Consider the following 56,502-nt stretch of genomic DNA (forward strand, 5'->3'; position numbering starts at 1 on the left):
TAGATCCCCAGCGGTTCCAGGCCACGTTTCTCGGCCATTTTCGCGCTCATCAACACCGAAGCCGACGCGCCATCGGACAACTGCGAGGCATTGCCGGCGGTGATGAAACGCCCCTTTTCGCTCCACTGACCGCCCGGCCATACCGGCTCCAGCGCTTTCAGGCTCTGGAGACTGGTGTCGATGCGGTTGCACTCGTCGCGCAGCAAGGTGACGGTTTCATAACGGGTTTCGCCGGTGGCCTTGTCGAACAGGGCCTTGCGGCTGGTCAGCGGCGCCAGCTCGCGGTCGAAGCGCCCGGCGCTCTGGGCCTGTGCGGTGCGCAGCTGGCTCTGGTAGCTGTATTCGTCCTGCTCGTCGCGGGAGATGCCGTAGCGCGCGGAGACGATCTCGGCGGTTTCGATCATCGGGATATAGGCGTGCGGGTCCAGCTCAATCACCGAAGCCGACTGGTTGCGATACAGGTTCTTGTGCTTGTTCTGCACCAGGGAAATCGACTCCAGGCCACCGGCCACGGCGATGTCGATTTCGTCGCACATGATGCCTTTGGCGGCCATGGCGATACTCATCAGGCCCGACGAACACTGGCGCTCGACGGCCATCCCGGCAACCGACGCCGGCAAGCCGCCGGCAATCGCGCACAGGCGGCCCAGGTTATAGGACTGCGTGCCCTGCTGCGCCGCGGCGCCGATGATCACGTCGTCCACTTCACCCGGCTCGATGCCGGCACGGCGCACGGCTTCGCGCACCACGTGGCCGCCCAGTTGCGGCGCTTCGGTGTCATTGAACGCACCGCGAAAGGCTTTGCCGATCGGAGTGCGGGCGGTGGAAACGATGACGGCTTCTTTCATGCTGGATTCCTCGAAAATGCTGTTGAAGGTCAGGCCGGGTAATAGCGACTGATGGTGTCGACCACGACGCCTGGACGTTCCTCGCCGTCGATTTCGACGCTGACACGGATGGTCGCCTGCACGCCGCCTTTCACTTCCTCGACCGCGATCAGTTGCGCACTGCCGCGCACCCGCGAGCCGACGCGCACCACCGAGGGGAAGCGCACCCGCTCACAACCGTAATTGACACCCATGGCCAGGCCGCGGACCTCAACGATCTGCGGCAAGAACAGATTGACCAGCGCCAGGCTCAGGTAGCCGTGGGCGATGCAGGTACCAAACGGGCCGCTGGCGGCCTTGAGCGGATCGACGTGAATCCACTGGTGATCGCCGGTGGCATCGGCGAACTGGTTGATTCGGTCCTGTTCCAGCAACAGCCAGTCACTGGCGCCGAGTGATTCGCCCACGGCGTCGAACAAGGCCATCGGTGTGTCGAAAATACGTGGCATGGTCACGCCCTCTGGCTGGACACCGACAACACTTCGCCGGTCATGTAGGAGCTGTAGTCGCTGGCCAGGAACATCATCACGTTGGCCACTTCCCAGACTTCGGCGGCGCGGCCGAACGCTTCGTTGGCGGCCAGTTGATCGAGCACCGCCTGGGGCGCGGATTTGCGCAGGAAATCGTGCAGGGCAATGCTCGGGCTGACCGCGTTGATGCGGATGCCGTAGTCGGCGGCCTCGACCGCTGCGCAGCGGGTCAGCGCCATCACCCCGGCCTTGGCGGCGGCGTAGTGCGCCTGCTCTTTCTGCGCGCGCCAGCCCAGCACCGAGGCGTTGTTGACGATCACCCCGGCACGCCGCCCCATCATTTTCGGCAGCATGGCGCGGGTCATGCGCATGGTGCCGGTGAGCGTCACGTCGATGACCCGATTCCACTCTTCGTCGGCCATGTCCACCAGCAAGCGCGAGCCGCCAAGCCCGGCGTTGTTGATCAGCACATCGACGCCTTGCAGGTCACGCTCGGCGCAGGCGACCAACTTCTGCACCTGGGCTTCGTCGGCGACGTTGCAGACCTGGCCGAACACCTGTTGCAGCCCGGTGGTTTCGCGGATCTTCAGCACCGCCTCGGCCAACCGGCCTTCGTGGATATCGCTGATCATCAACGCACGGCAGCCTTCTTCGGCAGCGCGCACGGCGGCGGAAAAACCGATCCCGGCACCGGCGGCGGCGGTGATCAGTACCGACTTGCCGCGCAGCAGGCCGCGACCTTCAACATATTGAGGTACAGACATGAACTCTCTCCTTTCAGGCGCGCGGACGCGGCTCTTTGGGCATGCCCAAGGCACGCTCGGCAATGATGTTGCGCTGGATTTCGTTGCTGCCGCCGTAGAGGGTGTCGGCGCGGCTGAACAGGTACAGCGACTGCAAACGGGTGAGTTGGTAAGGTCCGGCTTCGAGCAATTCCGCCTCGGCGCCGAGGACGTCCATCGCCAACTTGCCGAGGCTGGCGTGCCAGGTCGACCAGAACAGCTTGTAGATGGTCGCCTCTTTGCGCAGTGAACCGTCCTGGCTACCCGAGAGCATGCGTAGCGAGTTGTAGCGCATGATCCGCAGCCCGCTCCAGGCTTCGGCCAGGCGCTGACGCAGGATCGGGTCGCGGTCGGCGCCGTTGGCGCGGGCCTTGGCGATGATTTCGTTGAGTTCGTTCTGGAACTGCATCTGCTGGCCGAGGGTCGAGACGCCGCGCTCGAACCCCAGCAGCGCCATGGCGATCTTCCAGCCTTCGCCCGGCTCGCCGATGATGTTGGTGGCGTCGGTGCGGGCATCGTCGAAGAACACTTCGTTGAATTCCGAGGTGCCGGTCAGTTGCTCGATGGGGCGTACGGTGATTTCCGTCTGGGCCATCGGCACCAGCAGGAACGACAGACCGCGATGGCCGACGCTGCCTGGTTCGGTGCGGGCGATGACAAAACACCAGTCCGACTCGTGGGCCAGGGAGGTCCAGACTTTCTGGCCATTGATGATCCAGCTGCCGGAGGTTTCATCCAGCGTTGCACGGGTCTTGACGTTGGCCAGGTCGGAACCGGCGCCCGGCTCTGAATAGCCCTGGCACCAGAACGACGTACCGCTGACGATCCCCGGCAAAAAGCGCTGTTGCTGCTCGACCGTGCCGAACGCGGCGATGGTCGGCCCGGCCAGGCCTTCGCCGATATGGCCCATGCGGCCGGGGCCACCGGCGCGGGCGTACTCCTCGTTGAAGATCACCTGCTGGGTGATCGACAAGCCACGCCCGCCATGTTCCGGCGCCCAGCCGACGCAGGTCCAGCCGCCTTCGGCGAGCTTGCGCTCCCAGGCTTTTCGTTCTTCGGGAAACATGTGCTCGTCGCCCGGCCCGCCGCGAAAACGCAGGGCTTCGAACTCGCCGCAGAGGTTGGCGCTCATCCAGTCGGCCACTTCCCGGCGGAAGCACTCGTCCTGCTCGCTGAAACTGATTTTCATGGCTGCTCTCCCAGAATCACCGAAGCAATGCGCTCGCGATGCCAGGCCGGCAGCCCGAGGAAACTCTCGCTGGCACGGGCGCGCTTGAAGTAGAGGTGCGGGTCGTATTCCCAGGTGAAACCGACGCCGCCATGCAACTGGATCGATTCGGACGCACAAGAGAAGTAAGTCTCGGAGCACTGCGCCTTGGCCAGCGCAGCCGCCAGCGGCAGTTCGGCCGCGACTTGGGGATCACCCTGGGGATCGAGGACTTCCTGGGCCACGCATGCGGCGTAATAACTGGCCGAACGGGCACATTCGACTTGCAGCATCATGTCGGCGGCGCGGTGTTTGAGGGCCTGGAAACTGGCAATCGGGCGACCGAACTGCTGGCGTTCCAGCATGTAGGCCACGCTGAGGTCGAGTACTTGCTGCGCGCCGCCGGTCTGCTCGGCAGCCAGGCCGATACAGGCCAGTTGCAGGACTCGTTCAAGGTGCGGCCAGCCATTGCCGAGTTCACCCAGCAGGCAGCCGGCTTCAAGGTACAGGCCCTTGAGCTGGATCCGCGCCTGACGCCGAGTCTGGTCCATGGTCGGCAACATTTGCCGTTCGATGCCTGCGCGTGCGGCGTTCACGGCAAACAGGCTGATGCCCGTTTCGCCAGTGGTTGCGGGTTGGCGGGCGGCAATGATCAACAGGTCGGCACCATGGCCGTCGAGCACATGCTTGAGGGTACCGTCGAGGACGAACCCGTCGCCTTCAGCCACAACCGTTGCCTGGACATCATCGGCCGACCAGCCGTTGGCACTGCTGAACGCCAGGGTCGCGGTCACGCTGCCGTCGGCAATCGACGGCAACCAGCGCTGCTTCTGTTCATCATTGGCCGCCAGCAATAGCGCAGGGGTGGCCATGCAAGCGGTGGCGAAAAACGGCGAGCACAGCAAACGGCGGCCCATCTGTTCCAGCAGGATCGTCAGCTCGACAAAGCCGAGGCCCAGGCCACCATAGGTTTCGGGGATATGAATGGCCGGCCAGTACATTTCCTGACACAGACGCTGCCAGAGGGCTTCGTCGAAACCCCGTTCACTGACCATCGCCGCGCGTACGGCGGCAGAATCCGAGACATCGGCGAGGAAGCCCTCGGCCGATGCGCGGATCATTTCCTGTTCGTCGCTGAATGCAAACTCCATCGCGGCGCCTTCTGCTCGTTTGGCGGGGCACGCGTGGCGCAACACCCCTTTGAGCATGAAGTTTGGCGCCAGCAGGAGGCGGCAGAATCGTTAGCCTTGCCTAGTCCGAACGGGCGATGTCAAAGTGCGCCCACGCAAGTGAAAAACATGAATCGGCTAAGGATGCAGAACCATGAGCACTGAGCAAGAGACGACTTTCGACGAGCCGCGGCTCAACAGTACGGAAATCCGCATTCTGGGTTCGCTGATCGAGAAACAGGCCACCAGCCCGGAAACCTATCCCCTGACCCTCAATGCCCTGGTGATTGCCTGCAACCAGAAAACCAGCCGCGAGCCGGTGATGAACCTGACGCCTGGCCAGGTCGGCCAGAGCCTGCGCGCCCTCGAAGGACGCGGCTTCACCAGACTGGTGATGGGCAGCCGCGCCGACCGCTGGGAACACAAGGTGGACAAGGCCCTGGAGCTGGTACCGGCACAGGTCATCCTGACCGGGCTGATGTTTCTGCGCGGCCCGCAGACCGTCAATGAACTGCTGACCCGCAGTGGCCGCATGCATGAATTCGAAGACACCGAACAGGTGGTGCATCAACTCGAACGCCTGATTGCCCGGGGCTTGGCCGTGCTGATTCCACGTCAGGCCGGTCAGCGCGAAGACCGCTATACCCACGCCTTGGGTGATCCGGCGGATATCGAGGCGATCATGGCGGCACGGCAAAACCCGACCGAACGGGGTGGCAGCGGGGTTTCGGTTGAACGGATCGAAGAACTGGAAGCGCGGATTGCTGCCCTGGAAGAAAGGCTGGCTCGGCTCGAGTAATCAGGCTACAGAGATCCCGATGTGGGAGCGAGCCTGCTCGCGATGGCGGACTGTCAGTCACATCAATGCCGGATGGGCCGACGCTTTCGCGAGCAAGCCCGCTCCCACAGGGGTTTGGCGGTGTTCGCGCCTATTCGCCGTCCCAGTAATCCACCCCATCGGCTTGCCGGGCAACGGCAACAAAGCCTGACGCATTACCCTCGGCATCCACCTTGAAGTCATCCATCACGGCATACTTGCCGGAATCAGGGTACTCACAGATCTCCGGTGATTGCTGGGTGCTGACGGCCAGGTACCGCAACTCGCCGTTGCTGGTATTGATGATCTGGTGCGCCTTTTCAGGCCCGCCCGGTGGACAGGCGATCACATCACCGGTGCGGATCGGAAAACGCTCGGTTCCCAGGCGTACCTCTCCTTCCCCGGCCACAACGTAGAACATTTCCTCATTGACCCGATGACTGTGGAACGGGCTGCCGCGCATGCCTGGCTCCAGCGCATACAGGCGATAACCCAGCTTTTGCGCCCCCAATTGCTGACCGACTCGGGCCAGGCGCTGTTGATAGCGCCCGGCGGTTTCACCGCCCGGCGCAAACGCTTCGGGCAGCGGTTCAAGTTCGACTGAGTCCAGATTGAGAATGGGGGGATGCATGGACACCTCCTAGCTGCGGGCAAACGCCACGGCCTTCTGGAATTGCTCGTCTGTCGGCCGTACACCGGTATAGAGCACAAATTGCTCCAGCGCCTGGATCGCGATCACTTCAAGCCCGGTGATGACCCGCTTGCCTTCGGCACGAGCGCGCACGATCAGCGGTGTTTCCGATGGGATCGCCACCACATCGAAGACAGTTTCTGCTTTTTCGATCACTTCAGGCTCAAAAGCCAGTTGCTCGGCCTCCGGTCCTCCCGTCATGCCGATCGGGGTAACGTTGACCAGCATTTGCGGGCGACGGCTCCCCAGCTCGGCCTGCCACTCATATCCCAATGACTGCGCCAGCGCTTGTCCGGCGCGCTCGTTGCGGGCCACGATCACGCCGTTTTCATAGCCGCCATCGCGCAAGGCGCTCGCTACGGCCTTGGCCATGCCTCCACTGCCGCGCAAGGCAAAGGTCGAGTCCTTGGGCACCTGGTGTTTTTCCAGTAACTGGGCAACGGCAATGTAGTCGGTGTTGTAGGCCTTGAGATGACCGTCGGTGTTGACGATGGTGTTGATCGATTGAATGGCGGCGGCAGACGCGTCGAGTTCATCCACCAAGGCAATGCAGGCTTCCTTGAATGGCATCGACACGCCACAGCCACGAATCCGCAGGGCGCGAATGCCGGCAACGGCCCCCGTCAGGTCCTGGCTGGCAAAGGCCTTGTAGTAAAAATTCAGGCTCAGTTGTTCATACAGATGATTGTGAAAACGCAGACCAAAGTTCCCGGGGCGTCCTGAAAGGGACATGCACAGCTGGGTGTCTTTGTTGGGGTTCATCTGCATGGGCAAGCTCCTTCAAATGCACTTTTCGGATGGACGGGATTAGCCCTCCATCGGGTTCTGATCGATCATTTAAGTGTGTTATCGCGGCCTTACACGGGTCGGTAAAAAAGTCGCTACAGACCTTACACAAAATTTACCTCGCGGCCGTGCTGTTTTTCGAAAAAAAGCTGTCTTAGAAGTATCCCCGCGACAATCCCTGGGTCTATTGCAGACACAGGCGCCGGGTTGAAGAACCGAGGAACTATCATGATCCGTAAAGTCCCCACAGTAGCCTTGCTGATCGGCACCCTCGCTATCGCAGGACAGGCGCAAGCCGGTCATGGTAATGACGCCGCGGTATTTGGAGCGATCGTCGGTACTGCCATCGTCGGCTCGGCTCTGATCAACGCCAACCGCCCGGTCTATGTCGCACCGCAACCGGTCTACTACCAGCCCGCGCCGGTTTATTACGCGCCACCGCCTCCGGTTTACTACCAGCCGGCCCCGGTCTACGTGCAGCAACCGATCTACTACCGTCCGGCCCCGGTGTACTACGGCCCACCCCGTGGCTACTACGGTCCACCCCGCGGTTACTATGGCCCACCACGGGGCTACTACGGCCACGGCCATGGTCGCTGGTAACGAACGCTTCAAGCCCCGCTGAACCAGCGGGGCTTTTTTATCCCCGTTTGTCGGTACAGGTCTGGATAAATCTCGCCAAGGTCGCTATCGGGACAGTGCCCGTGGCAGAAGTTGGCAAGATGGACTCGACCCGTTTTCTGCCGTGCGGCAAAAAACGGTCATATTTTTGTCATGACAGTTCCGCAAGCTCGGTGCTGTCCGTCGAAAACAGGTTGATAACAACAAGGACGACCACATGCCCACGCAAAACCCGCACCGCATCGTCGGTCTGTGCACCTCCGGCAAGGTGTACAACGCACTGACCGAACTCAAGCACCTGGAAGGTCATCGCAGCGCCAAGTTTCTCTCGCTGCTGGCGCAAAGCCTGGTGCGCAAGGGCCTGCTCAACGAGCAGGAAGTGGTTCATATGCTCGATCAGGTGGTCGACTGACCGACCAACGGTCGTTTGCCCCATCCGGCATCAATGACCACTATCGAAAGCGTTGATTACCCCTCAAGGCACCCGGACCTTAAAGTAACTCCACAGATTGATGGAGGTACTTGTCATGTCCAAGGTTCAGATCATGTCCGTTATCGGCAGCGCCGTCCCCGCACAGCTCAGGGAACTGGGCATGCTCGCCTGCTGGTATCTGGTGCAGGACGGCGTGCAGATCAGCGGCCCGCTCACTTCGCTGCCCGCGGCAAAGGAGCTGTCGCAACGCATCGGCACTGGCCAGTCCGGCAGGCTGAGCGCTTAAGGCAGCTGCACCCGCGGTTTGGTTTCAATGAAAATGGCCCAGCTCGACATGAACAGGGCCGCGATCAACGGGCCGATGACAAAGCCGTTCAGTCCGAAAATCGCCAGGCCGCCGAGGGTCGAGATCAGGATCATGTAGTCCGGCATCCTGGTGTCCTTGCCCACCAGTAACGGCCGGAGCAGGTTGTCCACCAGCCCGATCACGAAGACCCCGAACAATACCAGCACCACGCCCTTCCAGATCGCCCCGGTAAACAGGAAAAACACCGCCACCGGCACCCAGACTATTCCCGCTCCCACCGCCGGCAGCAGCGACAGAAACGCCATCAACACCGCCCAGAGCAATACGCTGGGAATGCCCAGGAACCAGAAGATCAGACCGCCCAGCGCGCCTTGGGTGATCGCCACCAACAGGTTGCCTTTCACAGTGGCCCGCACCACACGATTGAACTTGAGCTGCAATCGGCGTTTCTGCTGCTCCTGCAACGGCACCGCCTGGCGCACCTTTCGCGCGAGTTCCGCACCGTCGCGCAGGAAGAAAAACAGCAGGTACAGCATGATGAAGATACTGACGATGAACTCGAACGTGCCCTGGCCGAAACTGAACGCCTGGGAGGCCAGCACCTGCCCACCGGTCATTGCGCTCTTGACGATTTTCTCCCGCAGCCCGCTCAACTCGCCCAAGCCGAAGCGATCCAGCAGATACTGGAAATACGGTGGCAGGCTGTGCTTGAGCTGCGACACGTACCCGGCGATATCGAGTTCACCGCTCTCGACGCGTTTGTAGAGTACCGCCCCCTCCTGGACCAGCAAGGTGCTGATGATGATCACCGGTAGAATCGCGATCACCAGGCAAATGCTCAATGTGCACAGCGTCGTGAGGTTGCGTTGCCAGCCGAACTTCAGTTGCAGTCGGCTCTGCAGTGGCGCAAAGACGATGCTGAGGATCACCGCCCAGAACACCGCGCCGTAAAACGGCAGCAGGATCCAGATGAAGGCAGCACTCACCAGCACCAGCAAAACCGTCAGCGATTTGTCTTGCAGTGTCGTTTCGTTCATGTCCGATCCGTGCCAGTCAGTCAGGACGAAAAACTTTCGCCTTGATGTTTAGTCCGCCACGGCTCGCGCGAGTGCCATCAGTTTATTGATCAGGCATAGATCCAGGTCAATAAAGCCGTGGCACAGGGCATTTACCCTGTGCGGCTTTTGCGACCGACACTGCCATGAACCTCACCGCGCCTGAACTGCTCGCCCCCGCCGGCACCTTGAAAAACATGCGTTACGCCTTCGCCTACGGCGCCGATGCCGTGTACGCCGGCCAGCCGCGCTACAGCCTGCGGGTGCGCAACAATGAATTCGACCACGCCAACCTGGCCCTCGGCATTCGCGAGGCACAGGCCCAGGGCAAGCGCTTCTACGTGGTGGTGAACATCGCGCCGCACAACGCCAAGCTCAAGACCTTCCTCAAGGACCTTGAACCGGTGATCGCCATGGCCCCGGATGCGCTGATCATGTCCGACCCTGGCCTGATCATGCTGGTGCGCCGGCACTACCCGCAAATGCCGGTCCACCTTTCGGTGCAGGCCAATACGGTGAACTGGGCGAGCGTCGAGTTCTGGCAGCAGCAAGGCCTGAGCCGGATCATCCTGTCCCGGGAGCTGTCCCTGGAAGAAATCGCCGAGATCCGCAAGCAAGTGCCGGCCATGGAACTGGAAGTGTTCGTGCACGGCGCGTTGTGCATGGCCTATTCCGGGCGCTGCCTGCTGTCGGGCTATATGAACAAGCGTGACGCCAATCAGGGCAGTTGCACCAATGCCTGTCGCTGGAAATATTCGGCGCAACCGGCCACAGAAAACACTCTCGGCGAGATCGTGCAGCAGTATCAACCGGAACCCACCCTGGGCATCGGGGCGCCCACCGGGCAGGTGTTCCTGTTGCAGGAAGCCAATCGTCCCGGCGAACAGATGCCGGCCTTCGAAGACGAACATGGCACTTACATCATGAACGCCAAGGACCTGCGCGCCGTGCAGCACGTCGAACGCCTGGCCCACATGGGCGTGCACTCCCTGAAAATCGAAGGCCGGACCAAATCGCACTTTTATTGCGCGCGCACCACCCAGGTTTATCGCCGCGCCATCGACGATGCGCTGGCGGGCCGGGCCTTCGACCGCGGCCTGATGACCGACCTGGAATCCCTCGCCCAGCGCGGCTATACCGAAGGCTTTCTGCGCCGGCATGTGCATGACGAGTACCAGAACTACCAGAACGGCAGCTCGGTCTCGGAGCGCCAGCAGTTTGTCGGTGAACTGACCGGGCAGCGGCGGGATCGCCTGGCCGAGGTCAAGGTGAAGAACCGTTTCGGCCTGGGCGATCACATGGAGCTGATGACGCCCAAGGGCAACTTCCACTTCGATCTGCATCAGTTGCAAAACGCCAGGGGCGAAGGGATCGAGGTAGCGCCGGGGGATGGGCATACGGTGTACTTGCCGATACCGGATGCAGTGGATCTGGGTTTTGGCCTGCTAATGCGAGATATCGGCACACCGTAACCCCCCCTGTAGGAGCTGCCGAAGGCTGCGATCTTTTGACGTTGCCTTTCAAGATCAAAAGATCGCGGCCTTCGGCAGCTCCTACATTGGCTGATCCTGAACCTAGGCAAACTCCTCGCGCAGCATCGCCACAAACGCTTCACGCGCCGGGTGCACCCCGGCGTTTTCGTGCCAGTAGAACAGGTTGTCGACGGCGGTCAGTTCGGGGAATTCAAACCCCACACAGCCGGCGCCTTTGGCGTATTGGTCGAACACGCCCTTGGGCACCAGTGCCACGCCGGCCCCGGCACTGACGCAACCGACAATCGCACCATAACTGGCCAGGCTGACAATCGGCAGCGCCTGGCCCTGTCGCAACAACCAATGCTCCAGCGCCGCCCGGTATGGGCAACCCTGGGGCCACATGAACACGGTCTGGTCTTGCAGATCGCTGACGTCCCGCAGCGGCCCCAGGGAGGTCGAGGCGATCAGTAGCAGCTCTTCGCGGTACATCGGCGTGCGCTTGAGGTGTGAACGCTCGACATCCACCGCCACGATGGCGCCGTCGAGCTTGTGATTGAGCGTGTCGTCGAGCAACTGCCCCCAGGAGCCGGTGGTCAGCTCCAGCGCCACCTGCGGGAAACGCTTGTGGAATTTCGCCAGCAGGCGCGGCAATCGCCCGGTGGCCGACGACTCGATGGCACCGATGCGCAACGGCCCCGAGGGCTCGGCCGACGGGTCGACCGCGCGCTTGGCCTCGGCGGTGAGGGCAAGAATTTTCGAGGCGTAGGCCAGGAAGGTTTGCCCCGACGGGCTGATGCGCAGCCCTCGGCCCTCACGCAGAAACAGCGCGACACCCAGTTCGGCCTCAAGGGCCTTGATCCGTGCCGTGATGTTCGACGGCACGCAATGCAGTAATTCGGCCGCGCGGGCGATGCTGCCGACATCGGCCACGGTCTTGAACATGCGAATCTGTGCCAGCTCCATACATCACCCACAGTGAACGATTAGCGCAGTATAAGTCAGTTGTGGCGAACGATCCGCTTTCTGATACTCGGTGCATCCGCCCACAGGTGCACGACCATGAAGCCGCTCACACCCTCCCCCGTTTCCCCCTGGAAAATCATCCTGGCCATGGCGTTTGTCGTGGCGTGCTGGGGCTATTCCCCGACCGGCATCCATATCGGCTTGCAGGCCTACGACCCCGTGCACCTGGCGCTCCTGCGCTTCCTGCTGGCTTCTGTGTTCATGGCGGTGGTCGCGATGTTCAAGGGCATTCGCCTGCCGAGCCTGCGCGATCTGCCGCTGATGTTCGGTCTGGGTTTCTTCGCGGTGAGCCTGCACCACGTGGCGATCAACTTCGGGCAACAAGGTGTCAGTGCTGGCGCTTCGAGCGTCCTGGCCCAGACCACGCCGCTGTTCAGCACGCTGATCGCGCGCTTCGTGTTCAAGGATCAGGTGAGCCTGTGGCGCTGGGGATGCGTGCTGCTCGGGTTGTTGGGCGTGGTGATTGTGGTGGCGGGCGATCATGGCCTGGGCAGCATTGATGCCCACGGTTTGCTGATCCTGCTGGCGGCGGTGTCCTGGAGCCTCTACTTTGCCCTGCAAAAGCATCACACCGGACGTTACGACGGGCTGACACTGGTGTGTTACACGGTGTGGTCCGGAACGGCGCTGTTGCTGGTTTTCTTGCCCGGCCTGGCAGATCAAGTCGCCCTGGCACCGATGCGCGTGCAGTTTGCGGTGATTGCCCTGGGGATATTCCCCAGCGCCCTGGCGTACCTGGCCTGGGCCTATGTGCTGGCGCATGTCGATTTGAGCCGGGCGACGATGACCCTGTATCTGACGCCGCCGACGGCGATGGTGATTGCATCCTATGCGCTTGGTGAGCGGCCGACATTGATGATCGTGGTCGGCGGGCTGGTGGTGTCGGCGAGTGTGCTGGCGCTGAATCTGGAGCGGCGGGCTTTGGTTGTTAAGGCTGTCAGGGTCTGATCCAGGTTTTTTGCTGCCTGGACTGACGTCTTCGCGAGCAAGCCCGCTCCCACAGGTTTTGAGTCGTACTCAAGCACTACGGCATGCATAAAACCCCTGTGGGAGCGGGCTTGCTCGCGAAGAACGATGACTCGGTGCCACTGAAGAACAGACAACCTCAGCTAGCCGAAAACCGGTCGCGACTGTTGGTCAGGTGCAGCCACATCGCCGCCCGCGCCGCGTCCGGGTCCTGGCGCTTGATGGCATTGAGAATCGCCTCGTGCTCGAGGTTGGCCAACTGGCCGAGCTTGCTCAAGTCCACCGCGCCACGCTCGGCGGCATTGACCCGGGTGCGCGGGATCATTGCACTGCCCAGATGCTGCATGATTTCAGTGAAGCAAACGTTGCCGGTGGCTTCGGCGATCAGCAGATGAAAACGCCGGTCCGCTTCGACACAGCTGTCGTTGTTGGCCAGCAGGCTTTGATAGTCGTCCAGCGCTTCACGCATCTGCGCCAGTTGCAGGTCGGTACGGCGCGTTGCCGCCAGCGCCGCCGCCTGTGTTTCCAGACCCATGCGCAACTCCAGAATGCTGCGCACCCCCAACGCGGTATCGACATTCAGCCGCAGCCCCTGCTCCGGCGCGCGCTCGATCACGAACGTGCCAATGCCGTGCCGGGTTTCCACCAGCCCCGAGGCCTGCAACTTCGAGATCGCCTCACGCACCACCGTGCGACTGACCCCGTGTTCCTGAACGATGGTGTTTTCCGACGGTAGCTTGTCGCCGGGCAACATCTGGCCGAGCAGGATGCGCTGGGTCAGTTTCTCCACCAGGTCATGGGCCAGGTTGTGGCTGCGCTTGCGAGCGGGTACTTCGAGGTCTTCTTGCATGGTGGTGTCCGGAAATCAGGGCTATCGAATCGTAGCACCGCGCCAGACGGGAATCCTGAAAAATCTCGACCATCTTGTATGACAACACTCAACAATTAGCCCATTTTGATTCGTTTCAAGGGCTATCCGCCACCACCAATAGAATAAAAAACCTCTGCTAAAGCGCCATTTCATTGAATAAACGTGGTTGCAAGATGAAAAAACCTAGTTGTATGATGTCTATCAACAACGCAGCACCCAGCTTCACCCCGCATAAAAATAACGAGTGGGAGAAAACGCAGTGAATACATCCATCCCCGGGATGCACGACGACGCCAATCCAGCGCTGAAGTCCGCCATCGCCAAAGTCAAACGTCACGTCTTGCCGCTGTTCGTCATCATGTTCATCGTCAATTACATTGATCGCGTGAACATCGGTTTCGTCCGCGCCCACATGGAACACGACCTGGGCATTGGCGCGGCCGCCTACGGCCTGGGTGCCGGTCTGTTCTTCATCGGTTATGCACTGTTCGAGGTGCCCTCCAACATCCTTCTGCAGAAAGTCGGCGCGCGTATCTGGCTGACCCGGATCATGCTGACCTGGGGCCTGGTCGCCGCGGGCATGGCGTTCATCCAGAACGAAACCCACTTCTACATTCTGCGCTTTCTGCTAGGCGTGGCCGAAGCCGGGTTCTTTCCCGGGGTGATCTACTACTTCACCCGCTGGTTGCCCGGCGTGGAGCGAGGCAAGGCGATTGCGATTTTCCTCAGTGGCTCGGCGATTGCTTCGCTGATCTCCGGCCCGCTGTCCGGGCTGCTCCTGCAAATCAGCGGCCTGGGCATGCACGGCTGGCAATGGATGTACTTCATCGAGGGCATGTTTTCGGTGGGGTTGTGCGTGTTCGTCTGGTTCTGGCTGGACTCCAGACCCCATGACGCCAAATGGCTGAGTCGCGAAGAGCAGGACGCGCTGGTCAAGGCCATCGACGATGAACAATTGGCCCGGGAAGCCGCCACGCCGATCAAGCCGTCGCTGGGCAAGTTGCTCAAGGATCGCCAGATCATCCTGTTCTGCCTGATCTACTTCTTTATCCAGCTGACCATCTACGCCGCGACCTTCTGGCTGCCGAGCATCATCAAGAAGATGGGCGACCTGAGCGATGTCCAAGTCGGGCTGTTCAACTCGATTCCGTGGTTGCTGTCGATTGTCGGCATGTACGCCTTCGCTTCGTTTTCGGCCAAATGGAAACACCAGCAAGCCTGGGTCGCCACCGCCCTGCTGATCGCCGCGGCCGGGATGTTCATGTCCACCACCGGCGGGCCGGTCTTCGCCTTCGTTGCGATCTGCTTTGCCGCACTGGGCTTCAAATCGGCCTCGTCGCTGTTCTGGCCGATTCCCCAAGCCTATCTGGATGCGCGCATTGCCGCTGGCGTCATCGCACTGATCAACTCGGTGGGCAACCTCGGCGGCTTCGTTGCGCCGACCACTTTCGGCCTGCTGGAAGAACGCACCGGCTCCATTCAGGGCGGGCTGTACGGCCTGGCCGCGACCTCGATCATCGCCGCCATCATCGTGTTTGCCGCCCGCAACAAACCCAAATCCGCGCCTGCCGTCGAATCGGCCAAAGCTGCGCCACGTCACGCCTGAAAGGATAAGAAAATGACTGCACAAGAAATCGCCAAGGCCCCGATCATCACCAGCATGCAGATTGTTCCGGTGGCCGGCCACGATGGCATGCTGCTCAACCTGAGCGGCGCCCACGGCCCGTTTTTCACTCGCAACATCGTGATCCTCAAGGACAACGCCGGCCATACCGGCGTCGGCGAAGTGCCGGGGGGCGAGCGCATCCGCCAGACCCTCGAAGACGCACGCAGCCTGGTAGTCGGCAGCCCAATCGGCACCTACCAGAAGATCCTCAATCAGGTTCGCCAGACCTTCGCCGACCGCGATGCCGGTGGTCGCGGCTTGCAGACCTTCGACCTGCGCATCACCATTCACGCCGTCACCGGCCTGGAAGCCGCATTGCTCGACTTGCTCGGCCAGCACCTGGACGTACCGGTGGCCGCCCTGCTCGGCGAAGGCCAGCAGCGTGATGAAGTGAAGATGCTCGGCTATCTGTTTTATGTCGGCGATCGCAACGAAACCGACCTCGCCTACCGCAGCGAACCGGACGCCGACAACGACTGGTTCCGCGTGCGGCACGAGAAAGCCATGACCGCCGACGCGGTGGTGCGCCTGGCTGAGGCGGCTCACGCCAAATATGGCTTCAAGGACTTCAAGCTCAAGGGCGGTGTGCTCAGCGGCGACGCCGAAATCGAAGCGGTCACGGCCCTCGCCGAGCGCTTCCCCGATGCGCGCATCACCCTCGACCCGAATGGCGCCTGGTCACTGAAAGAAGCCATCCGCCTGTGCCGCGATCAGCACCACGTGCTGGCCTATGCCGAAGACCCGTGCGGGGCGGAAAACGGCTACTCGGGACGCGAAGTCATGGCCGAGTTCCGCCGGGCCACGGGCCTGAAGACCGCGACCAACATGATCGCCACCGACTGGCGGGAGATGGGCCACGCGATCCAGTTGCAGTCGGTCGACATTCCCCTGGCCGACCCGCACTTCTGGACCATGCAGGGCTCGGTGCGCGTGGCGCAGATGTGCCACGAATGGGGCCTGACCTGGGGTTCGCACTCCAACAACCACTTCGACATTTCCCTGGCAATGTTCACCCATGTCGCGGCAGCCGCGCCGGGCGAGATCACCGCCATCGACACCCACTGGATCTGGCAGGACGGCCAACGCCTGACCAAGGCCCCGCTGCAAATCGTCGACGGCTGCGTGCAGGTGCCGCAGAAACCGGGGCTGGGGGTCGAACTGGACATGGATCAGGTCGCCAAGGCCCATGAACTGTACAAAGGCATGGGCCTGGGGGCCCGGGATGACAGCGTGGCGATGCAGTTTTTGATTCCCGGCTGGAAGTTCGATAACAAGCGTCCGTGCCTGGTGCGTTGAATCGGCAAGTGCGTTGAATCGAAGGTTGCGCGTGGCCGCCTGTTGGCGGCCAATTTTAAAAAGCGCTCGGAGCATGGCGCTTCACGCCCTAAAATGACGCGCAACTGAATCAACGACGGATGAAACCAACATGGACAGGCTGAAAAACATCGCCGCTTGCATGGCGATATTCGCCGCGGGCCAATGCGTTGCGCAGGATCAAATCGAGACAGTGGTGAACGCCGCTGTACAGCCGGTGATGCAAGCCGAGGGAATTCACGGCATGGCCGTGGCGATCACCGTCAACGGCCAGGCGCATTACTTCAACTATGGCGTCGCCTCGAAAGAAGCCGGCAACCCCGTCACCCAAGACACCCTCTTCGAAATCGGCTCCGTCAGCAAAACCTTCACCGCCACCCTCGCCGCCTACGCCCAGGCCACGGGCAAGCTGTCGCTGTCGGACAAGGCCAGCCAGGTCCTGCCAGCCTTGCGCGGCAGTGCGTTCGACCAGATCAGCGTGCTGCAACTGGGCACCTACAGCGCTGGCGGCCTGCCGCTGCAATTCCCCGCTGAATATGATTCGGCCGACAAAATGCTCAGCTACTACAAGCAATGGAAACCGCTCTACGCTCCCGGCAGCCACCGACTGTATTCGAACCCCAGCCTCGGCCTGTTCGGCTACCTCGCCGCGCAAAGCATGGGCCGGCCGTTTGATGACCTGATGGAGAAAAACCTGCTGCCAAAACTCGGCCTCAAGCACACCTATGTGCACGTGCCGCAGGCTCAGATGGCGCTGTACGCCCAAGGCTACAACAAGGAAGGCCAACCGGTACGGGTCACTCCGGGTGCGCTGGATTCCGAGGCGTACGGGGTGAAAACCAGTGCCGCTGACTTGCTGGCCTACGTCGGCGCGAACATAAAGCCGACGTCTCTGGAAAAACCATTGCAGCAAGCCATCGCCTTGACCCATAGCGGTTACTACACCGTTGGCGGTATGACCCAGGGCCTCGGTTGGGAGATGTATCGCTACCCGATCACACTGGATCGCCTGCTGGACGGCAACTCTACGCCAATGGCCATGCAGGCCCATGAAGTCCAGTGGCTGAACCCGCCACAAGCGCAGCCGCAGGACGCGCTGATCAACAAGACAGGCTCAACCGGTGGTTTTGGGGCTTACGTGGCGTACGTGCCATCGAAGGACATTGGCATTGTGATGCTGGCCAACAAGAATTATCCCAATGCAGAACGGGTCAGGATTGCTCATCAGATTCTGAGCGCCCTTACCCGGTAAGACCGCCCCGCCTTGCATACCCACATAAACCAAGTAGGATTCGCGCCTCTTTTTTGCGTCACCTGGCCACGCATCAGGTCTGCCGAATCCTTTGGGGGGGTGGCGGGACTATGCTGAAACAGGACATGAGGATTGATCCATGAAGGTGCTGTTGGTCGATGACCACGCTGTCGTGCGCATGGCGATCGGAATAATTCTGGCCCGTGAAGGCCATGTCATCGTCGGCGAGTGCGACAACGGTGTGGACGCGTTGAGCAAGGCCTTCGAGCTCAAACCCGATGCAATAGTGCTCGACCTGGATATCCCGCAACTCGATGGCATGGCGGTGATCGATCGCCTGCGCATCGGCGGCAGTCCGGCTCATGTCCTGGTTCACACGGGGCTGAAAAGCCAGTCGTACGCCGCGCAATGCATGCGGGCCGGTGCAGCAGGCTTTCTGTCGAAGGCCGATGACCCGGTGGAGATCGTGACGGCACTCAAGGCGCTAGCCAATGGCAAATCCTGGTTCCCGGTCGGTACGCTCAAGTCGGTGCGCCACAGCGATTTCGCCCGCAACGATGTGCAACTGCTCAGCGGCATTACCCGGCGCGAACTCAAGGTGTTGCACGGCCTGGCCCAAGGCCTGAGCAACAAGCAGATCGCCGACGATATGTTGTTGAGCAACAAGACAATCAGTACCTACAAGACCCGCCTGATGCAAAAGTTGAATGCCAGTAATTTGCTTGAGTTGATCGAGTTCGCCAAACGCAACGACCTGGCCTGACCCATGAATCGACTGGTCCTGCGGCTGTCGGGAGTGCTCGGTCTGATACTGGTGGCCCTGAACGCCTGCGCCGATCCCCTGACGCTGCTCAGCCGTGCGCCCACGAGCGACATGAGCCTGTCGCTCAACACGGCGCAGCGTCAGTGGCTGGAGCAGAAGGACGTCTTGCGCGCCGGCGTTTATCTGCCGGACCGTCCGCCACTGGACATCACTGCCAACCAAAAGGACTACGAAGGTCTTTCAGCCGACTACCTCGACTGGCTGGCGCGAGCCTTGGGCGTACGTGTACGCGTCGAACGCTATGCCAGTCAGGCCGATGCGTTGAGTGCTTTGCAACGGGGCGAAATCGACCTGGTGCCGCGGATCAATCACCTGGAAACGCAGTACAGCGACCTGCGCCTGAGCGCACCCTATGCCTACGACCAGGCCGTGCTGGTCAGCCGTTTCGGCACGCACTGGATGAACAATGAACTGCCGCCGGGAACCACGGTGCTGTTCGATCCGGACTGGATCCAGCAGGATCGGGTAATCTCGCTGTTTCCCGACCACCCGGTGCAAACCGTCGATTCGACCCAGCACGGCCTCGGCATGGTGGCCTATGGCGAAGGCATGGTGCTGCTCACCGACGCGATTTCCGCACAGTACCTGCTCGAACGCAGTTACCAGCAGAGCCTGAAACAGACTGTCCAGCGCGATTCCGAAGGCCTGGGCTTCAGTTTTGCCATGCAGCGCCAGAACACCCGGCTACTGACCCTGCTCAACAGCGCGCTGGCAACCCTGTCGCCCCAGGAACGCGTGGTCATTGCCCGCCACTGGGGCATTGGCGCCAACCCGGGGCTCGGCTACAAGCGCTTGCAGTTGACCGCCACCGAGCAGCAATGGATCAAGGACCATCCGCAGATCGAAGTGCTGGCCAACGACCTGTATTCGCCCTTCAGCCTGTTTGATTCCCACGATCAGATGCGCGGCATGGCGGCGGATCTGCTGGAGATGATCAACAATCGTACCGGCCTGGTGTTCCGCCCGCGCAAGATTTCTTCGGTGCAAGCCATGATCCGCCGCACCGAACGCGACCCGCCCGCTCTGATTGCGGCACTGACCTACAGTGACCGGCGCGAGGAACGGCTGGCGTTCTCCCGGCCCTATATGATCAACCCGTTCGTGCTGGTCACCCGGGTGCAGCCTGAACATGAGGGCCTGGTCCGACTCAAGGGGCAGTCCGTGGCGATCATCAAGGATTCCGCGGCGGCCAACTGGCTGGAGCGCGAATGGCCCGACATCAAGGTGGTCGAAGTCGATACACCGATCGAGACTTACGAATTACTCGCCGAAGGTCAGGTCGATGGCGTGATTCAGCCACAACTGGGCGCCGGCTACCTGATCGACCGGTTCTTCCGTGGCCAGTTGCAGATCGATTCGGTGCTCGGCGCGCAACCGGCGCTGATCGCCTTTGCCAGCGGCAAACAGAACGCCGAACTGGTATCGATCCTCGACAAGGCGTTGCTCGACATCTCGCCCGATGAATTGAGTGGCCTGGCGAGCCGCTGGCAGAACCCGCAGCAAAGCCACGGAGGCTGGAGCGCCTACAAGAACTGGTTCTTTCGGGCAGTACTGGGGATGGTGCTGGTGCTGTTGGTGGTGCTTGCCTGGAACTTCGGACTTCGCCGGCAAATCGCCGAACGCCTCAAGGCGCAAAAAGCCTTGAACGACCAACTGGAATTCATGAAGGTACTGGTGGACGGCACACCGCATCCGATCTATGTCCGCGACCGCAGAGGCCTGCTGCTGACCTGCAATCGTGCCTACGTGCAAACGATGCAGGTCGAGTTGGATCAGGTGCTGAACAAAGGCTTGATCGAAGCCGATATCCTGCCCCTCGACGACGCCCACAATTACAAGCGGATTCACCGTACGACCCTTGAGAGCGGGGAGCCGTCCTTCGACAACTTCACCATGACAGTCAAGGGCCAGAAGCGCCACGTCTACCACTGGGCACTGCCGTACCGCGATTCCAATGGCACCATGACCGGCGTCATTGGCGGCTGGATCGACCTGACCGAGCAACACCACCTGCAACACGCGCTGATCCAGGCCAGGAAACAGGCCGAATCGGCCAATCGCGGCAAAAGCCATTTCCTGGCGGTCATGAGCCACGAGATTCGCACGCCCATGAGTGCACTGGTGAGCGTGCTTGAATTGCTGCGCGAAAATCAGCCCGAACAGAATGCCGATGCAGGACTGATCGACATCGCGCAGAAATCCGCCAACGGCATGATGGAGTTGATTGGCGAGATTCTCGACCTGTCGAAAATCGAGTCGGGGCAGTTTGAGTTGCGCAGCACCAGCAGCTACCCGCAACGCCTGGCGCGCACGGTGTTGCAGAGTTTCGCCAGCCTCGCCCAACAGAAAAACCTCGCACTGGAGTTTGTCAGTCATGGCCCGGACCTCACGGTGCAACTTGACGCGCTGCGCTTTCGGCAAATCCTGTCCAACCTGGTGAGCAATGCCATCAAATTCACAACACAGGGTACGGTGACCGTCGAGCTGAGTCTGAGCAGCGATACGCCGTTCGCCCACCTGCAACTGGTGGTGCGAGACACCGGTATCGGCATGGACGAACAGCAACGCCAGCGCCTGTTCCGACCCTACACCCAGTTCGCCGACCAGGACTGCGAATTGCAGACCGGTACCGGTCTGGGCCTGGCCATCTGTCAACAACTGACCCAACTGATGGGTGGCCGCCTGGACTGCACCAGCACCCCGGGCCAGGGCTCGTGCTTTACGCTGACGCTGCAGGTGACACCCGTCAGCGAAGGCGACGCACCCTCGCCCATCGATACCGCGCCATTACCACCGCTACCGCCGCTCTACGTGCTGATTGTCGAGGATCACGAGTTCAATCGCGTGGTATTGCAACGCCAGCTCGAATCCCTGGGGCTGCGTGTCACCTGCGCCGAAAACGGCCTGGAAGGCTTCAATCTCTGGCGCCAGGACAGGTTCGATTACCTGATCACCGACTGCAGCATGCCGCTGCTCAACGGCGACAAGATGACCCGCCAGTTGCGCGCCATCGAAGTGGCCGAAGGTCGCACGCCGACCCATGTGGTGGGGCTGACCGCCAATGCCCAGCCAGAGGAAATCCAGCGTTGCCTCGAAGCCGGGATGAACGCTTGCCTGTTCAAGCCGCTCACGCGTAGCGCGCTGGAACGTTACCTGCACGAGTCCGAACGGACGCGCCAGGCCAGCGAGCCGTGCTTCGACCTGTCCAGGGTCACCGACATTACCGCTGGCGATGCGCTGATGAGCCGCCAGTTGTTGACGACCGTGCTGCGTACCAACCAGGAAGATTTCGACGCCATGCAGGAACTGTTTCGCGCGGGCGACTTCCGGGCCATGGGCCGGCGTTGCCACAAAATCCTTGGCAGCGCGCGGATCATCCATGCAACGCCGTTGATCAGGGCCTGCGAACAGCTGGAGTCAGGTTGTGAGGCAACGACCACCCAACAGGAAGTGCATCGTTTGTTCGAGGCCTTTGCTCGCCAGATGAAGCGTCTGCAGACGCACACTCAGTGCGTCATCGACAGCGATAGCGTGTAGGACATCAATCATCCGGCATTTCAGGCGGTTTGGCGGGCTTGGCCGGCTTGCTGGTTTTTCCGGGCTTGGCGCCTTTGGCCGCCGGCTCGGCTTCAGTGACGGGAGCCGCCACGGTCGCTGTAAACTCTTTCTCGGCCGCCGGCAACTGATCGACAGCGCTGAAAATCTCGTCCAGCTTGAAGGCGTCCGATTGCTCAAGTTTCTTTTCGCCGTCCTTGCCGACCAGAATCACCTTGGTCTTGGCGCCGGCACCCAGTTTGAGCGAGCGGATCAGCGCCGCCGTGTCCTGTGGCCCCAGGTCCTTGCCGTCGCGCTGGCCCATCAGGTTGAGTACGGTGTAGAGCACCATGTTGCGGTCGGTGAAACCCTTGCGGTTGGCCGGCTCATCCAGGGACTTCTTCAGGCTGGTCCAGGCCGGATCAACGGTGCTTGGAGCGATGACAATCAGTGGTCGGGCCCTGCCCTTGTCCATGTCCAGCGGTGAGTCGCCATCGGCGGCGAACGAGGTGCCAGCAATCGCCAGCAAGGTAGCCAGGGTCAGTGACCTGATGAGCATGCGCATCTCCTTTTGATATCCACGCTCTAATGATTGCGCATCGCGGCGATCGTTCCGGGTGACGTACCGCAATATTTTTCGCCTTGCCCCAAGCTTAGGTCAGGGCGGTCATTGCGCAACAGGCTGGGCTAATCTGAAGACTCATGACAACCCGCCGATCCGTGGTGGGCCGAGCCTGGCGAGCGCCAGGCAGGCCAATGATCAGGCGGGAGGACGGCGGGTGTGCCTGGGAGCTGAACATCAACCTGCCGAATACCGCCAACATCCAGGTAGGAGCTGCCGCAGGCTGCGATCTTTTGATCTTGATCTGACATTTCTGCACACACCGCATGATCCGCAACAAGATCGCAGCCTGCGGCAGCTCCTACAGGATCCGGTTCATCCCGCCAAACGGGTAACCGATCCAGAGCTCCCACAGGGCATTGCGGGCAGGAGTTAAAACGCCAGTTTGTAGCCGATCAACAACAGCATGGTCGCCAGGCAAGGGCGCAGCAGTTCGTCGGAGATGCGCCCGGTCAGGTGGCTGCCCAGGTAAATCCCCGGCAACGAGCCCACCAGCAAGTAACCCAGGACGTGCCAATCCATGTTGCCCATGCTGGCATGGCCAAGGCCCGCGACCAGGGTCAGCGGCACCGCGTGGGCAATTTCAGTCCCCACCAGACGGCGGGTCGGCAGCATCGGATAGAGAATGAACAGTGCCACGGTGCCCAGTGCGCCGGCGCCGATGGACGTCAGCGCGACCATCGTGCCAAGGACGAGTCCGGTGATGACGGTCATCACATTCAAGCGCAGTCCGCTGGGGTTGTAGTTGCCGCCCGCACGCTTGTGGGCGAAGTCGAGCAGGCGCTTCTTGAACAGGATCGCCAGTGCCGTGGCGAACAACACAAACCCGAGGGCCTGCTTGATGATCGCGTTCATCGCCTCGGGGGCGCTGTGCAGGGTACTGAGGAACCACAGCGTCAACGCCACCGCGGGCACGCTGCCCAAGGTCAGCCAGCCGGTAATCGCCCAGTCGATGTTGTTGTTCTTGCGGTGAACCAGGACACCGCTGGATTTGGTGATGGCGGCGTACAGCAGATCGGTACCGACCGCCGTCGCCGGGTTGATGCCGAACCAAAGCAGGATCGGGGTCATGAGCGACCCGCCACCTACGCCAGTCATGCCGACGATGAAGCCGACAACCAGCCCGGCAACGACCAACCCGATGTTCACTAAATCCATGAATACTTCCACAAAGATCGCAGGGGAAATCTGGCCCGCAGCATAGCGATATTTCTTATAACCAGTTATATCGATACGATCTATCTTTATACCATGAACTCAATTCCCACAAGGAATATGTGTCGTGCTCACTGCACCGGCAGGAAATTCAGGAACAGCAGGCTCTGCGCATAGTTCAGGCCGATGCGCCGGTAGCGTTCGTCGAGCATCTGGGTCAGCAGGTCCAGCCGGGCGACGATTTTGCCGAACTCCACGGCAAAGCTCAGGTTGCTGCCCTCCTCCGAGATTTCGTTGGAGAACAGCAAGGGCTGGCCTTCTTTGTTCTGTCGCTGACTGAGGATCCAGGTGGCGATCTCGATGTTGCGCGCGGCATTGCTGACGAATACCGGGTTGATCGTATCGGTCATGTAGAACTCGAGGCGATTGCCATGGGCGGTCACCAGCATGCTGCCGATGGCATAGATGAACGCCCCGACCCGGTCACCGAGAAACTCCGGACTCATGGCAAAACGCAGGGCCGCGAGGTCCTTTTTGCCGCCCAGGGTCGGTAGTGGTTGCTGCAGTTCGATGGCCATGCGCACTTGCTTGCCGGCGGTGCGGGCATCGAGGAAACCGGATTTTTTCAGTTCATCGGGGTTACGCAGGTAAAGCTTGCTCATCAGCAGGTAAAGGCTGTCGAGGTTGTCGCGCATGGTCAGGGTGGCCATGCGATCGACGCTGGTCTGCAGGAACTCCTGGGGTTTGCCTTCGCGCATCTGGTCAATGATGTCGCCGCCCTGTTGCTGGCTGCAACCGGTGACGAAGGACATCGACAAACCTGCCAGGAGCAGGCAATGACGGCGGATTTTAGTAGTGATTGCGGGTGAAACTCGAGCCATGGGTTCTTGGACTTGGGCATGGGCCGGCGGTGGGGATCGCCGCGGGCTGCCATGGATAGAGCCGGACATTTCGAAAAAGTGCAGTATCGGGTGGCACCAATCGATCACTGGCAGGGGAATGTTCAAAGAAAAAACGGATCAGAAAATCATCAGGTCGGTGCACACGCCGTGTAGGAGCTGCCGCAGGCTGCGATCTTTCGATCTTGAACAATCAAAGTCAAAAGATCGCAGCCTGCGGCAGCTCCTACACTATTCACCGAGTACACACAGGAGGTTTGCATGCGCACGCTTGAACTGGCAGGCACCAGGGTCCCGGTGATCGGCCAGGGGACCTGGCAGATGGGCGAAGACCGCTCACGGCACACGGAAGAAGTCGCGGCACTGCGCCTGGGCATCGAACTGGGCATGACCTTGATCGACACTGCGGAAATGTACGCCGAAGGCGGCGCCGAGGAAGTGGTCCGCGATGTCATCGCCGGCCAGCGCGACAGCGTCTTTCTGGTCAGCAAGGTGTACCCGCACAACGCCAGTCGCCAGGGCATTCCCCAGGCTTGCGAGCGCAGCCTGCGCAGGCTAGGCACCGAGTACATCGATCTGTATCTGCTGCATTGGCGCGGCCAGTATCCCCTGGAAGAAACCGTCGACGCCTTCGAGCGCCTGCGCGAAGCCGGCAAGATCGGCCGTTGGGGCGTGTCCAACTTCGACCTTGACGACCTGCTGGAACTGGACGCCCCGTCTTGTGCCACCAATCAGGTGCTCTACAACCTGGAACAACGGGGCATAGAATTTGATTTACTGCCATGGAGCCAGCAACGGCGGTTGCCGGTCATGGCGTACTGCCCGATTGGCCAGGGCGGTAAACTGCTCTTCGACGCCACGCTCAGGCAGGTGGCCGCACGGCACAGCGCCACAACGGCACAGGTGGCGCTGGCCTGGATACTGCGTCAGGAAGGCGTGATCGCCATCCCCAAGGCGGTCCGACCCGAACATGTACGCCTCAACGCCCAAGCCGCCACGTTGCAGTTTGAGCCCGGGGATCTGGAGGCGCTGGACCAAGCGTTTCACGCGCCACAACGCAAACAGCGGCTGGCCATGGTCTGAACCACCGCAGTCAGAGAGCTTCGCCATGAGAAGCACCGACCACCTGGACCCGTTCGATCTGCAACGCTTTCTCCAGGCTCAGGACCCGGTATTCGACCGGGTTCAAAACGAGCTGAACAACGGACACAAGCGCAGTCACTGGATGTGGTTCATTTTTCCCCAGTTTGCCGGGCTCGGCGGCAGCGAGATGTCGCGCCGCTTTGCCATCCGCTCGCGGGAGGAAGCCCTGGCCTACCTTGAGCACCCGTTGCTGGGCGCCCGGCTACGCACCTGCACCCAGGAAGTACTGAACATCCGGGAACGCTCGGTAGCGGGGATTTTCGGTCATCCCGACGACCTGAAGTTTCATTCCTCGATGACCCTGTTCGCCCAGGTCGCCGACGCCGACAGCCTTTTCCAGCAAGCGTTGAACCAATACTTCCACGGCATCCTGGACGACTGGACCCTGTCGCTGATGGACTCAAAACAGGCCCAGTTGCCCACCCACCAGGGTTGAGAAGTCGTCGTCGACAAACGGCAGTATCGCGTCCGCCACCGGTTGCAGCTGCCGGGTGATGTAGTGGTCGTAATCGATGGGCGAGCTGCGCACTTCCAGTGGCTCAGGGCCGGCGACGGTGATCACGTAGCTGATCCAGCCGCCGTTCTGGTACTGGCGCGGGCGCCCCTGCCGATCGTTGTACTCGTCGGCCAGGCGCGCCGCGCGCACATGGGGCGGTACGTTGCGCTGATAGTCATCGAGGGTACGGCGCAGGCGTTTGCGGTAGATCAGCCGGTCATCGAATTCACCGGCCAGGGTCTTGCGCACATAGTCACGCACATAATCCTGGTAGGGCTTGCGCAGGAAAATCCGCGAATACAGCTCCTGCTGGAATTGCCGGGCCAGCAGCGACCAGTCGGTGCGCACGGTTTCCAGGCCTTTGTAGACCATTTCGTCGCTGCCGTCGTCACGGGTGACCAGCCCGGCGTAGCGCTTCTTGCTGCCTTCTTCGGCGCCGCGAATGGTCGGCATCAAAAAGCGCTTGTAGTGGGTTTCGTACTGCAATTCCAGAACGCTTTGCAGGCCGTACTCCTGCTGCACGTGCTCGCGCCACCACTGATTGACGTGCGCCACCAGCGCGTGGCCGATCTGCGCCGCTTCCTGCTGGCCATGGGCGCGACGTAGCCAGACGAAGGTCGAGTCGGTGTCGCCGTAAATCACCGCATGCCCCTGGGCTTCGATCAACTGGCGGGTGCGCAGCATGATTTCGTGCCCGCGCAAGGTGATGGACGACGCCAGGCGCGTGTCGAAGAAGCGACAACCGCTGGAGCCGAGTACGCCGTAGAAGGCGTTCATGATGATTTTCAGCGCCTGGGACAGCGGCGCGTTGTGTTCGCGCTTGGCGGTTTCCCGGCCTTCGGCCACCCGGGCGACGATGGATGGCAGGCAATGTCGGGTGCGGGAAAAGCGCGCACCACGAAAACCCGGCACCGACTCGCTGTCGTCCGGGTGCTTGAGCCCTTCAATCAGCCCCACGGGATCAATCAGGAAGGTGCGGATGATCGACGGATAAAGGCTTTTGTAGTCGAGCACCAGCACCGATTCGTACAGCCCCGGCTGCGAATCCATGACAAAACCGCCGGGGCTGGCTTGCGGTGGCTTGCCACCGAGGTTCGGCGCCACGAAACCCTGACGGTGCATCAGCGGCATGTACAGGTGCGTGAACGCCGCCACCGAACCGCCCATGCGATCGGCCGGTAAACCAGTGACGCTGGCCCGCTCCAGCAGGAAGGTGAGCAACTCGGTCCTGGCGAAAATCCGTGTGACCAGTTCGCAGTCCTTGAGGTTGTATGTGGCCAGCGCCGGTTTGTCCTCGGCGAACATGCGATTGATTTCGTCCATGCGCTGGTACGGGTTGTCGATGGACTTACCTTCGCCGAGCAAGGTTTGCGCGACGTTTTCCAGGCTGAACGAGGGAAAACTCCAGGTCGCCGAACGCAGGGCCTCGATACCGTCGATGATCAAGCGGCCAGCGGCTGAAGCGAAGTAATGGTTGCCGCTGCCATGTTCACGCCACTGCATTTCCTCGCCGCCACGCCCCAGCTTCAACGGCACCGCCAGGCGCCGGGCGTGTTCGTGGAGCACCCGCAAGTCGAACTGCACGACGTTCCAGCCGATGATCGCGTCGGGGTCGAACCGGGCAAACCAGTCGTTGAGTTTTTTCAGCAGCAGGGTTCGCGAATCGCAGTATTCGAGCTGGAAATCCACCTGGCTGGCATCGCCATTGGGCGGACCGAGCATGTACACCTGACGCTCGCCGCAGCCTTCCAGGGCGATGGAATACAACTCGCCCTGGGCGGTGGTCTCGATGTCCAGGGACACCAGTTTGAGGTTCGGCCGGTAATCGGGATCGGCTTTCATCTGCGCATCGAGCAGCAGGCCCTCGGCATTCGCCGTGCCACTGAAACGCACCGGCGCGGTAATGAAGCGTTCCATCATGTAGCGTTCCGGCGGGCGCACATCGGCTTCGAACACCTCGACCCCAGCCCGGCGCAGCGCGGTTTCCAGGCGCATCAACTGGCCGTGTTGCTGGCAATAGAGACCGAGGACCGGGCGATGTTCGAAATCCTGCAGGGCCAGGGGCCTGAGCTCGACGTTCTTCTCGTCATGCAAAATGCGTTCGGCGGGCTCGCGCTGCGCAGCGGGGATGAACGCCACCGACGGTTGATGAGGCAGGCGGATACGCCGGGGACCGCTGTCGGTCGCCAGCCAGAATTCGACTTCCGTACCGGCAGGGGTGTCGCGCCAATGCCGGGTCAGGACGAAGCCCTGCTGTAGATCCACCACTGCAAACCTCGAAACTGATTCAGAGGGTGATTCTACCCGTCATCCGTCGCGATAGCGCGTTTGCCGCCGGTCTACCAGGCAGACACCGACCCTGTGGGAGCGGGCTTGCTCGCGAAGGGGCCATAACATTCAACATCTTTGTTGGCTGACAGTCCGCTTCGCGAGCAAGCCCGCTCCCACAGGTAAGGTGCTGGCCCGAAATGTGAGGTTTGCCAAAGAAAATCCGGCAAATGACGTTTTTTGCGTGTTATCTGCCGCATTCGCCCTTGCCCTGAACGCTCGCGTCTACGATTCTTCAAGAACAACGACAACACCCGAGTAACCACCATGAAAACCGTCGCCCAGCTGCTCAAGCTCAAAGATCAGAAGAATCAGGAAGTCCACCAGATCAAACCCGACCACATGGTGCTCGAAGCGCTAATGAAGATGGCCGAGAAAAACGTCGGCGCCTTGCTGGTGGTAGAGAATGAAGAAGTGCTGGGCATCATCAGCGAACGGGACTATGCGCGCAAACTGGTGCTGCACGGCCGCTCTTCGGTGGGCACGCCGGTGCGCGACATCATGGTGTCTCCGGTGATTACCGTTGACACCCACCAAACCGTGGAGACCTGCCTGGGCATCATGTCCGATAAGCGCCTGCGTCACTTGCCGGTGGTCGAAGGTGGCAAATTGATCGGCCTGCTGTCGATCGGTGACCTGGTCAAGGAAGCGATCGCCGAACAGGCTGAACTGATCAAGCAGCTGGAACAGTACATTCGCGGGGAATAGTCGACACGCCGAGGATCCCTTGTGGGAGCAGGCATGCTCCCACATTGGGTTTTGGGAGTTCAGGCCGGCCAATGCCGGGCGAACACCGGTGCCAGTGCCGGGTGGCGGTCGATTCGTTCCAGCCAGGCGAAAAACCCCGGCCGGGCGTTGCGCAAATGCTCACGACTGCCCGCCCACCGTGAGATCACCGCCGCCAGCACATCCAGGGCTCCTGGCTTCTCGCTGCCCAGGTACAACTCGCCCGAGAACTGATCGGCAAACACCTCCCAACTCCAGTGCAGGCGTCGGCGGGCGCCCTCCATGAGGTTTTGCCTGGACAACTCATCCGCCTCGGCCAGCCAGCGCTCGGGGTAATCAATGATGCCGATGGCCGCATAACAATTGCTGACGATGTACGCCATGCCGCGAATGGCCTGGCCTCGCTCGGCTGGATCCTGCGGTAACAACCCCGATGCGGGAAAGGTCAGCCCGAGGTGGATCAGGATCGCCGCGCTCTCGGTCAGGACAGCGCCATCGGGCAACTGCAAGGTTGGAATCTGTTTGAGCGGGTTGAGCTTCTGCAGCGCCTGGGCCGCCTCCGCGGACGACTCGACATCGATGAAGCGATAAGGAACATCGCAGAGTTCAAGTGCAGCCTCGATGGCCGCTGCGCCAGAGTTCTGATGGCCGTAGAGCTGGTACATAAACGTCTCCTTGCATACCGTGACCTCTGCCGGGTCACATCGACCGTCGCGGCAGACGAACGCGCCAGCTAACCAGTGTAGAAGCCACCACCCACCACACAGTGATCATCCGACGATCGCACCATCACGCTCACCAGGGGTGTGCCGCAAGTCCTATCATTGCCGTCGATGTTCACCATCACTTCAATGAAGTTCTCTTAAAAAATCCCCGGCGTAACATCTGCTCCATACCAACCCATAAGCACCCCGGAGCACACCATCATGAAACGCCAGACCCTCCTCGGCATCGCTTTCTCGGTTTTCGCAGTTAACGCTTTCGCCGCAAACTCCGCTCAACCTGTGGTCGCTGAAGGCGGCTCGGATCGTCTGATTGAAAGCCGTGTGGCCGAGGGTGGTTCCGATCGCCTGATCGAGAATCGCGTGGCTGAAGGTGGTTCGGATCGCCTGCTGGAAAAACGCGTCGCTGAAGGCGGTTCGGACAAGCTCCTGCAAAACCGCGTCGCCGAAGGTGGTTCGGACCGCCTGATCGAAAGCCGCGCTGTCTGAATGCAGTGCCTGAACGCAGGACTCAATGAAAACCCGGCCTCATCCGCCGGGTTTTTTATTCTCTTTGATACGGCGCGATTACTGCACTGCCCGAGCCATGCAGCGCTGGTAGCGTTCATCGACTCGCTTGGCAAACCACGCAGTGGTGAGCTTGCGGGTGATTTTCGGGCTTTGTAGCACGATCCCGGGCAACACTTCGCGGGGTAACGGCCGGCCCTCGGCCCGTTCGGCCAGTTCGAAAACCCGCCGATAGAGCTTGCTGTCTTCGAACGCCAGGGTATTCCCCTCTTCCAGTTGGTCGCGGATCGTCGGATTGCGCATGTCCAGTTGCTTGCCAAGGGTACGCACGGCCAGCTCCGTGGTGCCGGGCATGATCGACCCGTAGCGCACCAGGTCGCCATCCAGCGCCAACGGGATACCGGAAGCCCGGCTCACCGCATTCTGGAATGCAGCGTTACGGCTGGCGTACCAACCCGCGTTGAAGTCCGCAAAACGGTACAACGGCTGTGGGTAACTGACCGGATACCCAAGCAGATGCGCGATGCCGAAATACATGCCACCGCGGCGGGTGAACACTTCATGGCGAATCGAGCCCTTCACCGGGTACGGATAGCCCTTGGCCTGCTGTTCGGCAAAATCGATGCTGACCTGCATCGGCCCACCGGTATGCACCGGGTTGAAGCCGCCGAACAGCTTCTTGCCCATCGGCACCATGCCGATGAAGTCGTCGAAAACAGCGCTCAGTTCCTTTTCACTGCGCGCGGCATTCAGGCGGTTGCTGTAGCTTTTGCCGTTGGGCGAATCGAGCATTAACGCACTGCTCACCAGCAGGCCGGGAATATGTGCCTTGGCGGCACGGCGGTCGATCTCGTCGCGGGCGATCTTGCCCAGGCCCGGTACGCTCGGGTCGACCTGAAAGGTCGACTCCTGTTCGGTCACGGCCAGCACCGAGCACAGGTTTTGCGTGGTCGGCGAGATGTCTTGCGCGGTAAACGCCACCTGGATATCCGTGGCCCAACCCTGGGGATCGGCGGCCTTGGCCGGCAGTAAACGTACAATCTCGGCCTTTACTTCGGCCGGGCTGCGGGCCGCCGATTCCTGGGTCCGCTGGCTGCCGCAACCGGCCAATATCAGCAACACGGCGACGCTTGTGATCAATCTGATTTGCATGTCGTTCCATCTAATCCGTTTGTCCGGGCCAACCATACGACCAATGGCAGGTCAGCGGCTACGTCCGTGGCAGCCCGACGGTTGTCGCCCTCCCCGACTGGACCATACTTGATTCACACAGCGAAGAGGACAGGCTCATGCACCGCAGCGACGTGTTGATCATCGGCGCCGGCCCCACCGGGTTGGTCCTGGCGTTGTGGCTGAGCAAACTGGGCGTGCGCGTGCGGATCGTCGACAAAACCTCGGCCCCCGGCACCACGTCCCGGGCGCTGGCCGTCCAGGCACGGACGCTGGAGTTGTATCGTCAGCTCGGACTGGACACCGCCGTGGTGCAACACGGCCATCAAGTAAAGGCCGGCAACTTCTGGGTCAAGGGTGAGCTCGTGGCGCGCCTGCCCCTGTCCCGGATCGGTGAAGGCCTGACCCCCTACTCGTTTCTCGAGATCTTCCCCCAGGACGAACACGAACGGCTGCTGATCGAGCGCCTGGAAACCTTCGGCATCACGGTGGAACGCAACACCGAACTGGCAGGCTTCGAGCAAACCGCAGACGGCATCACGGCCACGCTGCTCCTGCCCGACGGCCAGCAGGAAACCTGCCAGGCCTGTTACCTGGCCGGGTGCGACGGTGCCCGGTCGATTGTGCGCAAGACCCTCGATACCGGGTTTCCCGGCGGGACTTACCAGCAGATTTTCTACGTCGCCGACGTGCAGGCCAGCGGCCCGACATTCAACGGCGAACTGCATGTGGATCTCGACGAGGCGGACTTCCTCGCCGTGTTCCCGCTGGCCGACAGTGGTCGTGCCCGCCTGATCGGCACAGTGCGCGACGAGCGCGCCGAACACGCCGAGACCCTGCGCTTCGAGGACGTCAGCAGCCGGGCCATCGAACATATGAAAGTTCAGATCGAGCAACTGAACTGGTTTTCGACCTACCGCGTGCACCATCGGGTGGCGGATCACTTCCGCAAGGACCGGGCGTTTTTGCTGGGTGATGCCGCCCATGTGCACAGCCCGGCGGGCGGCCAGGGCATGAACACCGGGATTGGCGATGCCATCAACCTGGCCTGGAAACTGGCGGCCGTGTTGAGCGGTGGTGCCGAGGCCAGGCTGCTCGACACCTATGAAACCGAGCGCATTGCCTTTGCGCGCAAACTGGTGGCGACCACCGACCGGGTCTTCACGTTCGTCACCGCCGACGGGCCGATTGCCGATTTGCTGCGTACGCGCCTGGCCCCGTTCTTGTTACCAAAAATGACATCGTTCGAAACCTCCCGCCAGTTCCTGTTTCGCACGGTGTCGCAGATCACCCTGAATTATCGCGCAATGCCGCTGAGTACCGGCGTTGCCGGGCACGTGCATGGCGGCGATCGCCTGCCCTGGGCCCATGACGGTGAGGGGGATAATTTTGAGTCGCTCAAGTGCCTGACCTGGCAGGTGCATGTCTATGGCGACACCAGCGACGAGATGATCGCCTGGTGCCACGAGCACCATCTGCCGCTACACGTGTTTGACTGGCGACCGGCGTTCGAAGCGGCGGGCCTTGGGCGCAACGGCTTTTATCTGTTGCGGCCCGATACCTATGTGGCGATTGCCGAAACCTGCTCGGACCCGAAAGTGATCGAACGGTATTTCCGCGATCACGGGATCCGGCCGTTTTTTGGCACGACCTGATTCAACACAGATCAAAATGTGGGAGCGGGCTTGCTCGCGAATGCAGTGTGTCAGTCAATACATCTGTCACTGACACTCCGCTTTCGCGAGCAAGCCCGCTCCCACAGGGGATGGGGTTCAACCTGAAACGGGGCTCGGAATCTGCAACCCGCGCACCACCGCCGGCCGCGCCAGGAAACGTTCCAGTACCCGCGTGACGTTAGGGAAGTTCTGGATGCCCACCAGATCGCCCGCTTCATAGAAACCGATCAGGTTGCGCACCCATGGGAAGGTGGCGATGTCGGCGATGGTGTAGCGCTCGCCCATGATCCAGTCACGCCCTTGCAGACGGCCGTCCAGCACCTTGAGCAGGCGTTTGCTTTCCTCGACGTAGCGGTCACGGGGACGCTTGTCTTCGTAGTCCTTACCGGCGAATTTGTTGAAAAACCCGAGCTGGCCGAACATCGGACCAATACCGCCCATCTGGAACATCAGCCACTGGATCGTTTCATAGCGCGCTGCCGATTCCTGGGCCAGCAGTTGTCCGCTCTTGTCGGCCAGGTAGATCAGAATCGCGCCCGATTCGAACAGCGCCAGTGGCTGGTCGTCCGGACCGTGGGGGTCGAGGATCGCCGGAATCTTGTTGTTGGGATTCAGGGAAAGAAATTCCGGGGACATCTGGTCGTTGGTGTCGAAGCCTACCCGGTGAGGCTCATACGGCAGGCCGATCTCCTCGAGCATGATCGAGACCTTGACGCCGTTGGGGGTCGGCAGGGAGTACAGCTGAATCCACTCCGGATACTGGGCAGGCCATTTGCGGGTGATGGGGAATGCGGACAAATCGGTCATGGGCGGGATCCACGAAGACACTGAGAGTGACGATCATAATGTAGATATCGGCTCAGCGATCCCTTGAAGCCATCGATCTCACTGATAGCCGAGATCAAAAGAGATCACGACCGTTTCAACGTCATTAGGTGTAGCGTGTCCACAATTGTGCAACATCCTGTCGATAACCTTCGCTGCAAACCTGTGAAGGTTACCGGTACATTGCCGCGCATTCGGCCGGAATCGAACCAATCGGGTTCAGGGGACTCTGAGCACCACCCCTTGGATAACGGACCGACTGCAATGACATGGAAAACACCCGACGCAGGACAATCGAGGTGTAAAGGTTTGTCAGCCTTAACCGAATTGCGCTGAAGAACCTTTACTCATGAACCTGTTCAATTTTGCCAACCGCTTCAAACATCGCGCTTACCTTTTGTTGCCCGCCTTGTTGGTGGTCACCGCCGTGTTTCTGTCGCTGGAGTCCGGCCTGAGTCGCGCCCAACCGATGGATGGCACCCAGACGCTGGTTTTCCTGCGCCACGGGGAAAAACCCGACGGTGGCCTGGGCCAGCTCAATTGCCAGGGACTGAACCGCGCCATCGACCTGGCCACGTTGCTGCCGGAAAAGTTCGGCAAGGCCAACTATGTGTTCGCGGCGAACCCGACCCGTAACGTCGAAGAAGGCGAACTCGACAATTCCTACAGTTACATCCGCCCCCTGATGACCATCAGCCCCAGCGCCATCAAGCTCGGCCTGCCGGTAAACATCAACTTTTCCGCCAATGACACCAGTGACCTGGCCGATGAACTGCTCCACGACAAGTACCACAACTCGATCATCTACACGGCTTGGTCCCACGGCTACCTGCCGGAACTGATCAACAAGGTGGCCGGCGACGCCACCGGCAAGAAAATGACCATCACGGATGACTGGGAGTCCAGCGACTATGACTCGCTGTACGTACTCACCCTGACCTGGCACGACGGCAAGGCCAGTTTACAGAGCCATGTGTACAAGCAAGGTCTGGATAACGGTGCTGAAACCTGCCCGACTTGAGGCATGCGTTGTCTGAGCGGGCGCCTTCGCGAGCAAGCCCGCTCCCACAGTAGATCTTCAGTGAACACAGATTTTGTGTACGACGCAGATCCAATGTGGGAGCGAGCTTGCTCGCGATGAGGCCGGCAAAAGCACCCTCAACCCTTCTGATTCACCCGCTCGCGCAGATACTCGAGAACCGCCCCCCGCTCCCCGGCAAACTCGATCCGCGGGTCTTTCTTCTCTCGCTGAAACGCATACATCGGATCGTAATACTCGCACAGCAGCCGTTCGATCCAGCCGCGGTGCAGATCCACCGCGCCACTGCGGGCCTGCTCGGCCAACGCATCCTCCATCAAGACCAGCATGCGTCGATGACGTTCGCCACCCAGGCGCTTCTGCACATTGTTCAGGCTTGCCAGCAAGCGCTCGGAAAACAACGCAAAGCCCTCCTCGCCATGCACGTCGATGAATTCGGCGCACAGATCCACCACGTAATCGCGCAGGATCCGCTCTACCCGCCCTTCCAGGCTGTCTTCCAGCCACACCATCGGGAACTGCTGCATGCCTTGGTACAGCGGCAACGGCAGCGCACAACTGCCCACCGCGCGGCTTTCGTCTTCCAGTACGAACTGCTCGATGCCCCGGGCGCGCTTTTTCAGCACGTCCACGGCCAAGCGGTTTTCGAAATCGATATTCGAGGGTTGGCCCGTGGCGCGCTTGCCGAAACTGGAGCCGCGGTGGTTGGCATGACCTTCAAGGTCCACGGCGTTGCCCAGTTGCGTGAGCACCTCGGTCTTGCCGGTGCCGGTCATCCCGCCCAACAGGACGAAATCGCACTGGGTCACGGCTTGATCAAGGGTGTCCAGCAGGAAGGTACGCATGGCCTTGTAGCCGCCGCCCACCCGTGGATAGTCGATGCCGGCCTCATCCTTGAGCCATTGCTGGACGATCTGCGAACGCAGGCCGCCGCGAAAGCAGTACAGCAAGCCATCCGGATGCGCCCGGGCAAAATCGGCCCAGGCCTGGATGCGTTCGGCCTTGACCGCGCCCGACACCAGTTGATGCCCCAGCACGACGGCCGCTTGCTGGCCGTGCTGTTTGTAGCAGGTGCCGACCCGTTGGCGTTCATGGTCGTTCATCAACGGCAGGTTGATCACGCCGGGAAACGCGCCCTTGTTGAATTCGACCGGCGCGCGGGCATCCATCATTGGCCGGTCGTTGAGGAAGATGTCGCGGTAATCAGTGCAGTCGACGAACATCAAAACACCTCGACTGCGTTGCTCTGTCGCTCGACCAGTTCACCGATCGGCTCCAGGCTCAGGCCCAGCTCGGCGGCCACCGAAAGGAATTGCTCGTTGCCTTGCGGCGTCACGGCAATCAGCAGGCCGCCGCTGGTCTGCGGGTCGCAGAGCACGCGTTTGTGCAGTTCCTGAAGGCGTCCGAGCTTGCTGGCGTAGCTGTCGAAATTGCGCAGCGTCCCACCCGGTACGCAACCCTGTTCCAGGTAATACTCGACCCCCGGCAGGCGCGGTACGCGGTCATATTCAATGCGCGCCGTGAGCTGGCTGCCGTCGGCCATTTCCACCAGGTGCCCGAGCAGGCCGAAACCGGTGACGTCGGTCATCGCGGTCACGCCGTCGAGCTTGCCGAAACGGCTGCCGGGTTTGTTCAGGGTGCACATCCAGTCCCGGGCCAGGCCAATGTCGGCGTTGCGCAATTTGCCCTTTTTCTCGGCCGTCGTCAGGATGCCGATCCCCAGGGGCTTGGTGAGATACAGCAGGCAACCGGCGGTGGCGGTGTCGTTGCGCTTCATGTGGCGTTTTTCCACCAGACCGGTGACAGCCAGGCCGAAGATCGGTTCTGGCGCATCGATGGAGTGCCCGCCTGCCAGCGGGATGCCCGCCTCGTCACACACTGAACGACCGCCGCGTATCACTTCCCGGGCGACTTCCGGCGCCAGCACGTTCACCGGCCAGCCCAGGATCGCAATCGCCATCAACGGATCGCCGCCCATCGCATAGATGTCGCTGATGGCATTGGTGGCGGCAATTCGGCCGAAATCGAAGGGATCGTCGACGATCGGCATGAAAAAGTCAGTGGTCGAGACCACACCGCGTTCTTCATCGATGGCATACACCGCCGCGTCATCGCGCGATGCATTGCCGACCCAAAGCTTCGGATCGAGGTTCTGCGCCCCGCTACCGGCCAGGATCACTTCCAGCACCTGGGGGGAGATCTTGCAGCCGCAACCGGCGCCGTGGCTGTATTGGGTCAGGCGAATCGGCTCGCTCATGGGGTTACCTCTTGGAGTCTAGGTAACTAATCCTACAGCAAATGAGCCTTTTTCTTTGCAGGAGATACGGTGGTGAGCAGTGCCTCTGTGGGGGTATGGTTATGGCAGCAAAATCACCTTGTCACCGCTGCCCTGACTCACCTCGGCATAACGCTCCAGGCCTTCGGCCAATGGCGATTCGAACAATCCTTGTGGCAGGGGCTGTCGCCAGCAACCGCCGCCGTTCGACAATCCGAGTGAATTTTCCTGATGGCGCGCGATCCTTCTATGTACAACAGGGAGGAACCGGGGCTTTATGAACAGTGCAAAATTATTCGTCATTGAGTACACCCTCCATGGCGCTGCGAAGTCATTCATCATCCGCCTGGAAAAAATGGATAACGCAGAAGCCTGGCATTGGGCGAGCTGTGACGCGGGGGTGGGGCGAATCCCTCGATTCGGACGCGAGAAGGTGCAAAAGACCAGCAAGCCGATGGCTGAAAAATTCGGCGTGGAAAACGTCAAGTGGCGGCCGGCGAACTAATATCCGTTGACCATCAGGTCCGGGGGAAGGGATATGAGCGCAACATCCGTCAACAGCCCTGCGCAGCTGGACTACGGCCTGGACACGCCGACCGGCCGCATCACCAGGAGCGCCGAGTGCCGGATCGGGCTGGAGCAGGTCGAAAATGACCCCTTCTGCTTCGCCATACGCGTCCCGGCGCCACTGCCGGAAGATCTGGAGCAGGCCAGGACCCTGGTGCTGCGGGTCGAAGGGCGGCGCTTGCAAGGCACGGTTCGCCACAGCGAGCGCCTGGAGGATGACAGCCTGAGGCTGGTAGTGGAGCCGGATTAGGCTCCACTTTTGCGTGCGCCGCGGGGTTCAGTGGGCACACTTGCAGCCTTGGGAGGCGCACTCCTCACCGTGCTCGTGATGCTTGGCGCAGGCTTCACAGCAATAGTGCTTGCCGTGACGCACGATCGGGTGTTCGCCGAGTTTGCAGGAACACTTCGGACAATCGCATATACGCTCAGTCATGGGTTTGACTCCTGTGGGTGGTGGTCGTCGGGGGGAGATGAAAACAACCCGTGCTTTTCAGTGTAGGGGTCGACTGCAACACCGCAACACCGCGTATGGCGCACTACTTGAGTCCTTGATGAATTATCCGTTTCGCGAGGACAGGAAATGACGCGTAAGAGGCGATGCCACACTGATTATCTTTGTTTCTGGACATCCTTATATATCCGGCCTCCCCCCACTCCGGCCCCCTGCTATTTTTCACCAGCCAATAATCCTCACCATCTTCGGTGCCATAACCAACAATAAGCACGGCGTAATTCAAATCATCTTCATCGCAACTTTCATCATCCAATACCCCGCCGGAGTATTTTTCAAAGTTGTCGGAAGCGTCAATCGCCGCCGATACCGGCCCTTTGGCTACGGCCTGGCGCAGTGCCTCCTCGTCGCCACGAGGAATATTGGTATAGGTCACCGTATTGGCGGCGACAGCCTTGATCATGCCTGCATTACAGCGTCCCCCGCCGCCTGTGTAAGGGTAATATTCTTCTGACTGAATACCGTTTTGCTTGACGTAGTCATAGGTGTAATCCATCAGCCCCCCATCACATCCTTGATTACCTTGCTCACTGCTGCAATCAAGAATCTGCTGCTCGGAAAGCTCGACCAGTCTTTCGGTTTGCAAAAACAATGCGCCCTCCAGGGCACCCACCGCTGAAAAAGCATAACCGGAGCCACAAGTCCCCAATTGCTTGACTCTGGTAACAGCTCCCTGGGTACGCCAGTCCACTGAGCTTGGTATCTCCAGAGCCTGCGCCGTCACGGCACAGCCGCCAACCAGGATGAAACATGAGAGTTGCCAAAATCTCATACTTAGCCCCTGTTTCCATATGGTTTGCAGTTACCTCGCTATGTCATTGAAATGAAAGACCAATAAGCCAACGGCAACAACTGTCAAATATGACAGTTACTCAATACTGTTTAGTTATAAAAACCACACCATTTCGCGTTGTTAACCATAACTGTCAAATACGGAACTGCCCGACCAGACTGCCCAGGCGCTGGCCGAGGTCGGCCAGGCTGCGTGAAGTCTGCGCGCCGAGTTGGGTTTCATCGGCGACGCTGTCCACGGCCACGGCAATCTGGTGCACGCTGCGATTGATCTCTTCGGCCACGGAGGTCTGTTCTTCGGCGGCACTGGCGATCTGCGCGTTCATCGAATTGATGGTCGCGATCAGTTGGGCCATGGTGTCCAGCGAAGCCCCCGCCTCATTGGCCTGGGCCGAGGTGCCGTCGCCGGCCTCGCTGGAGCGGCGCATCGCCTCCACCGCCGACTGGGTGCCGGCCTGCAAACGGTCGATCATGCCCTGGATTTCCTGGGTGCTGATTTGCGTGCGGCTGGCCAGCGCCCGCACTTCATCGGCCACCACCGCAAAGCCGCGCCCGGCCTCGCCGGCGCGGGCGGCTTCGATGGCCGCATTGAGCGCCAGCAGGTTGGTCTGCTCGGCAATCGAGCGGATCACTCCGAGCACGCTGACTATCGACGACACATCCTTTTGCAGGCTGTCCAGAGACACGCCGCTGCTGCGGATATCGTCCACCAGGGCATGGATCTTCTCGATGCTGCCGGCCACCACGCGCTTGGCGGCCTGCCCTTCTTCGTCGGTCTGCTGGGCGGCGACCGCGGCGTTCTGCGCGCTCTTGGCCACTTCCTGGGCGGCCGCCGACATTTCGTTGATCGCCGTGGCCACCTGATCGGTTTCGTGACGCTGGCGCTCCATGGCCTGATCCGAGCGATTGGCCTGGTCGGACACCTGAGTCACCAGTCCGGTCAGTTGCGAGGTCATTTCAGTGATCTGCCGTACCAGGCCGTGGATCTTGTCGACGAAACGGTTGAACGAGCCGGCCAGTTCACCGAGTTCGTCCTGGCTGGTGATGGTCAGGCGGCGGGTCAGGTCGCCCTCGCCTGCCGCGATGTCATCGAGGTTGGCTTTCATCAAATGCAGCGGACGCACAATGGTGTTGGCCAGCAGCATCCCGACGGCAGCGATCACCAGCAGCACCACGACCGCCACGCCGACGATGCTCAGCACCATGCCTTGCATGCGCGCCCGGACCTTGGCTTCGACCACGGCCACCTGTGCTTCGATGCCATCGAGGTTGACCGAGGTGCCGACCGCCATGTCCCACTTCGGCAGGTATTCGGTGTAGCCGAGCTTGGGCACCAACACCTGGGTGTTGCCGGGCAATGGCGAGCTGTATTGCAGGTAGTGGGTACCGTCCCCGGCGACTTTCACCAGGTCGCGGTTGACGTAGACACCGTTCGGGTCGCGGTTGTCCTTGAAGCTCTGGCCCACGCCTTCGGGGCTGTTGGCCTTGAACAGGCGCACGGTGTTGGAGTCGTAGCCGAAGAAGTAGCCGTCCTTGCCATAGCTGATGCTCGACAGCAGCTTGATCACCTGCGCCCGCGCCGCCTCATCGCCGGGGGCGGCCGCGTCGTAGAGCGGTTTGATCGTGGTCATGGCCACGGCCACGTAGCTTTGCAGGGTCGCCTTGGCATCGCCGAGCAGGCGCTCGCGGGTCTGCTCGACTTCCTTGCGCGCCTGATCCTGCAGAATGAACAGCGTGGTCAGGCTGATGACCAGCGCAAACAGCAACACCGGGAGGACGGCAAGGGACAGGACTTTGGCCTTGAGGCTCATGCGCATGACGTTCACTCTTTTGATTTTGTTGTCGTGGTTAAAGCTTTAACGGCACGCCGGGTCAAAAGTTGAACGCCCCAAAAAGATCGCAGCCTTCGGCAGCTCCTACAGATGAACACCCTTCCCATGTAGGAGCTGCCGAAGGCTGCGATCTTTTGATCTTTTGCTTGTTAGATCACAGAACCATCGCCGCTACCCAGCCAAACGCCAGCAACGGCAGGTTGTAGTGCAGGAAGGTCGGGACCACGGTGTCCCAGATGTGATGGTGCTGGCCGTCGATGTTCAGGCCGGAGGTCGGACCCAGGGTCGAGTCCGAAGCCGGCGAACCGGCGTCGCCCAGGGCACCGGCCGTGCCGACGATGCACACGATCGCCAACGGGCTGAAGCCCAGTTGCACGCACAGCGGCACGAAGATCGCCGCCAGGATCGGCACCGTGGAGAACGACGAGCCGATGCCCATGGTCACCAGCAACCCCACCAGCAACATCAGCAAGGCGCCAATGCCCTTGCTGTGATCGATGTACGACGCCGACGACTCGACCAGCGTCTGCACCTCACCGGTGGCCTTCATCACTTCGGCAAACCCGGAGGCGGCGATCATGATGAAGCCGATCATTGCCATCATTTTCATGCCTTCGGTGAACAGGTCGTCGGTGTCGCGCCATTTGACGATGCCCGACACCGAGAAGATCAGGAAGCCGACCAGCGCACCAATGATCATCGAATCGAGCAACAACTGAATAATGAACGCCGCCGCGATGGCCACGCCGGCCACCATCAGGCTCAGCGGGTTGTATTGCACCGCCACTTGTTCGACCTGTTCAATCTTCGCCAGGTCGTAGACACGCTTCTTGCGGTAGCTGACAAACGCGATCAGCAGGCCCGCCACCATGCCCAGGGCCGGAATGCCCATGGCGTGGGTCACATTGATGCCGCTGATGTCCACGCCGCTGCGGGCAACGTTGGCCAGCAGGATCTCATTGAGGAAGATGTTGCCAAAGCCCACCGGCAGGAACATGTAGGGCGTGATCAGGCCAAAAGTCATGACGCAGGCGATCAGGCGACGGTCCAGTTGCAGCTTGGTCAGCACATAAAGAAGCGGCGGCACCAGCAACGGAATAAACGCGATATGTATCGGCAAGATGTTCTGCGAGGCGATGGCCACGACCCAGAGCAGGCCGATCAGCAGCCATTTGACCTGGCCACCGCCGCTGGCGTGCTGGCGATCGACCATGGCCAGGGCCTTGTCGGCCAGCGCATGGGCCATGCCGGACTTGGCAATGGCCACGGCGAAAGCACCGAGCAAGGCGTAGGACAACGCCACCGTCGCCCCGCCGCCGAGGCCGCTGTTGAAAGCCTTGAGCGTCGCCTCGATCCCCAGGCCACCGGTCAAGCCACCGACCAGCGCGCCGACGATCAGGGCGATCACCACATGCACGCGGGACAGGCTGAGGATCAGCATGATGCCGACCGCGGCAATTACTGCATTCATTGTCATACCTCTGGGCAAGCAAAAAGAGTCCGGCCGACAGTCTGCGAGAGCCGCCAGCGGATAAAAGGAATGGGTTTTATTAGAGGGCGCGCACTTTGCCGGACCGCTGTCGCCTTGTCAAAGCCAACCCGGGGTATTCGATATTCATTGGCCCGGCTTAAAGAAAGCCGAATCCCGGCCGCTACAGTGCAAAGTCTCAGATATTTATCGAATAAGGACGTCTCCATGTCGCTCAGACAACTTTCCATTCAATGGAAAATCACCCTGCTGGCCGGGCTCTGCCTGGCGGGCATCGTGACCCTGCTGGTGGGTCTTTCGCTGTATCGCATGGAGCACAGTTCCGAGTTGGTGAAAGCCTCGAGCATGGAGATGCTGACCGAAGCGGCCCAGGCGCGGATCGAGTCCCAGGGCGAAAACCAGGCACTGGGGATTCGCCAGCAGTTCATGGACGCCTATCAGTACGGCCACGGCTTCTCGCGGCAGGTGCTGTTCCTGCGTGACCAGGCCGAGAAGCGTTTTCTCGATGCCTTCGACCTGCGCGAAGACCTGACCCGCCAGGTCAAGTCGGCCCTGCAAGCCAACCCGGACCTGCTCGGCCTGTCCCTGGTGTTCGAACCCAATGGACTGGACGGCAAGGACGAACTGTTCGCCGGTCAGGCCGAGCTTGGCAGCAACGACAAGGGCCGTTTCGCCCTCTACTGGTCGCAGCCGACGCCGGGCAAGTTGACGTCCATGGCGCTGCCGGAAAAGGACATGGCCGACACCAGCACAGGTCCCAGCGGCGAAGCGGCCAACGCCTGGTTCACCTGCCCGCGCACCACCCTCAAGCCGTGCGTGATCGAACCCTACTTCTATGAGATCGACGGTCAGAACGTGCTGATGACCAGCATCGTTTTCCCGCTGATGGTCAATGGCAAGGTCATCGCCTCGCTCTCGGTGGACATCAACCTCAACAGCCTGCAAGCGGTCAGCCTGGGCGCGAGCAAGAAGCTCTATGACGGCCAGACCAGCGTCAGCATCATCAGCCCGGCCGGCCTGCTCGCCGGCTACAGCCCGGACGCCGGCAAACTCAGCCAGCGCCTGGACGCCGTGGACCAGGCCAGCGGCGCCGAACTGCTGCGCATGCTCGCCGCCAGCAGCAAAACCGCCAGCCTGTACAGCCAGCAGCAACTGAAAGTACTGGCGCCCTTCCAGCCGATCCCCGGCGGTAAATCCTGGGGCGTGCTGCTCGACGTGCCGGAGAAAGTCCTGGTCGGCCCCGCCGAAGCCCTGAAAAAGCAACTCGATGACAGTAACACCGCCGGTACGCTGGTTGAACTTGGCCTGGGCGTGCTCGCCGCGCTGCTCGGCCTGGTGCTGGTGTGGCTGATGGCCCGCAGCGTCACCCGTCCGATCCTCGGCGTGGCGCACATGCTCGAAGACATCGCCAGCGGCGAAGGTGACCTGACCCGCCGCCTGGCCTACGACAAGCAGGATGAGCTGGGCCAGTTGGCTGGCTGGTTCAACCGTTTCCTCGACAAGCTGCAACCGATCATTGCCGAAGTGAAACGTTCGGTGCAGGACGCTCGCAGTACCGCGGACCAGTCGTCCGCCATCGCCACCCAGACCAGCGCCGGCATGGAACAGCAGTACCGCCAGGTGGATCAGGTCGCGACCGCCTCCCACGAAATGAGCGCCACCGCCCAGGACGTCGCCCGCAGCGCCGCGCAAGCGGCCCATGCCGCGAGGGATGCCGATCAGGCGACCCGTCAGGGCCTGACCGTGATCGACCGCACCACCGCCAGCATCGACAATCTCGCCGCCGACATGAGCGCGGCCATGGTCCAGGTCGAAGGCCTGGCCGCCAACAGCGAGAAGATCGGCACGGTACTGGAAGTGATCCGCGCGATTGCCGAACAGACCAACCTGCTGGCCCTTAACGCCGCGATCGAAGCGGCTCGTGCCGGTGAGGCCGGACGCGGGTTTGCCGTGGTGGCCGATGAAGTGCGCAATCTGGCGCGGCGTACCCAGGAATCCGTCGAAGAAACCCGTCTGGTGATCGAACAACTGCAAAACGGCACCCAGGAAGTGGTGGGCTCGATGAGCAACAGCCATCGTCAGGCCCAGGGCAGTGTCGAGCAGGTTGGCCAGGCGGTAACGGCGTTACGCCAGATCGGCGACGCGGTGACCGTGATCAACGACATGAACATGCAGATCGCCAGTGCCGCCGAAGAGCAAAGCGCGGTGGCCGAGGAGATCAACAACAACGTGGCGACCATCCGCGACGTGACCGAGTCGCTGTCGGGCCAGGCCAATGAATCGGCGCGGGTCAGCCAGTCGCTCAACAGCCTGGCGAACCAGCAGCAGAGCCTGATGGATCAGTTCCGCGTTTAAGCCCCGCAAAATCCCCCAGTGGGAGCGGGCTTGCTCCGGGCGGCGTTTCGACGAAAGCGGTATATCAGACACATTGATGTTGAATGTGTCGCCGCCTTCGCGAGCAAGTCGGATCGCCGCACCGCCGCTCCCACAGTTTTTTCTGTGCCCGACTCAACCAAATGATGGCGAGTGGATATCTGCCAGACCTTGATTATGCTTCATGGAACCTTGCAGCGTTTTCTGGCGTCAACCTGAATGCAAGCCACGTAATCCGATGACTTCAGCCCCAGGGCCTGGGTACGGTAAGTGTTGGTGGGAACTCCGGCCTACAACAAGAGCAAGACGGAGAATACTCATGGCAGCAATCGACAATACAACCACGGGCAGCGCGCCCAACCGCGGGCTCACCCGGGAGGAGCGCAAGGTCATCTTCGCCTCGTCCCTGGGCACCGTGTTCGAGTGGTACGACTTCTACCTGTACGGCTCCCTCGCGGCGATCATCGCCAAGCACTTCTTCGCCGGTGTCAACGAAACGACGTCCTTCATCTTCGCCCTGCTCGCCTTCGCCGCCGGCTTCGCCGTGCGCCCCTTCGGCGCCATCGTGTTCGGCCGGTTGGGCGACATGATCGGGCGCAAGCATACGTTCCTCATCACCATCGTGATCATGGGTGTCTCAACGGCCGTGGTGGGTTTGCTGCCCGGCTATGCGACCATCGGCGTGGCCGCGCCGATCATCCTGATCAGCCTGCGCCTGCTGCAAGGCCTGGCGCTGGGGGGTGAGTACGGCGGCGCCGCGACCTACGTGGCCGAACATGCACCCAAGGGCAAACGCGGCTTCTTCACCTCGTGGATCCAGACCACGGCAACCCTCGGCCTGTTTCTTTCACTGCTGGTGATCCTCGCCTGCCGTACCCTCCTGGGCACCGAAGCCTTCGAAGCCTGGGGCTGGCGGATTCCGTTCCTGCTGTCGATCCTGTTGTTGATCGTCTCGGTGTACATCCGCCTGCAGCTCAGCGAGTCGCCGGTTTTCATGAAAATGAAGGCCGAAGGCAAATCCTCCAAGGCACCGTTGACTGAATCCTTCGCCCGCTGGGAGAACCTGAAGATCGTAATCATGGCCCTGCTCGGCGGTACCGCCGGCCAGGCGGTGGTCTGGTACACCGGGCAATTCTATGCACTGTTCTTCCTGCTGCAGACGCTGAAGATCGACCCGCAGACCGCGAACCTGCTGATTGCCGGCTCATTGCTGATCGGCACGCCGTTCTTCGTCATTTTCGGCAGCCTGTCCGACCGCATCGGGCGCAAGGGCATCATCATGGCTGGCTGCATCCTCGCGGCCCTGACTTACTTCCCGATCTTCCATGCGCTGACCCAATACGGTAACCCCGACGTGTTCATTGCGCAGGAGAAGAATCCGGTCACGGTCGTCGCCAATCCCGCCCAGTGCTCGTTCCAGTTCGACCCGGTGGGCAAGGCCAAATTCACCAGTTCCTGTGACCTGGCCAAGACCGTACTGGCCAAAAGGGCCATCCCCTACAAGAACGTGGACGCCGAACCGGGCGCCGTTGCGCAGGTGCGCATTGGCGATAAAGTGATCGAGAGCTTCGAGGGCACCGGCATGCCGGCCGCCGATTTCAAGGCCGGGAACGACGCCTTTACCGCCACCCTCGCCACCGCCCTCAAGGACGCCGGCTACCCCGAGAAGGCCGACCCGGCCAAGACCAACTATCCGATGGTGTTGCTGCTGCTGACGATCCTGGTGATCTACGTGACCATGGTCTACGGGCCGATTGCCGCCTGGCTGGTGGAACTGTTCCCGGCGCGCATCCGCTACACCTCGATGTCGCTGCCCTACCACATCGGCAATGGCTGGTTCGGTGGCTTCCTGCCGACGGTGGCGTTCGCCATGGTGGCGGCCACGGGGGATATCTACTACGGGCTGTGGTATCCGATCGTCATCGCGGTGATGACGGCGGTGCTGGGTATTTTCTTCATGCCGGAAACCAAGGATCGGGAGATTCATCACACCTGAGCAGGGGGAGGTCCATTGTGGGAGCGGGCTTGCCCGCTCCCACAATGGACCTCAGTGTCTGGGCAATTCGATGACGACCTTCAGCCCGCACCACTCGCTTTCCAGCAACGACAGTCTGCCGCCCCAGCTATCGACGATGTCGCGCACGATACCCAGCCCCAAACCATGCCCATGGGTTTGCTCGTCCAGGCGCGTGCCTCGGCCGAACACCTGATCGCGACGCTCTTCGGGAATCCCCGGGCCGTCATCTTCCACGCCGAGTTCAAAGCCCTCTGCAGTCTCGGCCACACTCAGGCGAACCTCGGCATCGGCCCACTTGCAGGCGTTATCCAGCAGGTTGCCCAACAGTTCCAGCAGGTCCTCGCGATCCCAGGGCAATTGCAGGCCGGCGGGTGCGCGGTAGCTCAGTGCCAGGTGGTCGCCATGGATCATGTTCAGCGTGGCCAGCAAGCCGGGGAGCTCGGCATCGCAATCAAACAGGGCGCCCGGCAACGCATCGCCGGACAACCGCGCACGATTGAGTTCCCGATTGAGTCGCTGCTGGACTTGTTCCAGTTGTTCCTTGAGGGTCTTGCGCAATTGTGGGTGCGCGTCGAGTTGCTCGCTTGAAGCCAGGCTCAACAGCACCGCCAGCGGGGTTTTCAAGGCGTGGCCGAGGTTGCCCAGGGCATTGCGTGAGCGCTTGAGGCTGTCCTCGGTGTGGGCCAGCAAATGGTTGATCTGCGCCACCAGTGGCTCCAGTTCCACCGGCACCCGATCGTCGAGTTGCGAGCGCTGGCCCTGTTGCAGCTGCGCAATCTGCTCACGGGCCTGCTCCAGCGGACGCAAGGCCCGGCGCACGGTAATCCGTTGCAGCAGCAGAATCAGCAACAGCGCTGTCAAACCGAGGCCAAACCCGAGCTGTTGCATGCGCCGGAAGCTTTCGCGTATCGGCGTGTAATCCTCGGCGACACTGATGGAGATCGGCACCCCCGAACGTCGATAGTCCGTGCGCAGCACCAGTAACTGTTGCCCTTCCGGCCCCAGTTGCAGGTTGCCATGCAGACCGGGTTGATCGAGCACCGGCAGTTCCTGATCCCAAAGGGAACGGGAACGCCAATGGCCATCGGTGAAATCGATGCGGAAATAATGCCCGGAGAATGGCCGCTGATAGGCCGGTGACAGGCGCCGCTCATCCAGCTGCAAACCTTGCGGCCCGCGCACCAGCGCCGCCAGCAGGTTCTCGCTGTCATTGCGCAACCCGGCTTCGAGGTAACGCTGCAACCCCATTTCGAACAACCACAGGCTGGTTTGCGCCAGCACCAGGCCAACGACCACCATCACGCTGATCAGGCCCAGGCTCAAGCGGCGCTGGATCGATCTCACCGGGCTTGCCCGCCGAACAGGTAACCCTGGCCGCGACGGGTTTCAATCACACTTTTGCCGAGTTTGCGGCGCAAGTGGTTGACGTGGACTTCCAGCACATTGGAATCGCGCTCGGTTTCACCGTCGTAGAGGTGTTCGGCAAGGTGGCCTTTGGAGAGGATCTGCTCGGGGTGCAGCATGAAATAACGCAACAGGCGAAACTCCGCGGCGGTCAGCTGAATGTCCGCACCGTCGCGCACAACGCACTGGCGACCTTCGTCCAGATGCAGCCCGGCAGCCTTGAGCGTTGGCTGGTTGACCTGGCCATGGGAGCGGCGCAGCAACGCCTGGATGCGCAAAAACAGCTCTTCGGGATGAAATGGCTTGGTCAGGTAATCGTCGGCGCCGGCCTTGAGGCCTTCGATGCGTTCGGCCCAGGAGTCCCGGGCCGTCAGGATCAGCACCGGCGTGGCCAGCCCCGCCGCCCGCCATTGCGCCAGCACTTCAAGCCCCGGCACGCCCGGCAGACCGAGGTCGAGGATGATCAGGTCATAAGGCTCGGTGCTGCCCTGATGCACAGCATCGCGACCATCGGCCAGCCAGTCCACCGCATAGCCCTGGCGGTTGAGGCCGGCCAGCAGTTCGTCGGCCAGGGGCACATGGTCTTCCACCAGGAGCAAACGCATGGATCAGTCTTCCTCGTCTTTCAATAATCGGCCGTCAGTCGCATCGATGTGCAGCTCACGGACCACGCCTTCGGGGGTCAGCAATTCGACATCATAAAGGTAGATGTTGTGCTTCTCTTCGAGTTCGGCTTCCAGCAGTTTTGCGCCGGGGTAGCGATCCATCGCTTGCTGCAGCAGTTGCTCCAGCGGCAGGATCACGCCCTGTTGACGCAGGCGCAGGGCTTCATCCTGATCCAGGTCGCGGGCCATCACTGCCGAGCAAAATGCCAGAAGCAGCAGCGCCATTCTGCGTGCGACACATCGATTGAGTAGAAACACCTTCATTACCAATCCTGATGATCCTTGAGTCACTGCCCGCTGACCGGGTCTAATTCCATGCCCGGTGCGAGTGGTGTGAGCGTCTCGAAAGCCACAATGGTACCAGCGATGCGCTATCCCAGCGTTGCGTCGGGTCCAGGCGAGCCACCTTAACCCGCTGAACTTAATTGAAACTGAATTGCCATCATTGCTGACACCACAACCCCGCAGGAGCTGCCGAAGGCTGCGATCCTTTCTCACTTTCACTTGAGTCGCCAGGCAAAAGACCTAAAGATCGCAGCCTTCGGCAGCTCCTACACACTTCGAGAGCGCAATGACCGCCATCCACATCAAGTTCCCGTCCCTGACCCTCAAAGCCGGCCCACAAGCCTTTGCGCGCATCCGGGACAACGGCTTGAACGCCGCCGACGTCGGCACCTTGCCGGGCGCGGCTGGCGGGCCGAAGGCGCTGGGGATTCAGGGTCTGGACCTGGCGCTGTTCGGCGAGTGGCTGCCGGCGGCACTGCGGGAACGCTCGCTGATTGGCGCATCGGTGGGTTCCTGGCGCTTCGCCAGCGCCTGCCTGCCGGACGCCGCCGAAGGCATCCGGCGTCTCGGGCAGCTGTACACCGAGCAACACTTTGCCAAGGGCGTGACCATGGCGCAGATCAGCCAGAGCTCACAGCGCATGCTCAATGACCTGCTCGACGGTCGCGATGCCTCGATCCTCAGTAACAGCCATTACCGCCTGAACATCATGGTGGTCAAAAGCCACGGTTTGCTGGCCGACGATCATCGCGGCCGCCTGGGACTGGGCCTGTCATCGGTCATCGCCGACAACCTGCGTGGCCGGGCGCGGCTGGCACGACACTTCGAACGCCTGATCATCCACGACCCGCGCCTGGCGCCGCCGGTCGATGCCTTGAATGACTTCCCGTCGCGCTTCGTCGCCCTCAATGCCGGTAATTTGCGCCAGGCCCTGCTGGCCTCGGGCTCGATCCCGATGGTGATGCAAGGCGTGCGCGACCTGCCGGGCGCCGGCGCCGGGACCTTCCGCGACGGTGGTCTGCTGGATTACCACCTGGACCTGCCCTACAGCGGCAACGACATCGTGCTGTACCCGCACTTCACCGACCGGGTGATCCCGGGCTGGTTCGACAAGACCCTGCCGTGGCGCCGCGCCTGCCCGGCTCGCTTGCAGAACGTGCTGTTGCTGGCACCATCGAAGGAATACCTGGCGCGCCTGCCCTACGGCAAACTGCCGGACCGAAACGACTTCAAGCGCTTCATAGGCGATGCCCCGAGCCGGCAGAAATATTGGCGCACGACCATGGACGAAAGTCGCCGCCTGGGGGACGAGTTCCTCGAACTGGCCGCCAACGGTCGCCTCGGCGAGCGCTTGCTGACCCTTTAGTCAGGACAAACTGCTAAACTCGCCGCCTGCCCGAATCGCTGCGGCGAACGCCACCTGAACAGAGCTGAAAACACTGTGGAAATCTTCAAGGAATTTACTTTCGAATCCGCCCATCGCCTGCCCCACGTCCCGGACGGCCACAAGTGCGGGCGCCTGCACGGTCACTCGTTCAAAGTGGCCATCCACCTGAGCGGCGACCTCGACCCGCACACCGGCTGGATCCGTGACTTCTCGGAAATCAAGGCGATCTTCAAGCCGCTGTACGAGCGCCTGGACCACAACTACCTGAACGACATTCCCGGCCTGGAAAACCCGACCAGCGAAGTGTTGGCCAAGTTTATCTGGCAGGAAATGAAGCCTCTGCTGCCGGAACTGAGCGCGATTCGGATCCACGAGACCTGCACCAGCGGTTGCATCTATCGCGGCGAGTAAGCCAGACATTACAAGTAACCTGTGGGAGCGAGCTTGCTCGCGATGACGGCGGCACATCCAACATCGATGTGCCTGACCCACCGCTATCGCGAGCAAGCTCGCTCCCACAAGGGAATGCGTTTCGTCAGTCGATCAAGCAAGCCACCTTCATAGGTGGTTTTTTTATGCCTATGCTTTTTGCCTCTTCCCCCGCCAAGAGGACAAGCCCATGACTGACTGGCCACTGGATCAGGTCTTCGAGTTCAACGGACATCAGGTGCGCCATGCCGTGCGCGGCGACGGCCCGCCGCTGGTGTTCGTGCATGGCACGCCGTTTTCTTCTTTCGTGTGGCACCGGATCGCGCCGTATTTCACGACGACTCACCGGATTCGCTGCCCGGTGCAGATTCTCTGGGGTGAAGACGACCAATGGATTCCCATTGAACGCGGGCAGGCGCTGCATCGGATGATTCCCGGATCGCTGTTTTATCCGATACCCAACGCCGGTCATCTGGTTCAGGAAGATGCGCCCGAGGCGGTCGTCGCCGCTCTTATGGGATTTTTACCCCTGCAACAATCCTCCTGAACAAACCCGCTCCCACATTTTGAACTGGCGGGATTCGCCGCTGGCGAGCTAACGTAAGGGTATCGCCTGAACGATTCGCCAAAAGGATCTGCCCGATGCACATCATCAACGCCCGTCTGCGCAACCAGGAAGGCCTGCATGAGTTGAACCTGGAAAACGGCCTGATCAGCAGCATCGGCCGCCAGATCGAAGCCCCGACCCTGGGCCCTGACGATCTGGACGCCGGTGGCAATCTGGTGGTGCCCCCCTTTGTCGAGCCGCACATCCACCTCGACGCCACCCTGACCGCCGGCGAACCGCGCTGGAACATGAGCGGCACGCTGTTCGAAGGCATCGAATGCTGGGGCGAACGCAAGGCCACCATCACCGAGGAAGACACCAAGGCCCGGGCCAAGAAAACCATCCAGGCCCTCGCCGCCCACGGCATCCAGCATGTGCGCACCCACGTCGACGTCACCGACCCGCAACTGACCGCGCTCAAGGCCATGCTCGAAGTGCGCGAGGAAAGCCGGCACCTGGTCGACCTGCAAATCGTCGCCTTTCCCCAGGAAGGCATCGAGTCCTACCGCAATGGTCGCGAACTGATGGAAGAAGCCATCCGCATGGGCGCGGACGTGGTGGGCGGCATTCCGCATTTTGAATACACCCGCGATCAGGGCGTCAGCTCGGTGAAGTTCCTCATGGACCTGGCCGAACGCAGCGGTTGCCTGGTGGACGTGCATTGCGACGAAACCGACGACCCGCACTCACGTTTTCTCGAGGTGCTCGCCGAAGAGGCCCGCAGCCGCGACATGGGTTCGCGGGTCACGGCCAGCCACACCACGGCCATGGGCTCTTACGACAACGCCTACTGCGCCAAACTGTTTCGCTTGCTCGGGCATTCGGGGATCAGCTTTGTCTCCTGCCCCACCGAAAGCATCCACCTGCAAGGTCGCTTCGACAGTTTCCCGAAACGCCGGGGTGTGACCCGGGTCAACGAGTTGCTGGAAGCGGGCATGAACGTGTGCTTCGGCCAGGACTCGATCGTCGATCCGTGGTATCCGCTGGGCAACGGCAACATTCTGCGGGTGCTCGAAGCCGGCCTGCACATCTGCCACATGCTCGGTTATCGCAACCTGCAAAGTGCGCTGGACCTAGTGACGGACAATAGCGCCAAAGCCATGAACCTCGGCGATCGTTATGGCCTGGAGCGCGGGCGGCCGGCGAACCTGCTGATTCTGTCGGCGGAGAGCGATTACGAGGTGATCCGCAGCCAGGGGTTGCCGCTGTACTCGGTGCGCGATGGCAAGGTGCTGATGAAGCGGACGATGCCGGTGGTGGAGTTCAGTGGGCTGAGCTGAGTCTGGTGTTGACCGAGCTGGCCTCTTCGCGAGCAAGCTCGCTCCCACAGTTGATCTTCAGTGAATACAGAGTCTGTGTACGACAAAGATCCAGTGTGGGAGCGAGCTTGCTCGCGATGGCAATCTAAAAATCAATCGATCATTCGAGCCGTACCAAACAGACTGACCCGACTCAATTCCCCCTGCTCCTCTTCCAGCAAGATCGGCGCCGTGCCGCCCGGCATCGTCACCTTCACTTCACCAGCAGTCACCCAACCTACCCGCCAAGCCGCACAGGCCACCGCGCTGGCACTGGTCCCCGACGACGCCGTCGGCCCCTCGCCCCGCTCGAATACCCGCGCGGCGATGTGCCCTTCGGACAAACGCATGGCCCATTGCAGGTTGATTCCCGCCGGACAAGGTTTGCCTGCACCGACCGGCATGGCGTAGGCAATCCGCGTCAGCCCCTCCCCCAGCGCCGGCTCGCGCATCTGCTCGTTGCTCGGCAGGTCCCCGGCACTTTCCACCAGCGTCACGCAATGGGGATTGCCGACCCGCGCGAACTGGCTGCGCGACCATGCGCTGTTGAGTGCCGACAATGGTTCAACGTGGCTGAGTTCGCGACCGTTGAACATCGCCGTTGCAACCCCGTGAGCACTGACCGCCGACGGCCCGAACCGCGGCTGGCCCAGATCGAGCCAGAAACCCTTCACGCCCTCGACCTCTGCGACTTTCACTGAAGTCTGCCCCGGCGAAGGCGTATCAGCCTTGTCGTGGTGAACCCTGAGCAGACAGGCTTCGCTCTGCGGCAATAGCCCTTGATCGCTGAGGGCCTGGGAAAAAATCGTCAGCCCGTTGCCGCTGCGCTCGGCCAGGGTACCGTCGGTGTTGACGATCAACAGATCAAAGGGTGGCGACGCCTGAAATGGTCCGACCAGCAAACCGTCGCTGCGATGATCCTTGCTGCCGGGCGGTTGAGTGCCTGGAGCCCAGCTGCAACAAGCCTCGATCGCGGCTAGCGCCCAGGCTTCGAGGGTTTGCGCTGCCTGGCTGGCCTGATCGGGCAGGTCGATACCCTGGCGGCGCAGTTCTTCGGGCGCTACCACGATGTAAATGTTGCCCCGTGCATCGTACCGCTGCGCCATGGCGCCCTCCGCGAGTCATTGGAATGGCTCAACATATCGCGAAAAACAACGGCGCTGTGCAACCATGTCGCCCTGTTTGACCGTAAAACTTTCCGGGCAATGATCGAACCCTCCCAGGTCGATCACTGTCCGTTGAGGACGCGACGCTTTTTGCCAAGGATTGTTATGACCAGCCTCAACAGCCAGACCACCTTCGTTCCCGGCCGCCTGGAACAGATGTCCACGCGCATCGGATTTTTCATCGCCGGGGTCGGCATCGCCGCGTGGGCGCCGCTGGTGCCCTATGCCAAGGCACGGGCCGGACTGGATGAAGGCACTTTGGGATTGTTGCTGCTGTGCCTGGGGGTGGGTTCGATACTGGCGATGCCGTTGGCCGGGATCCTGGCCACACGTTTCGGCTGCCGGCGGGTGACGGCCGGCGGGACCCTGCTGATCTGTGCCGCCCTGCCGCTGCTGGCGACGGTGTCGTCGATTCCGGCGCTGATCGCCGCGTTGTTCATGTTCGGCGCGGGGCTCGGCACCGTGGATTCGACGGTCAACCTGCAAGCGGTGATCGTCGAGCGCGCCAGCGGCAAGAACATGATGTCGGGGTTCCATGGCTTGTTCAGCCTGGGCGGGATTGTCGGTGCGGCGGGTGTCAGCGGGTTGCTTGGCCTGGGAATTTCACCCCTGGGGGCGACGCTGGTGGTGATCGCGTTGCTGCTGATCGCACTGGCCAGGGCCGTGCCGCATCTGCTGCCCTACGGCAGCGAGAGTTCGGGGCCGGCGTTTGCGGTGCCCCATGGCATCGTTCTGTTCATCGGCGGCATGTGCTTCATCGTGTTCCTCGCCGAAGGCGCGGCGCTGGACTGGAGTGCGGTGTTCCTGACGCAGGAGCGTGGCATCGACACGGCGTATGCGGGGCTCGGTTATGCCGCGTTTGCCCTGACCATGACGGCCGGGCGCTTGACCGGTGACAAAATCGTGCGGCGCCTGGGCGCGACGCAGGTGATTGTGTTCGGCGGGCTGACAGCTGCTGCAGGCTTGTTTCTGGCGACATTCGCACCGAGCTGGGAGGCGGCGCTGGCGGGTTATGCGCTGCTGGGTGCCGGTTGCTCGAACATTGTGCCGGTGCTGTACACCGCGGTCGGCAAACAGACGGTCATGCCCGAAAGCATCGCCGTGCCGGCCATTACCACCCTGGGTTATGCGGGCATCCTGGCAGGCCCCGCCGTCATCGGCTTCGTCGCCCATGGCAGCAGCTTGAGCTTTGCCTTTGCCTTGATGGCGCTGTTGCTGGTGGCGGTGGCCGTTGGCGGGAAAGTGTTGAAGGTCTGAAAAGCTTCCACCGGTAAGCCCCGTACCCAATGTGGGATCGGCGGTGCGGCGATCCCACAGGGTTCTTGGTACACCTCGGTCTATCAGAACCCGACACTGGCCTGCACAAAGAACGTGCGCGGCGCACCGACGTACATGCCCGAGTTGTTGTCGCTGGAACGGGTGAAATACTGCTTGTCGAAGATGTTCTTCACCCCCGCCCCCAGTTTCAGGTTCGACACCTGCGGACCGAAGTCATAGCCGGCACGTGCGTTCCAGAGCACGTAACCCGGGATATCACCGAACTGGCCGTCAGCGGTGCCTTCGGTGATGTAGTTGCCGTTGAAGCTGCCATCGGCGTTCACGCCGGTGCCCGGCGAGCGCTGCTTGGACTGGGCGAACGCATCGAGGTTGTAAGTCCAGCGGTTGACGTCGTAACGCAGGCCGGCGGTGGCCACCTGGCGAGAGTAGAACGGCAGGTCACGGCCCTTGAAGCCCGGGATCTCACCTTCGTAGGTGGCACGGGTGTAGGTGAAACCGGCGTTGGCGGTCAAGCCGTCCAGCATCGGGTTCAGCGCGGCCATGTCGTAGTGCACCGAGGCTTCGATCCCCTGGTGCTTGGTCGCGCCGAGGTTGGTCCAGCCCACGTCATTGCTGATGTATTGCAGTTCGTCGTCGAAGTCGATGTAGAACAGAGTCACCTCACCGCCCC

The 56,502-nt window shown here is 61.3% G+C and carries 52 protein-coding genes and 5 pseudogenes (2 of these 57 cut by a window edge); 27 read left to right on the forward strand and 30 right to left on the reverse strand.

The genetic code is table 11. The features are described from left to right. The 5 genes in view from AB4O40_RS07970 to AB4O40_RS07990 are tightly spaced (at most 29 nt apart) and all read right to left on the reverse strand, a layout consistent with a single transcriptional unit that may run on beyond the window. Positions 1-848: the 5' portion of an acetyl-CoA C-acyltransferase gene (locus AB4O40_RS07970; protein WP_056722430.1), read on the reverse strand. 355 nt of this gene lie to the left of the window's left edge; the window shows 848 of its 1,203 coding nt (coding positions 1-848); its start codon is at positions 846-848; its stop codon lies off the left edge, out of view. 29 nt (positions 849-877) lie between these two features. Further along, entirely contained in the window at positions 878-1,336 is a 459-nt protein-coding gene (locus AB4O40_RS07975; protein WP_056722432.1) for a MaoC family dehydratase, read from the reverse strand. A gap of 2 nt (positions 1,337-1,338) precedes the next feature. Then, positions 1,339-2,121: an SDR family oxidoreductase gene (locus AB4O40_RS07980; protein WP_460055109.1), complete on the reverse strand. Its 783-nt coding sequence runs from the start codon at positions 2,119-2,121 to the stop codon at positions 1,339-1,341. Positions 2,122-2,134: 13 nt separating this feature from the next. Next, complete coding sequence (locus tag AB4O40_RS07985; protein WP_460055106.1) at positions 2,135-3,328, reverse strand: acyl-CoA dehydrogenase family protein; 1,194 nt, start codon at positions 3,326-3,328, stop codon at positions 2,135-2,137. Further along, positions 3,325-4,497 (reverse strand): acyl-CoA dehydrogenase family protein, encoded by a 1,173-nt coding sequence (locus tag AB4O40_RS07990; RefSeq protein WP_460055103.1) that lies wholly within the window; start codon positions 4,495-4,497, stop codon positions 3,325-3,327. The genes AB4O40_RS07985 and AB4O40_RS07990 overlap by 4 nt, the downstream gene beginning before the upstream one ends. A gap of 172 nt (positions 4,498-4,669) precedes the next feature. Between AB4O40_RS07990 and AB4O40_RS07995 the strand changes: the two genes are divergently transcribed. After that, entirely contained in the window at positions 4,670-5,314 is a 645-nt protein-coding gene (locus AB4O40_RS07995) for a YceH family protein (RefSeq protein ID WP_414912763.1), read from the forward strand. Between the two features lie 130 nt (positions 5,315-5,444). On the opposite strand, the gene AB4O40_RS08000 is transcribed toward AB4O40_RS07995, so the two are convergent. Then, positions 5,445-5,963 carry a cupin domain-containing protein gene (locus AB4O40_RS08000; RefSeq protein WP_056722441.1) on the reverse strand — a complete coding sequence of 173 codons (519 nt, stop codon included), beginning with the start codon at positions 5,961-5,963 and terminating at the stop codon, positions 5,445-5,447. A gap of 9 nt (positions 5,964-5,972) precedes the next feature. Then, positions 5,973-6,791 carry a shikimate 5-dehydrogenase gene (locus tag AB4O40_RS08005; RefSeq protein ID WP_409078881.1) on the reverse strand — a complete coding sequence of 273 codons (819 nt, stop codon included), beginning with the start codon at positions 6,789-6,791 and terminating at the stop codon, positions 5,973-5,975. 246 nt (positions 6,792-7,037) lie between these two features. Here AB4O40_RS08005 and AB4O40_RS08010 point away from each other — a divergent pair, with 246 nt between their 5' ends. From AB4O40_RS08010 to AB4O40_RS08020, 3 genes are all read left to right on the forward strand, one after another. After that, on the forward strand, positions 7,038-7,412 hold the full coding sequence (locus AB4O40_RS08010) for a hypothetical protein (protein ID WP_056722445.1): 375 nt from the start codon (positions 7,038-7,040) through the stop codon (positions 7,410-7,412). Positions 7,413-7,647: 235 nt separating this feature from the next. Beyond that, a complete protein-coding gene (locus tag AB4O40_RS08015) occupies positions 7,648-7,842 on the forward strand; it encodes a hypothetical protein (RefSeq protein ID WP_056722446.1) in 195 nt (64 codons plus the stop codon). Between the two features lie 115 nt (positions 7,843-7,957). Next, on the forward strand, positions 7,958-8,149 hold the full coding sequence (locus tag AB4O40_RS08020; RefSeq protein ID WP_056722448.1) for a hypothetical protein: 192 nt from the start codon (positions 7,958-7,960) through the stop codon (positions 8,147-8,149). On the opposite strand, the gene AB4O40_RS08025 is transcribed toward AB4O40_RS08020, so the two are convergent. Further along, complete coding sequence (locus tag AB4O40_RS08025; RefSeq protein ID WP_056722450.1) at positions 8,146-9,207, reverse strand: AI-2E family transporter; 1,062 nt, start codon at positions 9,205-9,207, stop codon at positions 8,146-8,148. The genes AB4O40_RS08020 and AB4O40_RS08025 overlap by 4 nt on opposite strands. 164 nt (positions 9,208-9,371) lie before the next feature. Here AB4O40_RS08025 and trhP point away from each other — a divergent pair, with 164 nt between their 5' ends. Further along, a complete protein-coding gene (trhP, locus tag AB4O40_RS08030) occupies positions 9,372-10,697 on the forward strand; it encodes a prephenate-dependent tRNA uridine(34) hydroxylase TrhP (RefSeq protein ID WP_056722452.1) in 1,326 nt (441 codons plus the stop codon). 102 nt (positions 10,698-10,799) lie between these two features. Here trhP and AB4O40_RS08035 read toward each other — a convergent pair whose 3' ends face one another. Continuing rightward, a complete protein-coding gene (locus tag AB4O40_RS08035) occupies positions 10,800-11,663 on the reverse strand; it encodes a LysR family transcriptional regulator (RefSeq protein WP_056722454.1) in 864 nt (287 codons plus the stop codon). 96 nt (positions 11,664-11,759) lie between these two features. Between AB4O40_RS08035 and AB4O40_RS08040 the strand changes: the two genes are divergently transcribed. Next, positions 11,760-12,671, forward strand: a complete 912-nt coding sequence (locus tag AB4O40_RS08040) for a DMT family transporter (protein ID WP_056722456.1) — start codon at positions 11,760-11,762, stop codon at positions 12,669-12,671. Positions 12,672-12,828: 157 nt separating this feature from the next. Here the strand turns inward: AB4O40_RS08040 and AB4O40_RS08045 are convergent, their stop codons facing one another. Continuing rightward, positions 12,829-13,539, reverse strand: a complete 711-nt coding sequence (locus tag AB4O40_RS08045; protein ID WP_056722458.1) for a FadR/GntR family transcriptional regulator — start codon at positions 13,537-13,539, stop codon at positions 12,829-12,831. Between the two features lie 280 nt (positions 13,540-13,819). Between AB4O40_RS08045 and AB4O40_RS08050 the strand changes: the two genes are divergently transcribed. The 5 genes from AB4O40_RS08050 to AB4O40_RS08070 all read left to right on the forward strand — a co-directional run bounded on the left by AB4O40_RS08050 (position 13,820) and on the right by AB4O40_RS08070 (position 22,152). Then, entirely contained in the window at positions 13,820-15,166 is a 1,347-nt protein-coding gene (locus AB4O40_RS08050) for an MFS transporter (protein ID WP_056722461.1), read from the forward strand. Between the two features lie 12 nt (positions 15,167-15,178). After that, on the forward strand, positions 15,179-16,522 hold the full coding sequence (gene gudD / locus AB4O40_RS08055; protein WP_056722463.1) for a glucarate dehydratase: 1,344 nt from the start codon (positions 15,179-15,181) through the stop codon (positions 16,520-16,522). Positions 16,523-16,682: 160 nt separating this feature from the next. Further along, positions 16,683-17,792, forward strand: a complete 1,110-nt coding sequence (ampC, locus tag AB4O40_RS08060; RefSeq protein ID WP_460058149.1) for a class C beta-lactamase — start codon at positions 16,683-16,685, stop codon at positions 17,790-17,792. A 139-nt stretch (positions 17,793-17,931) separates the two neighbouring features. Beyond that, positions 17,932-18,555 (forward strand): response regulator transcription factor, encoded by a 624-nt coding sequence (locus tag AB4O40_RS08065; protein ID WP_056722467.1) that lies wholly within the window; start codon positions 17,932-17,934, stop codon positions 18,553-18,555. Between the two features lie 3 nt (positions 18,556-18,558). Continuing rightward, complete coding sequence (locus AB4O40_RS08070; RefSeq protein WP_460055094.1) at positions 18,559-22,152, forward strand: ATP-binding protein; 3,594 nt, start codon at positions 18,559-18,561, stop codon at positions 22,150-22,152. Between the two features lie 4 nt (positions 22,153-22,156). Here the strand turns inward: AB4O40_RS08070 and AB4O40_RS08075 are convergent, their stop codons facing one another. The 3 genes from AB4O40_RS08075 to AB4O40_RS08085 all read right to left on the reverse strand — a co-directional run bounded on the left by AB4O40_RS08075 (position 22,157) and on the right by AB4O40_RS08085 (position 24,807). Next, a complete protein-coding gene (locus AB4O40_RS08075; protein ID WP_056722469.1) occupies positions 22,157-22,708 on the reverse strand; it encodes a DUF4174 domain-containing protein in 552 nt (183 codons plus the stop codon). A 435-nt stretch (positions 22,709-23,143) separates the two neighbouring features. Beyond that, complete coding sequence (locus AB4O40_RS08080) at positions 23,144-23,929, reverse strand: sulfite exporter TauE/SafE family protein (protein WP_056722471.1); 786 nt, start codon at positions 23,927-23,929, stop codon at positions 23,144-23,146. Between the two features lie 128 nt (positions 23,930-24,057). Then, positions 24,058-24,807 carry a hypothetical protein gene (locus tag AB4O40_RS08085; protein WP_056722473.1) on the reverse strand — a complete coding sequence of 250 codons (750 nt, stop codon included), beginning with the start codon at positions 24,805-24,807 and terminating at the stop codon, positions 24,058-24,060. Positions 24,808-25,086: 279 nt separating this feature from the next. Here AB4O40_RS08085 and AB4O40_RS08090 point away from each other — a divergent pair, with 279 nt between their 5' ends. Together AB4O40_RS08090 and AB4O40_RS08095 are read left to right on the forward strand one after the other, a co-directional pair. Beyond that, positions 25,087-25,908 carry an aldo/keto reductase gene (locus AB4O40_RS08090; protein WP_460055089.1) on the forward strand — a complete coding sequence of 274 codons (822 nt, stop codon included), beginning with the start codon at positions 25,087-25,089 and terminating at the stop codon, positions 25,906-25,908. A 25-nt stretch (positions 25,909-25,933) separates the two neighbouring features. Further along, positions 25,934-26,404 (forward strand): DUF1810 domain-containing protein, encoded by a 471-nt coding sequence (locus AB4O40_RS08095; protein ID WP_414912776.1) that lies wholly within the window; start codon positions 25,934-25,936, stop codon positions 26,402-26,404. On the opposite strand, the gene AB4O40_RS08100 is transcribed toward AB4O40_RS08095, so the two are convergent. Further along, on the reverse strand, positions 26,369-28,729 hold the full coding sequence (locus tag AB4O40_RS08100) for a DNA polymerase II (RefSeq protein ID WP_460055086.1): 2,361 nt from the start codon (positions 28,727-28,729) through the stop codon (positions 26,369-26,371). The genes AB4O40_RS08095 and AB4O40_RS08100 overlap by 36 nt on opposite strands. 330 nt (positions 28,730-29,059) lie before the next feature. Here AB4O40_RS08100 and AB4O40_RS08105 point away from each other — a divergent pair, with 330 nt between their 5' ends. After that, the gene (locus AB4O40_RS08105; protein ID WP_056722481.1) at positions 29,060-29,500 is read left to right on the forward strand and encodes a CBS domain-containing protein; all 441 of its coding nucleotides are present in this window, start codon (positions 29,060-29,062) and stop codon (positions 29,498-29,500) included. Between the two features lie 59 nt (positions 29,501-29,559). Here the strand turns inward: AB4O40_RS08105 and AB4O40_RS08110 are convergent, their stop codons facing one another. Beyond that, a complete protein-coding gene (locus AB4O40_RS08110; protein ID WP_056722483.1) occupies positions 29,560-30,183 on the reverse strand; it encodes a glutathione S-transferase family protein in 624 nt (207 codons plus the stop codon). Between the two features lie 261 nt (positions 30,184-30,444). Between AB4O40_RS08110 and AB4O40_RS08115 the strand changes: the two are divergent. After that, positions 30,445-30,720, forward strand: a pseudogene (locus AB4O40_RS08115) (hypothetical protein); the annotation flags it as partial. An 87-nt stretch (positions 30,721-30,807) separates the two neighbouring features. Here AB4O40_RS08115 and AB4O40_RS08120 read toward each other — a convergent pair. Continuing rightward, on the reverse strand, positions 30,808-31,899 hold the full coding sequence (locus AB4O40_RS08120; RefSeq protein WP_460055082.1) for a DUF1615 domain-containing protein: 1,092 nt from the start codon (positions 31,897-31,899) through the stop codon (positions 30,808-30,810). Positions 31,900-32,036: 137 nt separating this feature from the next. On the opposite strand from AB4O40_RS08120, the gene AB4O40_RS08125 reads away from it, so the two are divergent. Then, complete coding sequence (locus tag AB4O40_RS08125) at positions 32,037-33,572, forward strand: FAD-dependent oxidoreductase (protein ID WP_056722488.1); 1,536 nt, start codon at positions 32,037-32,039, stop codon at positions 33,570-33,572. A gap of 117 nt (positions 33,573-33,689) precedes the next feature. On the opposite strand, the gene AB4O40_RS08130 is transcribed toward AB4O40_RS08125, so the two are convergent. Next, on the reverse strand, positions 33,690-34,400 hold the full coding sequence (locus AB4O40_RS08130; protein ID WP_056722490.1) for a glutathione S-transferase family protein: 711 nt from the start codon (positions 34,398-34,400) through the stop codon (positions 33,690-33,692). Between the two features lie 367 nt (positions 34,401-34,767). Between AB4O40_RS08130 and AB4O40_RS08135 the strand changes: the two genes are divergently transcribed. After that, the gene (locus AB4O40_RS08135) at positions 34,768-35,439 is read left to right on the forward strand and encodes a hypothetical protein (protein WP_056722491.1); all 672 of its coding nucleotides are present in this window, start codon (positions 34,768-34,770) and stop codon (positions 35,437-35,439) included. A gap of 137 nt (positions 35,440-35,576) precedes the next feature. On the opposite strand, the gene mnmH is transcribed toward AB4O40_RS08135, so the two are convergent. The 3 genes and pseudogenes from mnmH to AB4O40_RS08150 all read right to left on the reverse strand — a co-directional run. Continuing rightward, positions 35,577-36,680, reverse strand: coding sequence for a tRNA 2-selenouridine(34) synthase MnmH (gene mnmH, locus AB4O40_RS08140; protein WP_409078884.1), 1,104 nt, complete (start codon positions 36,678-36,680; stop codon positions 35,577-35,579). Then, a complete protein-coding gene (selD, locus tag AB4O40_RS08145) occupies positions 36,680-37,714 on the reverse strand; it encodes a selenide, water dikinase SelD (protein ID WP_056722495.1) in 1,035 nt (344 codons plus the stop codon). The genes mnmH and selD overlap by 1 nt, the downstream gene beginning before the upstream one ends. 99 nt (positions 37,715-37,813) lie before the next feature. Beyond that, positions 37,814-37,915: pseudogene (locus tag AB4O40_RS08150) on the reverse strand (quinone oxidoreductase family protein); the annotation flags it as partial. Between the two features lie 94 nt (positions 37,916-38,009). Between AB4O40_RS08150 and AB4O40_RS08155 the strand changes: the two are divergent. Both AB4O40_RS08155 and AB4O40_RS08160 read left to right on the forward strand, forming a co-directional pair. Further along, positions 38,010-38,237, forward strand: coding sequence for a DUF6555 family protein (locus tag AB4O40_RS08155; RefSeq protein ID WP_056722497.1), 228 nt, complete (start codon positions 38,010-38,012; stop codon positions 38,235-38,237). 33 nt (positions 38,238-38,270) lie between these two features. Beyond that, positions 38,271-38,549 (forward strand): hypothetical protein, encoded by a 279-nt coding sequence (locus AB4O40_RS08160; RefSeq protein ID WP_056722498.1) that lies wholly within the window; start codon positions 38,271-38,273, stop codon positions 38,547-38,549. Positions 38,550-38,576: 27 nt separating this feature from the next. On the opposite strand, the gene AB4O40_RS08165 is transcribed toward AB4O40_RS08160, so the two are convergent. The 5 genes and pseudogenes from AB4O40_RS08165 to AB4O40_RS08185 form a co-directional block, all read right to left on the reverse strand. Beyond that, entirely contained in the window at positions 38,577-38,732 is a 156-nt protein-coding gene (locus AB4O40_RS08165) for a metallothionein (protein WP_079246731.1), read from the reverse strand. A gap of 103 nt (positions 38,733-38,835) precedes the next feature. Beyond that, positions 38,836-39,582, reverse strand: coding sequence for a C1 family peptidase (locus AB4O40_RS08170; protein WP_414912784.1), 747 nt, complete (start codon positions 39,580-39,582; stop codon positions 38,836-38,838). 154 nt (positions 39,583-39,736) lie between these two features. Beyond that, on the reverse strand, positions 39,737-40,558 hold the full coding sequence (locus tag AB4O40_RS08175; protein WP_460154738.1) for a methyl-accepting chemotaxis protein: 822 nt from the start codon (positions 40,556-40,558) through the stop codon (positions 39,737-39,739). Between the two features lie 84 nt (positions 40,559-40,642). Continuing rightward, positions 40,643-41,419 (reverse strand): annotated as a pseudogene (locus tag AB4O40_RS08180) (cache domain-containing protein); the annotation flags it as partial. A 169-nt stretch (positions 41,420-41,588) separates the two neighbouring features. Beyond that, positions 41,589-42,905 carry a Na+/H+ antiporter family protein gene (locus tag AB4O40_RS08185; protein ID WP_056722503.1) on the reverse strand — a complete coding sequence of 439 codons (1,317 nt, stop codon included), beginning with the start codon at positions 42,903-42,905 and terminating at the stop codon, positions 41,589-41,591. Positions 42,906-43,349: 444 nt separating this feature from the next. Between AB4O40_RS08185 and AB4O40_RS08190 the strand changes: the two are divergent. The 3 genes and pseudogenes from AB4O40_RS08190 to AB4O40_RS08200 all read left to right on the forward strand — a co-directional run. Further along, positions 43,350-44,372 (forward strand): annotated as a pseudogene (locus tag AB4O40_RS08190) (methyl-accepting chemotaxis protein); the annotation flags it as partial. 312 nt (positions 44,373-44,684) lie between these two features. Beyond that, positions 44,685-45,278 (forward strand): annotated as a pseudogene (locus tag AB4O40_RS08195) (methyl-accepting chemotaxis protein); the annotation flags it as partial. Between the two features lie 337 nt (positions 45,279-45,615). After that, a complete protein-coding gene (locus tag AB4O40_RS08200) occupies positions 45,616-47,292 on the forward strand; it encodes an MFS transporter (protein ID WP_460055075.1) in 1,677 nt (558 codons plus the stop codon). A 51-nt stretch (positions 47,293-47,343) separates the two neighbouring features. Here the strand turns inward: AB4O40_RS08200 and AB4O40_RS08205 are convergent, their stop codons facing one another. From AB4O40_RS08205 to AB4O40_RS08215, 3 genes are read right to left on the reverse strand one after another with little or no spacing between them, the layout of a single operon-like run. Then, a complete protein-coding gene (locus AB4O40_RS08205) occupies positions 47,344-48,657 on the reverse strand; it encodes a sensor histidine kinase (protein WP_056722509.1) in 1,314 nt (437 codons plus the stop codon). Beyond that, complete coding sequence (locus tag AB4O40_RS08210; RefSeq protein ID WP_056722511.1) at positions 48,654-49,322, reverse strand: response regulator transcription factor; 669 nt, start codon at positions 49,320-49,322, stop codon at positions 48,654-48,656. Before AB4O40_RS08210 ends, AB4O40_RS08205 begins: the two co-directional genes overlap by 4 nt. Before the next feature lie 3 nt (positions 49,323-49,325). Beyond that, positions 49,326-49,646 (reverse strand): PepSY domain-containing protein, encoded by a 321-nt coding sequence (locus tag AB4O40_RS08215; RefSeq protein ID WP_056722513.1) that lies wholly within the window; start codon positions 49,644-49,646, stop codon positions 49,326-49,328. Positions 49,647-49,953: 307 nt separating this feature from the next. Between AB4O40_RS08215 and AB4O40_RS08220 the strand changes: the two genes are divergently transcribed. The 4 genes from AB4O40_RS08220 (at position 49,954) to codA (ending at position 53,370) form a co-directional block, all read left to right on the forward strand. Further along, positions 49,954-51,033, forward strand: coding sequence for a patatin-like phospholipase family protein (locus tag AB4O40_RS08220; protein ID WP_409078886.1), 1,080 nt, complete (start codon positions 49,954-49,956; stop codon positions 51,031-51,033). A gap of 75 nt (positions 51,034-51,108) precedes the next feature. Continuing rightward, complete coding sequence (gene queD, locus AB4O40_RS08225; RefSeq protein ID WP_008049817.1) at positions 51,109-51,465, forward strand: 6-carboxytetrahydropterin synthase QueD; 357 nt, start codon at positions 51,109-51,111, stop codon at positions 51,463-51,465. 208 nt (positions 51,466-51,673) lie between these two features. Beyond that, positions 51,674-52,030, forward strand: a complete 357-nt coding sequence (locus AB4O40_RS08230) for an alpha/beta fold hydrolase (RefSeq protein ID WP_056722517.1) — start codon at positions 51,674-51,676, stop codon at positions 52,028-52,030. A gap of 95 nt (positions 52,031-52,125) precedes the next feature. Continuing rightward, entirely contained in the window at positions 52,126-53,370 is a 1,245-nt protein-coding gene (codA, locus tag AB4O40_RS08235) for a cytosine deaminase (RefSeq protein WP_056722519.1), read from the forward strand. A 131-nt stretch (positions 53,371-53,501) separates the two neighbouring features. Here the strand turns inward: codA and AB4O40_RS08240 are convergent, their stop codons facing one another. Continuing rightward, positions 53,502-54,494, reverse strand: a complete 993-nt coding sequence (locus AB4O40_RS08240; protein ID WP_460055070.1) for a diaminopimelate epimerase — start codon at positions 54,492-54,494, stop codon at positions 53,502-53,504. Positions 54,495-54,659: 165 nt separating this feature from the next. Here AB4O40_RS08240 and AB4O40_RS08245 point away from each other — a divergent pair, with 165 nt between their 5' ends. Next, the gene (locus AB4O40_RS08245) at positions 54,660-55,811 is read left to right on the forward strand and encodes an MFS transporter (protein WP_460055067.1); all 1,152 of its coding nucleotides are present in this window, start codon (positions 54,660-54,662) and stop codon (positions 55,809-55,811) included. A gap of 83 nt (positions 55,812-55,894) precedes the next feature. Here AB4O40_RS08245 and AB4O40_RS08250 read toward each other — a convergent pair whose 3' ends face one another. After that, positions 55,895-56,502, reverse strand: partial view of a TonB-dependent siderophore receptor gene (locus AB4O40_RS08250; protein ID WP_056722525.1) — the 3' portion only. Its footprint extends 1,816 nt past the window's final position; 608 of the gene's 2,424 nt are visible here — the last part of the coding sequence; its start codon lies beyond the right edge, outside the window; it ends in the stop codon at positions 55,895-55,897.

It is taken from the genome of Pseudomonas sp. S2_F07 (assembly GCF_054668325.1).

Coding starts and splice junctions, on each gene's coding strand:
- AB4O40_RS07975 (WP_056722432.1), bottom strand. CDS start 1,336: ATGCCACGTATTTTCGACACACCGATGGCCTTGTTCGACGCCGTGGGC.
- AB4O40_RS07980 (WP_460055109.1), bottom strand. CDS start 2,121: ATGTCTGTACCTCAATATGTTGAAGGTCGCGGCCTGCTGCGCGGCAAG.
- AB4O40_RS07985 (WP_460055106.1), bottom strand. CDS start 3,328: ATGAAAATCAGTTTCAGCGAGCAGGACGAGTGCTTCCGCCGGGAAGTG.
- AB4O40_RS07990 (WP_460055103.1), bottom strand. CDS start 4,497: ATGGAGTTTGCATTCAGCGACGAACAGGAAATGATCCGCGCATCGGCC.
- AB4O40_RS07995 (WP_414912763.1), top strand. CDS start 4,670: ATGAGCACTGAGCAAGAGACGACTTTCGACGAGCCGCGGCTCAACAGT.
- AB4O40_RS08000 (WP_056722441.1), bottom strand. CDS start 5,963: ATGCATCCCCCCATTCTCAATCTGGACTCAGTCGAACTTGAACCGCTG.
- AB4O40_RS08005 (WP_409078881.1), bottom strand. CDS start 6,791: ATGCAGATGAACCCCAACAAAGACACCCAGCTGTGCATGTCCCTTTCA.
- AB4O40_RS08010 (WP_056722445.1), top strand. CDS start 7,038: ATGATCCGTAAAGTCCCCACAGTAGCCTTGCTGATCGGCACCCTCGCT.
- AB4O40_RS08015 (WP_056722446.1), top strand. CDS start 7,648: ATGCCCACGCAAAACCCGCACCGCATCGTCGGTCTGTGCACCTCCGGC.
- AB4O40_RS08020 (WP_056722448.1), top strand. CDS start 7,958: ATGTCCAAGGTTCAGATCATGTCCGTTATCGGCAGCGCCGTCCCCGCA.
- AB4O40_RS08025 (WP_056722450.1), bottom strand. CDS start 9,207: ATGAACGAAACGACACTGCAAGACAAATCGCTGACGGTTTTGCTGGTG.
- trhP (WP_056722452.1), top strand. CDS start 9,372: ATGAACCTCACCGCGCCTGAACTGCTCGCCCCCGCCGGCACCTTGAAA.
- AB4O40_RS08035 (WP_056722454.1), bottom strand. CDS start 11,663: ATGGAGCTGGCACAGATTCGCATGTTCAAGACCGTGGCCGATGTCGGC.
- AB4O40_RS08040 (WP_056722456.1), top strand. CDS start 11,760: ATGAAGCCGCTCACACCCTCCCCCGTTTCCCCCTGGAAAATCATCCTG.
- AB4O40_RS08045 (WP_056722458.1), bottom strand. CDS start 13,539: ATGCAAGAAGACCTCGAAGTACCCGCTCGCAAGCGCAGCCACAACCTG.
- gudD (WP_056722463.1), top strand. CDS start 15,179: ATGACTGCACAAGAAATCGCCAAGGCCCCGATCATCACCAGCATGCAG.
- ampC (WP_460058149.1), top strand. CDS start 16,683: ATGGCGATATTCGCCGCGGGCCAATGCGTTGCGCAGGATCAAATCGAG.
- AB4O40_RS08065 (WP_056722467.1), top strand. CDS start 17,932: ATGAAGGTGCTGTTGGTCGATGACCACGCTGTCGTGCGCATGGCGATC.
- AB4O40_RS08070 (WP_460055094.1), top strand. CDS start 18,559: ATGAATCGACTGGTCCTGCGGCTGTCGGGAGTGCTCGGTCTGATACTG.
- AB4O40_RS08075 (WP_056722469.1), bottom strand. CDS start 22,708: ATGCTCATCAGGTCACTGACCCTGGCTACCTTGCTGGCGATTGCTGGC.
- AB4O40_RS08080 (WP_056722471.1), bottom strand. CDS start 23,929: ATGGATTTAGTGAACATCGGGTTGGTCGTTGCCGGGCTGGTTGTCGGC.
- AB4O40_RS08085 (WP_056722473.1), bottom strand. CDS start 24,807: ATGGCTCGAGTTTCACCCGCAATCACTACTAAAATCCGCCGTCATTGC.
- AB4O40_RS08090 (WP_460055089.1), top strand. CDS start 25,087: ATGCGCACGCTTGAACTGGCAGGCACCAGGGTCCCGGTGATCGGCCAG.
- AB4O40_RS08095 (WP_414912776.1), top strand. CDS start 25,934: ATGAGAAGCACCGACCACCTGGACCCGTTCGATCTGCAACGCTTTCTC.
- AB4O40_RS08105 (WP_056722481.1), top strand. CDS start 29,060: ATGAAAACCGTCGCCCAGCTGCTCAAGCTCAAAGATCAGAAGAATCAG.
- AB4O40_RS08110 (WP_056722483.1), bottom strand. CDS start 30,183: ATGTACCAGCTCTACGGCCATCAGAACTCTGGCGCAGCGGCCATCGAG.
- AB4O40_RS08120 (WP_460055082.1), bottom strand. CDS start 31,899: ATGCAAATCAGATTGATCACAAGCGTCGCCGTGTTGCTGATATTGGCC.
- AB4O40_RS08125 (WP_056722488.1), top strand. CDS start 32,037: ATGCACCGCAGCGACGTGTTGATCATCGGCGCCGGCCCCACCGGGTTG.
- AB4O40_RS08130 (WP_056722490.1), bottom strand. CDS start 34,400: ATGACCGATTTGTCCGCATTCCCCATCACCCGCAAATGGCCTGCCCAG.
- AB4O40_RS08135 (WP_056722491.1), top strand. CDS start 34,768: ATGAACCTGTTCAATTTTGCCAACCGCTTCAAACATCGCGCTTACCTT.
- mnmH (WP_409078884.1), bottom strand. CDS start 36,680: ATGTTCGTCGACTGCACTGATTACCGCGACATCTTCCTCAACGACCGG.
- selD (WP_056722495.1), bottom strand. CDS start 37,714: ATGAGCGAGCCGATTCGCCTGACCCAATACAGCCACGGCGCCGGTTGC.
- AB4O40_RS08155 (WP_056722497.1), top strand. CDS start 38,010: ATGAACAGTGCAAAATTATTCGTCATTGAGTACACCCTCCATGGCGCT.
- AB4O40_RS08160 (WP_056722498.1), top strand. CDS start 38,271: ATGAGCGCAACATCCGTCAACAGCCCTGCGCAGCTGGACTACGGCCTG.
- AB4O40_RS08165 (WP_079246731.1), bottom strand. CDS start 38,732: ATGACTGAGCGTATATGCGATTGTCCGAAGTGTTCCTGCAAACTCGGC.
- AB4O40_RS08170 (WP_414912784.1), bottom strand. CDS start 39,582: ATGAGATTTTGGCAACTCTCATGTTTCATCCTGGTTGGCGGCTGTGCC.
- AB4O40_RS08175 (WP_460154738.1), bottom strand. CDS start 40,558: ATGACCTCGCAACTGACCGGACTGGTGACTCAGGTGTCCGACCAGGCC.
- AB4O40_RS08185 (WP_056722503.1), bottom strand. CDS start 42,905: ATGAATGCAGTAATTGCCGCGGTCGGCATCATGCTGATCCTCAGCCTG.
- AB4O40_RS08200 (WP_460055075.1), top strand. CDS start 45,616: ATGGCAGCAATCGACAATACAACCACGGGCAGCGCGCCCAACCGCGGG.
- AB4O40_RS08210 (WP_056722511.1), bottom strand. CDS start 49,322: ATGCGTTTGCTCCTGGTGGAAGACCATGTGCCCCTGGCCGACGAACTG.
- AB4O40_RS08215 (WP_056722513.1), bottom strand. CDS start 49,646: ATGAAGGTGTTTCTACTCAATCGATGTGTCGCACGCAGAATGGCGCTG.
- AB4O40_RS08220 (WP_409078886.1), top strand. CDS start 49,954: ATGACCGCCATCCACATCAAGTTCCCGTCCCTGACCCTCAAAGCCGGC.
- AB4O40_RS08230 (WP_056722517.1), top strand. CDS start 51,674: ATGACTGACTGGCCACTGGATCAGGTCTTCGAGTTCAACGGACATCAG.
- codA (WP_056722519.1), top strand. CDS start 52,126: ATGCACATCATCAACGCCCGTCTGCGCAACCAGGAAGGCCTGCATGAG.
- AB4O40_RS08240 (WP_460055070.1), bottom strand. CDS start 54,494: ATGGCGCAGCGGTACGATGCACGGGGCAACATTTACATCGTGGTAGCG.
- AB4O40_RS08245 (WP_460055067.1), top strand. CDS start 54,660: ATGACCAGCCTCAACAGCCAGACCACCTTCGTTCCCGGCCGCCTGGAA.